Source organism: Staphylococcus sp. ACRSN (genome assembly GCF_022346615.1).
Lineage (GTDB): Bacteria > Bacillota > Bacilli > Staphylococcales > Staphylococcaceae > Staphylococcus.
This window is the reverse complement of sequence record NZ_JAKRNS010000015.1, coordinates 1-48,654: the sequence shown is the minus strand read 5'-3', so window position 1 is coordinate 48,654 and position 48,654 is coordinate 1. Positions and strand designations below refer to the sequence as shown.

51 protein-coding genes and 2 pseudogenes are annotated in these 48,654 nt (G+C 30.4%); 37 read left to right on the top strand and 16 right to left on the bottom strand.

All coding sequences use genetic code 11. From position 1 onward, the window contains the following. The 11 genes and pseudogenes from MHZ36_RS12895 to MHZ36_RS12845 form a co-directional block, all read right to left on the bottom strand. Positions 1 to 719, bottom strand: a pseudogene (locus tag MHZ36_RS12895) (hypothetical protein); the annotation flags it as partial. A gap of 32 nt (positions 720 to 751) precedes the next feature. Further along, positions 752 to 1,204, bottom strand: a complete 453-nt coding sequence (locus MHZ36_RS12890) for a hypothetical protein (protein WP_239232123.1) — start codon at positions 1,202 to 1,204, stop codon at positions 752 to 754. A 217-nt stretch (positions 1,205 to 1,421) separates the two neighbouring features. Then, positions 1,422 to 2,186 carry a hypothetical protein gene (locus tag MHZ36_RS12885; RefSeq protein ID WP_239232122.1) on the bottom strand — a complete coding sequence of 255 codons (765 nt, stop codon included), beginning with the start codon at positions 2,184 to 2,186 and terminating at the stop codon, positions 1,422 to 1,424. Positions 2,187 to 2,353: 167 nt separating this feature from the next. After that, a complete protein-coding gene (locus tag MHZ36_RS12880) occupies positions 2,354 to 3,421 on the bottom strand; it encodes a DUF2325 domain-containing protein (RefSeq protein WP_239232121.1) in 1,068 nt (355 codons plus the stop codon). A gap of 69 nt (positions 3,422 to 3,490) precedes the next feature. Continuing rightward, complete coding sequence (locus MHZ36_RS12875; protein ID WP_239232120.1) at positions 3,491 to 3,772, bottom strand: ribbon-helix-helix domain-containing protein; 282 nt, start codon at positions 3,770 to 3,772, stop codon at positions 3,491 to 3,493. A 13-nt stretch (positions 3,773 to 3,785) separates the two neighbouring features. After that, positions 3,786 to 4,583: a ParA family protein gene (locus MHZ36_RS12870; protein ID WP_239232118.1), complete on the bottom strand. Its 798-nt coding sequence runs from the start codon at positions 4,581 to 4,583 to the stop codon at positions 3,786 to 3,788. A gap of 418 nt (positions 4,584 to 5,001) precedes the next feature. Then, positions 5,002 to 5,400: a hypothetical protein gene (locus MHZ36_RS12865; protein WP_239232116.1), complete on the bottom strand. Its 399-nt coding sequence runs from the start codon at positions 5,398 to 5,400 to the stop codon at positions 5,002 to 5,004. Positions 5,401 to 5,479: 79 nt separating this feature from the next. Continuing rightward, positions 5,480 to 5,704, bottom strand: a complete 225-nt coding sequence (locus tag MHZ36_RS12860; RefSeq protein WP_239232115.1) for a hypothetical protein — start codon at positions 5,702 to 5,704, stop codon at positions 5,480 to 5,482. Beyond that, positions 5,697 to 5,832, bottom strand: a pseudogene (locus tag MHZ36_RS14400) (zinc ribbon domain-containing protein); the annotation flags it as partial. The pseudogene MHZ36_RS14400 and the gene MHZ36_RS12860, both read right to left, overlap by 8 nt. A 192-nt stretch (positions 5,833 to 6,024) precedes the next feature. Next, positions 6,025 to 7,173: an IS200/IS605 family element RNA-guided endonuclease TnpB gene (tnpB, locus tag MHZ36_RS12850; RefSeq protein WP_239232111.1), complete on the bottom strand. Its 1,149-nt coding sequence runs from the start codon at positions 7,171 to 7,173 to the stop codon at positions 6,025 to 6,027. A gap of 87 nt (positions 7,174 to 7,260) precedes the next feature. Further along, complete coding sequence (locus MHZ36_RS12845; protein WP_239232110.1) at positions 7,261 to 7,797, bottom strand: helix-turn-helix domain-containing protein; 537 nt, start codon at positions 7,795 to 7,797, stop codon at positions 7,261 to 7,263. 532 nt (positions 7,798 to 8,329) lie between these two features. Here MHZ36_RS12845 and MHZ36_RS12840 point away from each other — a divergent pair. The 4 genes from MHZ36_RS12840 to MHZ36_RS12825 are packed head-to-tail and all read left to right on the top strand — an operon-like array spanning position 8,330 to position 11,521. Beyond that, on the top strand, positions 8,330 to 9,835 hold the full coding sequence (locus MHZ36_RS12840) for a replication initiator protein A (RefSeq protein WP_239232109.1): 1,506 nt from the start codon (positions 8,330 to 8,332) through the stop codon (positions 9,833 to 9,835). 29 nt (positions 9,836 to 9,864) lie between these two features. Then, a complete protein-coding gene (locus tag MHZ36_RS12835; protein ID WP_239232108.1) occupies positions 9,865 to 10,089 on the top strand; it encodes a hypothetical protein in 225 nt (74 codons plus the stop codon). Positions 10,090 to 10,117: 28 nt separating this feature from the next. Further along, the gene (locus tag MHZ36_RS12830; RefSeq protein ID WP_147614260.1) at positions 10,118 to 10,393 is read left to right on the top strand and encodes a hypothetical protein; all 276 of its coding nucleotides are present in this window, start codon (positions 10,118 to 10,120) and stop codon (positions 10,391 to 10,393) included. A gap of 60 nt (positions 10,394 to 10,453) precedes the next feature. After that, a complete protein-coding gene (locus tag MHZ36_RS12825; protein ID WP_147614261.1) occupies positions 10,454 to 11,521 on the top strand; it encodes a hypothetical protein in 1,068 nt (355 codons plus the stop codon). Between the two features lie 316 nt (positions 11,522 to 11,837). On the opposite strand, the gene MHZ36_RS12820 is transcribed toward MHZ36_RS12825, so the two are convergent. Continuing rightward, positions 11,838 to 11,927 carry a putative holin-like toxin gene (locus MHZ36_RS12820; protein WP_275432214.1) on the bottom strand — a complete coding sequence of 30 codons (90 nt, stop codon included), beginning with the start codon at positions 11,925 to 11,927 and terminating at the stop codon, positions 11,838 to 11,840. A 257-nt stretch (positions 11,928 to 12,184) separates the two neighbouring features. On the opposite strand from MHZ36_RS12820, the gene MHZ36_RS12815 reads away from it, so the two are divergent. From MHZ36_RS12815 to MHZ36_RS12785, 7 genes are all read left to right on the top strand, one after another. Continuing rightward, the gene (locus MHZ36_RS12815) at positions 12,185 to 12,409 is read left to right on the top strand and encodes a hypothetical protein (protein ID WP_239232107.1); all 225 of its coding nucleotides are present in this window, start codon (positions 12,185 to 12,187) and stop codon (positions 12,407 to 12,409) included. A gap of 42 nt (positions 12,410 to 12,451) precedes the next feature. Then, positions 12,452 to 13,189: a hypothetical protein gene (locus tag MHZ36_RS12810; protein WP_239232106.1), complete on the top strand. Its 738-nt coding sequence runs from the start codon at positions 12,452 to 12,454 to the stop codon at positions 13,187 to 13,189. A gap of 129 nt (positions 13,190 to 13,318) precedes the next feature. After that, positions 13,319 to 15,745, top strand: a complete 2,427-nt coding sequence (locus MHZ36_RS12805) for an FtsK/SpoIIIE domain-containing protein (protein ID WP_239232105.1) — start codon at positions 13,319 to 13,321, stop codon at positions 15,743 to 15,745. A 32-nt stretch (positions 15,746 to 15,777) separates the two neighbouring features. Next, the gene (locus MHZ36_RS12800; RefSeq protein ID WP_147614265.1) at positions 15,778 to 16,458 is read left to right on the top strand and encodes a hypothetical protein; all 681 of its coding nucleotides are present in this window, start codon (positions 15,778 to 15,780) and stop codon (positions 16,456 to 16,458) included. A 77-nt stretch (positions 16,459 to 16,535) separates the two neighbouring features. Continuing rightward, positions 16,536 to 17,270 carry a hypothetical protein gene (locus tag MHZ36_RS12795; protein WP_147614266.1) on the top strand — a complete coding sequence of 245 codons (735 nt, stop codon included), beginning with the start codon at positions 16,536 to 16,538 and terminating at the stop codon, positions 17,268 to 17,270. A gap of 101 nt (positions 17,271 to 17,371) precedes the next feature. Continuing rightward, entirely contained in the window at positions 17,372 to 17,716 is a 345-nt protein-coding gene (locus MHZ36_RS12790; protein ID WP_147614267.1) for a transcriptional regulator, SarA/Rot family, read from the top strand. A 48-nt stretch (positions 17,717 to 17,764) separates the two neighbouring features. Then, the gene (locus MHZ36_RS12785; RefSeq protein ID WP_239232104.1) at positions 17,765 to 18,865 is read left to right on the top strand and encodes a hypothetical protein; all 1,101 of its coding nucleotides are present in this window, start codon (positions 17,765 to 17,767) and stop codon (positions 18,863 to 18,865) included. Positions 18,866 to 18,922: 57 nt separating this feature from the next. Here the strand turns inward: MHZ36_RS12785 and MHZ36_RS12780 are convergent, their stop codons facing one another. The 3 genes from MHZ36_RS12780 to MHZ36_RS12775 are packed head-to-tail and all read right to left on the bottom strand — an operon-like array spanning position 18,923 to position 19,986. After that, positions 18,923 to 19,699, bottom strand: a complete 777-nt coding sequence (locus tag MHZ36_RS12780) for a M50 family metallopeptidase (protein ID WP_239232102.1) — start codon at positions 19,697 to 19,699, stop codon at positions 18,923 to 18,925. A 4-nt stretch (positions 19,700 to 19,703) separates the two neighbouring features. Continuing rightward, positions 19,704 to 19,835 carry a hypothetical protein gene (locus tag MHZ36_RS14340; protein WP_261793568.1) on the bottom strand — a complete coding sequence of 44 codons (132 nt, stop codon included), beginning with the start codon at positions 19,833 to 19,835 and terminating at the stop codon, positions 19,704 to 19,706. After that, positions 19,828 to 19,986, bottom strand: coding sequence for a hypothetical protein (locus tag MHZ36_RS12775; RefSeq protein WP_187115047.1), 159 nt, complete (start codon positions 19,984 to 19,986; stop codon positions 19,828 to 19,830). The genes MHZ36_RS14340 and MHZ36_RS12775 overlap by 8 nt, the downstream gene beginning before the upstream one ends. A gap of 187 nt (positions 19,987 to 20,173) precedes the next feature. On the opposite strand from MHZ36_RS12775, the gene MHZ36_RS12770 reads away from it, so the two are divergent. After that, positions 20,174 to 20,866, top strand: coding sequence for a hypothetical protein (locus tag MHZ36_RS12770; RefSeq protein WP_239232100.1), 693 nt, complete (start codon positions 20,174 to 20,176; stop codon positions 20,864 to 20,866). Between the two features lie 71 nt (positions 20,867 to 20,937). Here the strand turns inward: MHZ36_RS12770 and MHZ36_RS12765 are convergent, their stop codons facing one another. Then, on the bottom strand, positions 20,938 to 21,201 hold the full coding sequence (locus MHZ36_RS12765; RefSeq protein WP_239232098.1) for a helix-turn-helix domain-containing protein: 264 nt from the start codon (positions 21,199 to 21,201) through the stop codon (positions 20,938 to 20,940). Positions 21,202 to 21,589: 388 nt separating this feature from the next. On the opposite strand from MHZ36_RS12765, the gene MHZ36_RS12760 reads away from it, so the two are divergent. The 25 genes from MHZ36_RS12760 to MHZ36_RS12640 all read left to right on the top strand — a co-directional run bounded on the left by MHZ36_RS12760 (position 21,590) and on the right by MHZ36_RS12640 (position 48,631). After that, on the top strand, positions 21,590 to 22,597 hold the full coding sequence (locus MHZ36_RS12760; protein WP_239232096.1) for a DnaD domain-containing protein: 1,008 nt from the start codon (positions 21,590 to 21,592) through the stop codon (positions 22,595 to 22,597). Between the two features lie 127 nt (positions 22,598 to 22,724). Beyond that, positions 22,725 to 23,192 (top strand): hypothetical protein, encoded by a 468-nt coding sequence (locus MHZ36_RS12755; RefSeq protein ID WP_239232094.1) that lies wholly within the window; start codon positions 22,725 to 22,727, stop codon positions 23,190 to 23,192. A 16-nt stretch (positions 23,193 to 23,208) separates the two neighbouring features. Next, positions 23,209 to 25,080, top strand: a complete 1,872-nt coding sequence (locus MHZ36_RS12750; RefSeq protein WP_239232092.1) for an AAA family ATPase — start codon at positions 23,209 to 23,211, stop codon at positions 25,078 to 25,080. A gap of 98 nt (positions 25,081 to 25,178) precedes the next feature. After that, complete coding sequence (locus tag MHZ36_RS12745) at positions 25,179 to 29,171, top strand: coiled-coil domain-containing protein (RefSeq protein WP_239232090.1); 3,993 nt, start codon at positions 25,179 to 25,181, stop codon at positions 29,169 to 29,171. An 82-nt stretch (positions 29,172 to 29,253) separates the two neighbouring features. Continuing rightward, positions 29,254 to 29,580, top strand: coding sequence for a hypothetical protein (locus MHZ36_RS12740; RefSeq protein WP_239232089.1), 327 nt, complete (start codon positions 29,254 to 29,256; stop codon positions 29,578 to 29,580). Between the two features lie 151 nt (positions 29,581 to 29,731). Further along, positions 29,732 to 31,888, top strand: a complete 2,157-nt coding sequence (locus tag MHZ36_RS12735) for a hypothetical protein (RefSeq protein WP_239232088.1) — start codon at positions 29,732 to 29,734, stop codon at positions 31,886 to 31,888. Between the two features lie 44 nt (positions 31,889 to 31,932). Further along, positions 31,933 to 32,808 carry a hypothetical protein gene (locus MHZ36_RS12730; RefSeq protein ID WP_239232087.1) on the top strand — a complete coding sequence of 292 codons (876 nt, stop codon included), beginning with the start codon at positions 31,933 to 31,935 and terminating at the stop codon, positions 32,806 to 32,808. A gap of 23 nt (positions 32,809 to 32,831) precedes the next feature. Then, a complete protein-coding gene (locus MHZ36_RS12725; RefSeq protein WP_239232086.1) occupies positions 32,832 to 34,949 on the top strand; it encodes a hypothetical protein in 2,118 nt (705 codons plus the stop codon). A gap of 481 nt (positions 34,950 to 35,430) precedes the next feature. After that, complete coding sequence (locus MHZ36_RS12720; RefSeq protein ID WP_147614280.1) at positions 35,431 to 35,787, top strand: hypothetical protein; 357 nt, start codon at positions 35,431 to 35,433, stop codon at positions 35,785 to 35,787. Between the two features lie 21 nt (positions 35,788 to 35,808). Beyond that, on the top strand, positions 35,809 to 37,857 hold the full coding sequence (locus MHZ36_RS12715; protein WP_239232085.1) for a phage tail tip lysozyme: 2,049 nt from the start codon (positions 35,809 to 35,811) through the stop codon (positions 37,855 to 37,857). 22 nt (positions 37,858 to 37,879) lie between these two features. Next, positions 37,880 to 38,563, top strand: coding sequence for a hypothetical protein (locus MHZ36_RS12710; RefSeq protein WP_239232084.1), 684 nt, complete (start codon positions 37,880 to 37,882; stop codon positions 38,561 to 38,563). 15 nt (positions 38,564 to 38,578) lie between these two features. Further along, positions 38,579 to 39,097, top strand: a complete 519-nt coding sequence (locus tag MHZ36_RS12705) for a hypothetical protein (protein WP_147614283.1) — start codon at positions 38,579 to 38,581, stop codon at positions 39,095 to 39,097. A 27-nt stretch (positions 39,098 to 39,124) separates the two neighbouring features. Continuing rightward, entirely contained in the window at positions 39,125 to 39,934 is an 810-nt protein-coding gene (locus tag MHZ36_RS12700; RefSeq protein WP_239232083.1) for a hypothetical protein, read from the top strand. A 9-nt stretch (positions 39,935 to 39,943) separates the two neighbouring features. After that, complete coding sequence (locus MHZ36_RS12695; RefSeq protein WP_239232082.1) at positions 39,944 to 41,227, top strand: TcaA second domain-containing protein; 1,284 nt, start codon at positions 39,944 to 39,946, stop codon at positions 41,225 to 41,227. Between the two features lie 102 nt (positions 41,228 to 41,329). Further along, positions 41,330 to 41,977, top strand: coding sequence for a hypothetical protein (locus MHZ36_RS12690; protein WP_147614286.1), 648 nt, complete (start codon positions 41,330 to 41,332; stop codon positions 41,975 to 41,977). 20 nt (positions 41,978 to 41,997) lie between these two features. Further along, positions 41,998 to 42,885, top strand: a complete 888-nt coding sequence (locus MHZ36_RS12685) for a YegP family protein (RefSeq protein ID WP_239232080.1) — start codon at positions 41,998 to 42,000, stop codon at positions 42,883 to 42,885. Positions 42,886 to 42,909: 24 nt separating this feature from the next. After that, positions 42,910 to 43,701 carry a hypothetical protein gene (locus MHZ36_RS12680; protein ID WP_239232079.1) on the top strand — a complete coding sequence of 264 codons (792 nt, stop codon included), beginning with the start codon at positions 42,910 to 42,912 and terminating at the stop codon, positions 43,699 to 43,701. A 131-nt stretch (positions 43,702 to 43,832) separates the two neighbouring features. Beyond that, positions 43,833 to 44,315 carry a hypothetical protein gene (locus MHZ36_RS12675; protein WP_239232078.1) on the top strand — a complete coding sequence of 161 codons (483 nt, stop codon included), beginning with the start codon at positions 43,833 to 43,835 and terminating at the stop codon, positions 44,313 to 44,315. 132 nt (positions 44,316 to 44,447) lie between these two features. After that, positions 44,448 to 45,113, top strand: a complete 666-nt coding sequence (locus MHZ36_RS12670) for a hypothetical protein (RefSeq protein ID WP_239232077.1) — start codon at positions 44,448 to 44,450, stop codon at positions 45,111 to 45,113. A gap of 232 nt (positions 45,114 to 45,345) precedes the next feature. Further along, complete coding sequence (locus MHZ36_RS12665; RefSeq protein ID WP_147614291.1) at positions 45,346 to 45,708, top strand: hypothetical protein; 363 nt, start codon at positions 45,346 to 45,348, stop codon at positions 45,706 to 45,708. A gap of 145 nt (positions 45,709 to 45,853) precedes the next feature. Beyond that, a complete protein-coding gene (locus MHZ36_RS12660) occupies positions 45,854 to 46,072 on the top strand; it encodes a hypothetical protein (RefSeq protein WP_147614292.1) in 219 nt (72 codons plus the stop codon). A 155-nt stretch (positions 46,073 to 46,227) separates the two neighbouring features. After that, positions 46,228 to 46,446 (top strand): hypothetical protein, encoded by a 219-nt coding sequence (locus MHZ36_RS12655; RefSeq protein ID WP_147614293.1) that lies wholly within the window; start codon positions 46,228 to 46,230, stop codon positions 46,444 to 46,446. 43 nt (positions 46,447 to 46,489) lie between these two features. Continuing rightward, on the top strand, positions 46,490 to 46,723 hold the full coding sequence (locus MHZ36_RS12650; protein ID WP_239232076.1) for a hypothetical protein: 234 nt from the start codon (positions 46,490 to 46,492) through the stop codon (positions 46,721 to 46,723). A gap of 478 nt (positions 46,724 to 47,201) precedes the next feature. Continuing rightward, positions 47,202 to 48,437 (top strand): FtsK/SpoIIIE domain-containing protein, encoded by a 1,236-nt coding sequence (locus tag MHZ36_RS12645; protein WP_147614295.1) that lies wholly within the window; start codon positions 47,202 to 47,204, stop codon positions 48,435 to 48,437. Positions 48,438 to 48,469: 32 nt separating this feature from the next. After that, positions 48,470 to 48,631, top strand: coding sequence for a hypothetical protein (locus MHZ36_RS12640; RefSeq protein WP_239232075.1), 162 nt, complete (start codon positions 48,470 to 48,472; stop codon positions 48,629 to 48,631). Positions 48,632 to 48,654 lie beyond the last annotated feature (23 nt).

The following is a 48,654-nucleotide window of genomic DNA, read 5'->3' as shown; positions in this document are numbered from 1 at the left end:
GCTTTGTCGAACGTTACTTTTGATTCATTATCTTTCAACTGCACTACGACATTTCTATTCTTGTCTCCGACATCATCTTGTAATCCTGAATATCTCTCGCCATTTATTTTGGTACTCTCTAATTCATCAGAAAATATCATAGGGAAAGACTTATTTGTTCTTTCGTAGTCTTTATTGCGTTCTAGCATCATGCTTGTATAAGGATTATATGGATCAGGCGTTAAAACGATTTCTTTAGAATCCTTAGAATCTTTAATTGGGGCACTAAATTTTAACTGTATAGCTTTCGGCTTACTATATTCTACATTTTCCAAATCTGTTATTCTGTCTTTTTTATCTGCCTTTTTCTTTTTATCTTTTTCTATTACAGACAGTAATTTCTCACTTTCTAACCCTGCTTCTTTTTCACTTTCAAATGCTTTCTTGTCAGCTTTTTTTGCAATTTTTAAAATTTCTTCATCATCTTTTTTCGTCAATTCATCTAATGTAAGTGATGCGTTCTCTATCATATACGGTTTCGCTTTACCATCGTCGATAGACAATATTTGTTGTACTTTGTCAGACTTCTTAATATCCTTGCTCTTAGTATCATATACATAAGCGATTTGCTTATCTTTCGTCAATTTATCCTTAATAGTCACAGCTTTCTTTTTTTCATCGTTACTACATGCACTTAACGTTAATACCATAACTATTAACGCAATTATATATTTCTTCATTGATATTGTCCCCTTTATGATTTAATCATTTATTATTTATTTGAACTTCTTGCTTGTAAAGTCTTTTTTGATTTGCCAATCTTTTTAAATGCAACTTGATTTTTAACTATTTTTTTATTTACTCTTATAAATTCTTTACCTAAATTTTTGGCTGTTTCAATTTCTCCCATATTTACTAGAGCTGAAATTAATTTCATTTCCTCCGCTCGAGTCAAATTAGGCTCCTCATATGGTAGAAGTGGCGCTTTATCCATTTCTTTATATCTCTCCACAATAACTTCGTCAGACTCATTGTGAATAGCTTTAAGCATCAAATTACTAATTGTATTCTTTTTCTGATTTTTCAACCTAACAAGTGAAAATACTGTGTAATAGCCGTATCTTAAAATATTCATGAAAATTACACTTGTAAATATCGTCATCAAAATTATTCCTAAAGCTATAAATCCATAAATGGATAAATTGTTTTCACTTACTTTATTCAATATCTCCTCTGAATTTGGCGTAAATATAAAATTCAATAATTGAAACCATATAACTAATGCAAAAATATATATAATAAGTTTAAATATAAACGAACCAATAAGCCCCTTTGTCATATAGTTATTTTTAAAACTCAGAAATCCATTTAGGTTTGTATATGATAGTAATAATCGGAAAAAAGTTAGAAACGCTGCTATTGTTAATACAATATAAAACATGTTAATCACCTCTCTCTTCGTTATTTTTTTCGACATTATATCTAATATCAAAATATGAAGATTCGTAACCCAATATTTCAGTGTTGTTACGGACATCATACACTGATATTGTTCTCGTTTTATTGTTGCGCCATAACATCGATCCATTCATTTTTACTCTATTACCTTTTTTCTCTTCACTAACAAGGTCATTAATAAGTTGCTCTGAATTAAACGTTAAACGTAATTGTTTAATATCGTTAATATGATTTGTATTTTGAATCTCATTCCTAATGTTGATGTTATAAGGAATCCATTCATCACTACCTAATCCTTTAGAACTAATCGGTATTAATATATTGTTATCTATTTCAATATACGATGTTTTATAAACAGAGTCTCCATGTTCATTCAGATGATACTCATCATATACATACACCTTATCTATAGACTTTTTATTAGCACTATTAATGTAAGCTAAACTACTTTTAATATCTTCTATAAAAGTCATAACACTTTTATGAAGTTTGATATCAACCTCATTTGGGTCGTGCATGTCTTGAAGTAAAATACCACTTCTTTTAGCAAAATCCGCCATTTTTTCCAAATTTTCATATTTAGTTGCGCCAATTTCTTGATCGCCGTTCCTTAATTTTTTTACTAAACTATCTTGTACCCCTGCTGATTTGCCAATTTTATACGCACTCAGTTCACTATCTAACAATTTTTGTATAATCTCTTTCATTGTCAAATTCTCTACATATTTATCGTTGGAGTTATTAACCATTTGAATACTCCTCCTCGTCAATTAATTAACATAAGTTTATCAATTTCAATTACGACCTGTCAAGGTCTTAATATGTTTTTATAAATAACTTTTTAAAGGTCGTATAAAAACAAATTAAAAAGACAACATACTCTGTGTACGCTGTCTTCTCATATCTTTATTTAATTTTATATCACATTTTCAACTTCATTGACGAAATGATTTCGCCCACTATTTTGTAGGTATACAACGGGTCTTCCCCATTTATCTGATGCGTCTCTTGCAATTTTCATCTTTGCATGACTTGTTTGAGTTATTGGAACTACTACCACATCAGATTGTTTTACTATATTTTCTACATTGGTATAAACATCAGAGTCCGTATGTTTAACAAATCCACCTCTTTTTTCGACTTCCTCTATATAGTTATTAATGAAACTATTAGCCCCTACTATAGCTATAGTTAAATTTAAAAATAGCTTTTCATTAAAATATTGAGTTGGACTCTCCTCTTTCGTTTTGTAGAAAGAATGCTTTTTTACCTCACTTATAGTTTTTATCTCTTCTGTATCATATAACCATCTTATCCGCCCAATATTGCGCTTAGGGAAATGTGCAATGCTTACAACATCATCTACTCTCACACTAAATTTATCGACGTCATTATCATTTATTAGTAACTTCGGTATGCTTTTTAACACACCATTTTCATAGGCTTTTTTACAAACATAGCTTTCGTCCTCATAGTCATAATCTACAACTGCAAATTCATAACTTTCTATTTCATTATCTTCTATTGATTCGTATTTATCTACAGGTTTAATATTTTCAAAACTATCTCTACCTTCCGACAATCCATCTTTAATATATTTAAATTTTTCACCATGTTCTAATCCTTGTCTACGGATAATACTTTCAGGAACAAATATTGTTTTTTTATCAAACTCTTTAAACCCTTCACCTCCAACAAGTTTACGTCTTAAAATATAAATATCATCTTTTATTTCTGAACTTTCTTCATTGTCGGTAATAGAATTATCTTCTGTTTCATTTAAGTTATTATCTATTAAATGCTTTTCTATTTTCTCCCCTTTATATATTTTATCTAATTCACTCAACTTTTTAAGCTCATTCAAAATAACTAAATAATGTTTTGTATATTCTTCAATCAGTTCTATATCGTCAGTATTAGTAATATCTTTTATCCAATCTTCTTTAGTTTCCTTTAACCTTATAGCTGATCTATGCTCTTCCATATGAATTAACCCCTTCTACTCTTATTAATACTAATAACACCTCGCTAATTATAACGAGGTGTTAATCTATTATATATTCTCTATTAGTTCTTCGATAAATCTTGAAGATGATGGATAATTGTGTTCTTTAGCTAATTTATCTAGCTTTTCTCTTGCTGAAGGTTTGATAGTAAAACTATACTTTCTACGATTTTCTATCTTCGGTTTAGTAATTAAATTAATACTTTTCTGTTGGCTGTTTTCTGCACTAGGACTATTTTGACCCCCTATATTTTGTTGCTTTGGTTCATTTTCTTGTGTTCCAGCGTTTTCAAACATTTCTGATACTGGGTTATTCTCATTAAAAGCCATACGACCCCTCCTATTATTTTATAGCATCTATTGCTTCTTTTAATTGATTCATTCTTTCTTCATATTCTTCCATAAATACCTTTTCATCTCTGCTTAATTCATTATCGATAAATTGTTGTGAAATTGATTTACCATTTTTTAGTGATTTATTAAATACTAATCGTTTCGGAAAATAAGTTACATATCTATCATCATTTTCTATTTTCTCTATAAATTCTTTACCTAAGCCGTTAGTACGGTCTACTATAGAACCTACTCGTAACATTTGAGCGGTAACTAGAGACTTTCTTGTTCTTACATCTATATTTTCGCCTTTAAACTTTTCTAACCTGAACTCTAAATTTGCTGAGTCTGTATTATCTGAATCTAAAACTGGTGTAACTAATGCATGACTAACTGTAACTGCATTTTTAGTGGCAATTCTGAAATCAGAGTGTGTATCTATTATCATGTAATCATATTCATTAAAATTTCTTTTTTTATAATTATCCTCTAACCACATATAAAAAATATTATTTTTATAACTCGTTGCTACCAAGCTATCTTCTATTTTATCTAAGTTTATAAATCCTTTTACGATGTCTAAGTTAGGCTTAATGTTAACAATATCTACTTCGCCTGCTTCTCTATAGATATTAGCTACTGTATTATTTTGATCGGTAATACTATAGAGTTGAGTCAACTTTGCTTGATGGTCTTTATCTACTAAACAAACTTTATACCCTTTAGAAACTAGGTACTCTGCAAAGTTAAAGCACAAGGTACTCTTCCCTACACCACCATCTACCGCTGCAAAACTAGCGATTTTCATATTTACCACCTCTTCTTATATAATCCCTAAATCAGATAATCCTCATATATACAACGATTTAGTTACTCACTTATATACCTTTTCCTATATATACGATTATACATTCATGTACACTCACTATTATACCTAAAAAAATATTCTACGTAAACCATATATAAATATTTATTTTCGTAAATACATTTATCCATATAACATATACTTAAATGTATATGGATACTTATACCTACCTAAATATTTAAATGCATATGCCTTTTAACACATATCATAATATTTATTCATATATAGATACCTTAGAAAACCTTTTATCTACAGTGTTTGTTTAGATTTAATAGCCATATCACTCGATAGGGGAGGGGAATAAAAAGCCAAAAAAATAGTCGCAAATTATTTGCGACTCAGAAATACCACTATTTATATATTACTTAAGTTCTTCATGTGTAACTAATAAATCAATATATCTATTAACATCTTCTAAAGTCCGTTCATCTTCTATTGCGGGTTTAATAATCTTTCTAAATTTAATGCCCACTTTAGTATTAAGATTTAATAGCTCTTGATATTTCTCTTTATAATCGTCACTTTCTTCTAACTTCTCATAAACACTTTGTAGATCATTATAGCTATCACCATCGATTTCTTTCTCATCTAGAGAAACTTGATAATCATATAATTTTTTCAATGTATAATATTTCATCGTGTTTATATCCTGTTTACCCAATCTCAATTTTTTGATTGTTGTAGCAACAACACCCGTTTGTCTATAGATTTCTGCTGCTGATATATTAGAATTAATTAATTTGCTAACCGTCGCTATCATATCATCATCTCCTTATATACTTGTCCTTTTAATTATTGATAAGTGTATCGTATTTGTAGGTACGTTGTCAAACGTTAATTCATGCTTTATGTCCTGCAAGTAGCTTATTCTGTTTATTCAATGTACTGGACTGCTTAAGACTAATCGCTCGTTTAATTATATTTTGCCCATATTTCAGGTTAACTCTATCAATCGATTCATTGATAATCTCTTCTTTAATTTCTTTATCAGATTTAAACAGTTCCAATTGCTGTATACGACTATCTTTGAAATTAGTGAAATTTACAGATACCGTTCTATACAACTTTAATATTCTTACTGGCGTTTATATCTCTGTCATGTTCTGCACCACATTCACAAGTCCAATTTCTGATGTCTAGTGTTTTTTTCACTGTTGACACCACAAGTTGAGCATATTTGTGATGAAGCGTAGCGTTTAAAAAAGATTTTACGACCCTATACTTGAACTACCAACACCTATACTATTTTAAAAAAAATCACGTATTGAAGTGTATGGATTCTTGGGAACAAAGCATGTTTAACAATTAGTTAGTATCTTAACTATGCCAGTGACTTCTTTTATTAACCAAGATAGCCCCGTAGTTCCTACGGTTTATATTCTATTTATCCTACTTTATCGAATGATTGAATTTGTCTTAATCCCTCATTTTTAATATTCTTACTGGCGTTTATATCTCTGTCATGTTCTGCACCACATTCACAAGTCCAATTTCTGATGTCTAGTGTTTTTTTTCCACTGTTGACACCACAAGTTGAGCATATTTGTGATGAAGGGTACCATCTATCAATTTTAACAACCTGTTTACCATACCAATCAGCTTTATATTGTAATTTGTCTACAAACATAGACCAAGACACATCAATGAGTGATTTAGCTAGCTTGTGATTGCGTAGCATACCTTTCGTGTTTAAATCTTCAATACAAATCACATCGTGGTTTTTGACAATAATTGTACTTACTTTATTTAAAAAATCTTTCCTTTGGTTAGCTACTTTCTCATGCAATCTAGCAACTTTAATTTTCTGTTTTTGATAGTTTTTAGCGTCCTCTAATTTCTTACCGTCCTTTTTAGCTTGTTCATATCTACGTGACAATTTGCGTTGCTCTCTTGCTAGCTGTTTTGCCATTTTAGTTGTATAACGGTTATTGTTGTACACTGTGCCATCGTCTAGGATTGCAAAGTCTTTAACACCTAAGTCGATACCAACACTATTATTAGACTTGTCTAACTCTTGTATGTGTTCCTCTACTAACAATGATACGAAGTATTTACCACTAGCTTTACGGCTGATTGTAGCCCTTAATATACGACCGTTAATATCTCGACTATTAGCAAATTTAACCATTTTTAACTTAGGTAATTTGATTCTATTACCCTGTATTTGAATACTATTACTAACATTTTTAGTGGTATAGCTTTGATTTGGATTCTTCTTACTTTTGAATCTAGGTGCTTTGTTCTGCTTTTTAAAAAATCTATTAAATGAATCCTCTAAATTCTTCACGCTAGATTGTAGCGCTATTGAATCAACTTCTTTTAACCAACTATACTCATTTGATTTCTTTAATGCGGGTATCATTGTCGCACATTTGTTATATGTTAATCCTTTTCCTGTTTTCTTATATTCTTCCTTCCAAAGGCTTAAGAAATAGTTAAACACAAAACGTGAGCTACCTATAGTTTTGTTAATTAGTATCTCTTGTTCCTTATTTGGATATAATCTAAATTTGTACGCTCTGTGTTCACCCATTTCAATTACCTCCTTGTTTTTCAATGTATTTTCTTATTGTTTCAATCTAGACAGGCAATACCACCGCTATAATTTATATTTGATTGGTTATTTAATGTTCAAATTTTCTTCTACTTGGCGCAAGATAATATGTAATGGGGTATCTAAGATATCAGCTATTACTTTATATTTATATAAAGAGATACTCATTTGTGTACCACGCTCAATATGACCGTAATAATGACTTGTAATCCCCATAGCGTCTCCAAATGTTTTTTGATATTTATTTTGTTCTTTTCTACGTCTTCTGAGTTCTTCTCCAATTTCCTTAATGTAACTATCTATATCAAAGTTTTCTTGTAACTTGCTATATCCTAATTTATAAGTCTCTTTTTTCATATTCACATTTTTAGTTTCCACATACTCTAATACCTCTGATAAAGGAATACGGATCAGTTGAGCCATCTGTAGATATTTATACAAAGATACCTGTTGTGTTGTCGCTCGTTCTAAGTGCCTATAGTAGGAGTCACTAAGTTGTAATCTGTCAGTCATATACAAAATACTGATATCTTTTCTTTCTCTTTCTTTTCTAATTAAGAAAGCTACTTTTTTTATATATTCATGTACATTTTTAGATTTCATTATTTTATACCTCATATTTAAAATTTGTATTTTTAACAGTATTAATTACTATACTTATCATTAAAATACAGAGAACCTATTCAACGTATAGATTTAAGTATGTTATAATTTTTTTAATAACTAGAGATTTTGTTTATACATTTACTAACCTTTATGTTATTATTATTACATAAATCATTTCAATAATACAATCACATAAAAAAAGAAACCCAACTATTGACAGTAGTTGAGTTCCAATCAGAAAGAAAGTTAAAAATACACGAAGTATATTAACTAATGTTTAAGTTAAAAAGTTTGTTTACTCAGAAAAAAACAAAATTACAATTACAGAAAGAAGTAATAAATACAGAAAAAAATTCTATATAATTACTTTACTTTTATATGATAAGTATATTATACCTTTACTTCGTCTATATTGCAAGACATTGAACTACTTGCAAACGCTTTTGTAATAGCTTTTTAACATTACATTTACGTATTTTACTAACTTCTTTCTGAGAGAACAGGTTTCTTTTTGGAAGGAGTTTTTTATATGCCAAAAAGTATCAAGCATAGACAAGTCAGCGAAAAAGTCGTAAGCGAATATTTTAAATATTATAAATTTTTATCTTATGAAACATTCACAAGTGAGAAAACAAACAAGCCATCTAAATTACAAAAGAATAGCAAGCTCGTTTATACTATGGTGGCAAATCAATTTGCTAGATTAGTTAAAACCAATCATTTCACAACAAACGTTGAAGGTAAAAAATTCATAAGATTTGATACAGAAAGTATTGCTGTAGCTTTAGGTGTAACAAGACAAACAGTTATGACTAAGATTAAACACTTAATCGACTTAGGTTTATTAGTACAAGAAAACAAAAATCTTATTCATGTACCTAAACCTGATGTTAAAGATTCAAGATCAACGTTTGTAGATAGTAAAGGAGTTGAACGCTTAACATTTGCACAAATACCTAAATATCTAATTGAACATGATTACTATAAAGTATTAACAGAGAACGCTATTATTTATTATGCATTAGTAAGAGAACGTCATTTACAATCTATTCAAAATAACAAGAATACTAAAAGATATATTGATAAGCATGGTAATACTTGCTGCTGGTTTACAAATGATGTAGCTTGCGAATTACTAGGCATCAATGAAGATACATTGAAAAAGGATAGAGATATCTTATATGCAAAAGGCTTATTAAAGAGTAAACGTTTCGGTAAAGCATTATCTTTTTATGCTTATGAACCAATTAATTTGCCAAACGAAGTTGAAGAAACAACTGAAGCGGAAGAGCAAAAACACCCATTAGAAAAAGTGACTGTATCTAGTATTATTGAAAAGTTAGGGTTCTTAAATTTAAAAGTTGGGGTTGAAAACTTTGAAAAGTTAGGGTTAAGTAATACAGGTTTTAGTAACACATCTTCTAGTAACACAGTAACTAATGATATGTATGATATGAATATCTCTAATATAGAGAGTGAAGTAAATACATCAAATCAAACAAATCATAATTCCGCTGTATTAGAATTTGAAAATTACAAAAAACAATCTCTAACTAAATATCTACCTGAACACCTAGCAAATTATTTTAATAACTTTGACTTAAACGAAATTAAGATTATTAAAGATAATTTATTTAAAGCTAAGCAATCTTACTTAAATGACTTATCACTAATCTCAAATTATGGTTTATTTATTCAATGCTCAGAAGAACAAAAATACTCTGTAGAAGATTTGGAATTTGAATTACAAAAATTATTAAAAAGATTACATGGTAAGCGAATTAAAGATAATGAGACTATAAAAGATATGAACAATACAGGTTACATTTTCACTAGCTTTAAAAACGTATTTATTAATGCGTATAATGAATTTAAGAATACTAAAGATGCATATAAAAATGACATTAAACAAGCAAAATTTGTACGAAACAAAAACCTAAAAAACATTGCGCCTAGCAATTATAGTAGACCAAGTGTAAATACTGAGTCATTTGAAAACATAACTAATGAGCTTGATGCACTAGGTGTTTATTAAAAATAATTAATTACAAAGGAGAATGCATTATGGCAAAGAAAAGAGTAGCAAGTTTAGAGGAATTTGAACCATTTATTGATAAAACGATTATTATTACAGCTATGGACGGTAAAAAAAGAAAAGGTACATTAATTCAGGTTTATCAATTTTCTATAATGCTTGAAACAAATATTAATACTAAAGAAAATCCTGTGAAAGGCTACATGCTATTTATGAAACATGGGATTAGATCAATAAGCCAAGTTGCAGAATAAAAGTAGCGTATGAGAGGAGGGGCTAACTATGGAAAAGCGTAAGAATATCAGTAATAGTAAAATTAAAAACTTAAGGCACCCCTTTTCAATTTTTTTGGGTCAAAAAGTTATTTTGACGCTTATGGACGGTACTGAGTATAAGGGTGTATTTTTAAAATATAGCATTTTTGAAATTGAAATCGCTACAAATATCGGAACTAAAGAAGAACCGATAAAGGGAGAATTAGTCGTCCACAAAAAGGATATATGTTCAATTGTTGAAAACCATAAGGGATATAGAAGAGAAAAACCTAAGAAAAAGTAGACGTACCCTTTATTAAAATTCTATTTATGAAAATTTTATAAGAGTAAGTGAGGAAAACGTATGAGTACAGGCAATGGTAATATAAAAAATTTTAAAAAGAATGTACCGTATGAACAGATACCTCGTGAGTTGTTACAAGCCTGTGATACTAATAGTAAGCACAACAAAAACCTTTCGCTACAAGCTATAGGACTTTTATGTAATATTCGTAGTTATGCTGAATCGTGGGACTTACATAAAACGGAATTGTATAAACGCTATGCAAAAAATAAAGAGGCTTCTGTAAGGCGAGCGTGGGACGAATTAGTAGCAAATGATTATATCGTACAACTTAAGCGTCGAGAAGGTAATAAATACAAATATATTTATTATGTCACAGTATACCCATTCACTGAAAAAGACATCAAAGAAATCGAGAAAAAAGAAGGGGCAAAAACCGTTAAAGATTTTAGTCCTAAGTCAAAAAAGGCTATAGAACAAGAAAATTTGGACTCTGGGTTTTCAAGACCTCAAATTCAAGACTTGAATTTCAAGACCTCAAAACCCAGAGCTAAGAGAGAACAAATAAAAGATATAACAAATAAAGATATAACAAATGAAAAAAATGGTATGAATGGTGTGAATGATATATATGGAGAAAAAGATGTAGATAATATATTACAAAGTGAATCCCATTCAAACCATTCACAACATGATAACAATACAATAACTTTAGATTTCAATGAGTATATGCGTTTAAAAGAGCATCAAAGAAGTATAGCATCAAGTGAACATGAGGAAGATATAAAATACGCAATATTAGAGCAATTTCCTGAAAGATTAAAACATTATATAATGAATTTCACTTTAACTGAAGTTGAGTTGTTAAAAGATTATATATTAATAGGCAAAACATCATATAATGACAGTGTAGCAGTGGAATATCGTTTGACGATTGAAGATATAGAGTTTGAACTAATCAATATGTTAAAACGGGTAAAACGTAAAATGTATGAGAAACAAGAAACCGTAGAGCAACTAAGAAAATATATTATTAAATCAACAAAAAAAGTTTTCGTGAATGTAGCTGAGGAAAATAAAGAAGAATACATTGACTTTTCTAATATAGATACAACTAAGTTTGAATGAACTACATCATTATTAAAGTAAAGTTGAAGGTATTTGATAATAAAAATGTCATGTGCTATTATGATGGTGTAATAAATGATTTACTGGCTAAAGTTGTTAATGGTTATTGTTTATTAATACTAAACTAATAATTGTTAAAAGAATCATAAGTATTTCATAATCAGTCATGCGATTATTTACTTGCAAGTAAATAAAGGACAACATGCGCTAACATGTCGTCCAAAGAGCCCGTTCGAAAGACGGTAGCTTAGGTAAACTTGATAAATCAAAAAATGACTATCTCATTAAACCTGCTAAAGTTTATATGATGAGATGGTTATTTTTTTTGGCTTAATTTGATAATAGAGATTATCACACCTATAAAAGTTAGTATAAATGTACCAAAACCTAACATTAGGTGTAACATATCTATAATTGATACCAAAAGGCTTCTCCTTTCTAAAGATTAGACTTGAATAAAACATAAGTCATCACTCTCCCTATACTAGGTTAGCCACCATCTATTCAACTTGCTCACACATGTATTATACCATCATGAATATGGAAGTGCAGTGATATCAAATAAATATAAGTTAATCATCAATCATACAAATATAACTTTACATAGGTTATTACCAAATATATAATTAACATAAGTTAATTAGTGGTTGAGGACGGTGACTAATGGAAATAGATATTATTGAAAAAATAGAAAAGCTATTAGATTTAATTCAAGACCCCAATTATCCTCAAATTACAGGATATAAGGTGAGTAAGGAAACAGGTGTAACTGCCGTAGTTATTTCTAAGCTTAATACAGGTAAATCCAAAATAGATAATATATCACTTTCAACTGCACTAGCTTTGTATAATTACATGGAACAATTAGAAAAGGATCAATCCATTTAATCTCATTTTTAGTAGTAAATAATTATAGAAAGGTTTGAGTATATGAAATTGAATAAATCCCAAAGGGAAGTATTAGACAAACAATTTCAAGCGAGTTTTAACGACATAATGTTAGAAGAGGCTTTCAAAAGAGAATACAATGAGGCATATAGAAAAATGGGTTCGGAATTTCTTCAGCAACAAGGGTTTCCAAAGTACGTTGATGTAGATAAAGAAAATGTACTTGATGTTGTTATAACACCTAAAAGTGATACGAATGTTTTCGTTGATTATATTGAAAATGCGAACGTTATTGAAAGTGCAGAAGAATTTGAAGCTGTACGAAATGATGCAGAGTTCTTTATAGAAATTATTCTAAAAAATATAAACCAAACAAAAATAGTTTTTAGAGCTAAAGCCTCTCCTGAAGAATTTTTAGACAGATATCCTACAGAATCATATTTAGCAAAATCAATGGCTAGTAGCTTTTCTAAAAGTGAAATAGAGACTAGGTTAAAAGAATCAAATGAATTCAAAGAAGAGGTAAAAATAGCAGCCTCGGAAGAAGGTTTTGGAAACAATATTAAGTTAACTAATAAGGATTATAGAGTAGAAGATGTTAGACCTAAAGTTAGCTATGATTCATTAGCAGAACGTGTTTTAGATTCAGGATATTTTAATGGTTCGGAAACAGTTAAGTCATTTATAGCTAATCAATTCCATAAATTACTAATACAACAAAGGTTAGTAGATTATACTATTAGGATAACAAGAGACCCACAAGACCAAGAAGAAGAGTAATATAAATATATTAATAAAAGCGAGTTTTTCTCGCTTTTATTTTTTGTCGAAATGTTTACAAATATATAACTTAAATATATAATAAAAATAAGTTTATTAAACTATTTTTAGAAAGGGAGTTAAATAGACATGGCAGAAAATAAAGGGTATTCAGAAAGATATGCTAAAGCATCTAGAATTATCTACAGAATAATGTGGGTAATAGGTATCTTGTTTGCTATATCAGTGCTTATATTTGTAGTTTTAAAACAATTTTTCATAAAAGCTATTAGCTTTTTATTTGATGGAGACCACTGGTATAAAGTTGCTAAAACAATTTTAGATGTAATTAGAAATATAATAGGAACAATAATAGGTTCTGATCCATTTGGAACGGATTGGCTACCTCACACTAATACATGGAGTGAGTCGTTTGCTAATGCTACTACTGATAGTGGGACGAAATGGATGACAATGTTACTTATTTGCTTAGTTATTTTGATAGTCGCATACATAATTACAATGGTTATGCGTCATCATTATGGAGAAATGGCGCCTTTATTAAATGATAGTCAAAGTCGTAAAGTAAAACGTAAAATTATACGTAAAATCGATGTTGGTTACATTAACAGAAGTAATAAAGAAAAAAATAAGCAAAAGGCTACTTTAAGTAAATTTGAAAAGAAAGTAAGACGCCATATTAGACGTAAGTTAAAAGTGCGTATACACACTTTTATACCTGAAGGTTCACCAGTGGCAGTTAAACACTATAACATTAGAATTAGACGAGGGAAGACAACGACTATAACTGAACAAATTACTAAAAAAATTAAAGACTTGCATACAGAATTAACGGATATTACAGATAATGTGAAATTTGATGCACAAAAATTTTCGGAAAACTTTAGGTACTTCATTTTTGAAGGTAGACAAGAAAAAGAACTAAAAGAGGCTAAAAGCGTTATAAAACAAAGGGAAGAAATAAATAATAGTCCATCTCAAAATGTTTCTAGTGATGATAATGATGTGAATAATGGTTATAACTATCCATTAGATATATTGTCAGAAAATCCTAAGACAATAGCAAAACAAACTAAAAAAGCTGAGAAATTTGCTGATAAGAATCAAGGTAAAGTTGATGTGTTATTAGCATCTATGGGTATGCAAGTTGAAGCTAAAAAGCCACGTATATTTAATTCAGCTATAGAATACATTTATGGTACTAGATTCACACAAGCTAGTAAATCATTAGATGAAATAGGTAAAGCATTAGAGCAAGAATTAAGTGTAAAAGATATTAAAGTCGATAAACAAGCAGATAATATGATAATTAATATACCACTACCACAAGATGACCGTATTCCTATTGATGGTGGTAAATTGATTGAAAGAGCATTTTCTGAAGGAATTGAGAATCCAACTCACGCTGTACTCGGTCAGAATGTCGAAAACAATCCTGTAGACTTTTTATTTAGCAAAGGTCCACATACTTTATTAGCAGGAACATCAGGCTCAGGTAAATCTGTAGCAAGTAAATTTACGTTAGCTTCAATGCTAGCGAAAAGTACGCCTGATGAATTATTGATGCAAATCATTGACCCTAAACAAACAGACTTTGTTCCTTTTAATAGATCGCCATTTAATTTAACAGATGTAATTACAGATATAAAAAATGATGTTGTACCATTTTTAAAATATATTGTTTATGTGATGGAAGAAAGATATACAATGCTTAAGAATGCAGGCGGAATGGAAAATATTGAAGAGTATAATGAATGGGCGGTTGAAAACAATAAAGATAAATTACCTTATATAGTAATTTTTATGGACGAGGTTTCGGATATGATGGCACAAATTCAAGACGAAGTTGAATTGGCTATTACAAGATTAGGACAAATGGGACGTGCTAGTGGCATACATTTGATTTTATCTACACAAAGACCATCTAGAGAAGTAATTACTGGATTAATCAAAACAAACTTAGCAACAAGATGGGCAATGAGTGTACGTTCTGACACAGACAGCAGAATCATTTTAGAAGAAAGTGGAGCAGAGAAACTAAATGGTCAAGGAGATATGCTATTTTCACCTCAAGGAACTCAACCTATTAGAGCGCAAGGTGCTAACATTAAGCGTAAACAATTAGAGCAAATATTTGATGCGTTAAATGAGAAATTTGAGAAGCCACCTTCTCCTGACTATCATGCAATCGTTGCAAGAAAAGAAGCAGAAGAAAATGGCGAAGATGAAGAGTCGAATGAAACTTTCAGTGCTATGACTGCACTACAGAGTACAAGATTAGAACAAGATAGTCAGGTAGGTCAACAAAGTATTGAAAACTATGAAGTAAATTCTGATTTAAATAAAAATGATTCAGCTCATACTTTTGAAGAACCAATGAAAAATGACGTGAATGAATCAGAAGAAGATGAAGAAGATGAATTAACAAAAGCTATTAGAAATAGAGAAAAACGTCGAGCAGCAAGAAAAAACAAGAATGAAAGTGACGAAGAAACAGAAGATCAACCTACATTTGAAATTGATACATCTAATTTAGTTAGAGATAAAGATAGATAATATTAATAATTACTACGTAGGGAATGATGTTGATGGGTGTATTAGAAAATGTAGATAGATGGTTAAGACCTTATAGATACCATTTTGAAGATCAAGAAATTAGAGAACATAAGGAACAAAAAAAGCGTAAAAAGAAAAAGTTGAAGAGAAATACTAAACGGATAGTAAGTTTGGAGGAACAAAAGAAAACTAAAGAATTTTTAGCACGTGGTGAAATAGGCGTAAAACTAACTACATTAAATAGTATTTTAAAGAAAGAAAAGGTTTTACAACTATTACAAAGAAGTGGCTATAATCTAGGATATTTCTATCATGATAAAGATTACCATCAATTAGCTATAAAATTTAAAGCTAATTCTAGTTGGAGGTATAAAGAGCGAAACGGAGCGAAGATTAAAAAATTAAAGCCTTTGGTATATCACAAAGACACAAGAACACAAGATAGAACTCACATGATACCAATAGGCTTTCATGGTTCAGAAGATGATGCTCGTTTGTTAGTAGGATTCTCGGCAAAAATTAACAAAGGTGAGTTGAAAAAATTCGAGAATTATATAGCAAATGTGAACGATAGAGAAGAGATATTGTGGTTCATCAATATAGTGAGACAAAAGGACAATACAGCTATATGGCATGCAACTGTATGGGATAAAGACAACAATATAATTGATGACAAAAAATTTCACGATAAATCACAATTTGTTTGGCTATAAAAATTCAAAAATAAGTTTAATCTCCTCTATTTGGGGAGGTTATCTTGTAATCATTATTGAAAAAAGGAGGTTGAAAAATGAACAGAAAACCATATAAACGACACGAGAATCTAGATAAAATGTTAGATTACCTTAAAAAAGATAACAAACAGAATTTTAAAGAATACATGTATGGTTATAAGAAAGTGAAAGATATTTTACAAGAAACTGGTTTACCTAGACATACGTTTTATACAGCCATTAAAGAAATTGATCCTGATATTACAGAACATAAAAATAGTAAAAAACTAAAAGTTTTAAATGATATATATATACAAATTCAACGTAGTATACCATTTGAGTATTTGGAATTTGATGTTGAAAAACTATTTGGTAGGAATAATAAGTATGAGGATTTATCTATAGTAAAAAAAAGAAATGCTGTGATAAATAAACTAAACACTAATGAGTTCGACATAAATAATATAGCAATTATGTCTGAAAAGCGTATTAAAACTTGGTATATAAGACATTGTATTAAAAATGATTTACTTTTGAATCAAGAGACAGGTTATAAAATAGCTAAAAAGTATCAAGTTGTTACCAACACTGTATTTTCAATAAAAAAAGACTTACATCAAAATAAGCCTTTATTAAAAAGTATAGATATCGAACAACAAAATATATTGTTGGAAAATATTGATATTTACAATAAATCTAAAAAAGGGCGCACAGAAAAAGAACTTGCTGAAGAGTATGATTTAAAGGTATGGCTTGTAAAAGTAATAATAAAATATGTAAGAGCTATGATTGCTGAAGTACCTCAAAATTAACTTTTTGAACCAATAAATCGGACATCAAATGATTTACAAATATATATTAAAACTATATAATAAACTTAAGTTAATTATCGTTATGAGGAAGGCGTGCGAGTATGAATGTAGATAGTTTTGTAAAAGCGAACTTAAATATACAAAGGTTAAATAGGTATTTGCATCAAAGCCTAGATATAACACAAAATCATATTGCAATATTAAGTTTGGTTCTTAATAGCCAAAACCAAAGTATGGAGTTACAAACTTTAAATCATATTTTGCAAATAGATAATAGTGTGCTAACTAGACAATTGCAACTATTAGAAAAAAGAGGATATCTTAAAAGGAAAAGACATAAAGGAGATATGAGAAAGGTATCTGTATTTATGTCGGAGCAACAGATGGAAGAAACTTTAGCACTAATGGATTTAATCAATGAATATATCAAAGATTATGAAGTGTAACTGGTGCATATACTTACATAGACTTTGATAGAAAGGGAAGGTGGTACCTTGTTTAAAAAATCGTTTAAAAAAATTAAGTTATATAGTTTGCAAGCAGTACAGGGGTATTCATGGTTAAATAAATTTATAAAGACCAATATATTACCCAATAGATTAGTTTGGTTTTTGATATTTTCAACTGCTTTAGTTCTAGCTTTTGGTTTGGGTCAACACCATAAAAATAAAGAAGAATATATAAAAGCTATGACTGTAAGTGATACAGATCAAGCCCTATCTTTTTCAAAGACTGGAACAAAATTTAATTTACAACAACAAAAGCGAAATAAAGATATGACAATAGTTCCTTTTAAACTTGGAGATAGTGAAAAACAGAGTACAGATGCAAGTGACTACAAAGTTGTTTTAATGCCTGTTATGAAAAAACAATTACCTAGTAATGTGAAATCGTCAATTGTATTTTTTGGTAATTCAGGGGAAGGAGCAATAGCTATTAAAGGAGATTTGCCAAAAGAACCGTTAGTTGTCATTGTGACTAATAATTCTAATTTCTCAACGTCTAATGAAGGTAATGGTACATTAAATATTGAAGGCAAAGAGACAGAAGTTAATTATAATGGTGTTGGTTTTACAATTAATCCGAAAGCGAATAATGTAAAGAAAGATAAGACAATAGATACTGATATGTCTATGTCTGATTTGTACTATACAACATTTGCGAAAAAACAATTAGCTGATATTCGTGAAAATTATGAGAAGTCACAAAATGCTGAAGAAAAATTAAAGAACAAAGAAGCAGCCATTGTGAAAGACATTAAGAAGGCGAATAAAGCATTGAAAAAAGACGAAAACGATATGAATTATGATAACAGCGTAGATACTGATGGAGGAGATTCAACAAGTTCAATTTCCTCAATGGACGAAACTTTAGAAAATACGGATACGAGTAATACTGATATACAAAATAAGCGTAATGATAGCATAGATGATTTAGAAAATATTCAAAGTGATATTAAAACTGAAAATGATACACAAGACGGTCTACAGCTACAAGTTAAACAAGTACAAGACTATACAAAAACAAAAATATTTGATTTGCTTACTATCAATAGCAAAACAGAATTAAGAACAAATGAAGATCCTAAAAAGTAAAATAAAAGGGTGTACTGAATATCAGTACACCCTTTTATTTTACCGCTAGTTAAAGTATTATCTGCTAAATATTATAATTAGAACATTGTATATTGTAGTAACACTTATTAATGTCCATAAAAGCCACCAAATTATAGTTGGAATATGAGTTAATGATTTCAAAGCTGAGCCGTCCCACTCAGCAGCATTTTTACTGAATGTCGTTTTTGTAGTAATAAAAACACTTTGTACAGTTTCACCCAAAAGCAACCCTAACAATGTGTTATATAAGATTGACGTACTATTAGTAATGAGGGGTTGGTGCTGAAAAATAATATTATAACAACAATAGCCTACGATAATTAATAATATTAATGGAATCCATTTTTGTTTAGTTTGAACAAAGTAAAATACCAAAAAGAATATACATAAAAAAAGAAAAATAAAAGTAAACCCTTTATGTACTAGATAGATTCCTAGAAGTAGCATTAAAGGTGGAGCTACGTACCCAAAGAAAGTAATAAATATAAATTTAAATCGATGATTCGCTCTTGTGATTGCATAACCTTGCTTACCCGCTTCTTGTTGCTTTTTATTAGATAAGATCATTCTAATATCATCAACTTGACCGCCGATTAGTTGAGCAGCAAAAGCATGACCAAGTTCGTGTATTAGTACGGGGAAGAAGCTGAATCCAACACTAATTGTACTTAGAATTGGATAATTCCTAAGTTTGTATAGAGCTAAAAAAACTACAGCAATACCTAAAATAATGTATGCGTTCAAGCTTATATTAGAGAAGTTGTTTATTAGTTGTACTAAATAGTAATAATATTCATTAATAATTTCGAGCATCTCCTTATTTCAAATAATCTTCAGCAACAATATAGAAAAGACAAAAAGCGATAATTGCAGTAATGCCACCACTTATTAAAGGACTTTGTGTAAAAAGCTCTACAACAGAATTGATTAAGCCTTGTATATTATTCATTACTATTTTCCTCCTTTAAATTTTGATATTCTTTTTCGATAAGTTCATTAAGAATATTTATATATGACATGTTTTTTTTGAATTTTATTTCCCTTAATTGTTCGTAAGCCTCTTTTGAGATACGTACAGTTTGATAGTTCTCGTTAGGCATATATTCACCGTCCTCTATATTAATAGGTTCAGTATATCACTAAATGTGTAATTGTGTAAAAAGCTACAATTACACAAAATATTATGATACAATGCAAATGAATTAAAAGATAAAATAAATAGTGAATTAGTATATAGACAAATAAATGATTAGAAAATAATTAAACTATTAAGAGAGGATATTAAATATGAAAAACATAAAAAAATATATATTGGGTATAATTTTAATTGGTTTGACCATAGCTCTTGCTGCTTGTGGAAATCAGAATAAAAACGAGGGGGATTACACTGTTAGTGATGTATTAAATTCTAAAAAAACGGTACCTATAATTGTCACAGATAGTAAAGATGAAAGCGAAGAAGATCATGTGGTATGGGCGGGGTATATAGGTCAAGGTAAAGTAAAAGCTATGTTTTTAGATGGTACGAATTATGGATTTGGTTATAAAGATTTAAAAAAATTAAGTGATGAAAAATATAATGAATCTTTAATAGACATGGGAAAAGATTATGAACCAAATCCTTTTAAGTATGTAACTGCTAAAGGTAAAACTGTACTAAAGCCTAACTGGAAATCGGAAGATAATGATGAAGATAAGGCAGAAGCAGTAACATTGAAATTTATGAAAAAAGGTAATGATTCACGCTACGGTGGCGTAAGAGATGCAATGAATAATGCTGTATATTCTAAAATTGTCGAAAAAGAAGACAATGATAAATGGGCAACTATTAAATCTGAACAAGGTGATTCAGATACAAGTGGTTACGAAATGCATATTAAGTTAGGTGAAGGTAAAGAGAATAACTTAAAATTAGAAGATGTAAAAGAAACTAAAAAGAAATATAATAACATAGAAGTTGATAATAACAGTTATAATTAAGAAAAATACAGAAACGGAATGCAAGTTTTGCATTCCGTTTCTGTATTTTTAATGCGCATTAATATCAATACTTATAAATTCTCATCAAGTTTTAACTTTTCTTCGGCTTTATATAGAATACTTTTGAAGTCTACATCATAATAGTTAGCTATTTTTAAATAAGTTACTAAAGAAGTGGTTTCTTTTTTTCCATTTTCTATATTAGACAGATATGAAGCTGGAAAACCTAAATCAAATGCTACTTTATCTTGCCTTAATTTTTGTAAGTTTCTTTGATGTTTCAACTCTAAACAAATATATTTATGGAGTTTTAGTAACTCATTATTTGATTTCATAATAATTAGCCCTTTCAATACTTTAACTTCTATATAATTATATTAAAAAAAGACTATTTAAATAATATCTCATAAGACAAAAAATTATCTCATAGGATATATTTATCTTTGATGTGGAATAGTTTAATGGTACTATAATTGTATATAAAAAGCGTTTACTTCCGGCAAGAAGTAAACGCTTATAGGTAATAAATCGGTTATTCGTGATAGTACCGATCTCAATAATAAAAATATTGTAGATTTTTATTTATTGTTTTTGAGTTGAATTTGTACGTTTATTATAACCATGAAAGAATATACTTTCAAGTTTAAAATTTAACCTCAGACTCTAATAAAATGTAACTGATTTATTACCTCTAACCAATATATAAGGAAAGAGGTTTTTATTATGTCGATAATTAAAAATATTAGTGGAGAAAGACCATACGAAATTATACCGAGAGAGTTGTTGCAGCAATGCGATAAAAACCGCAATAACTCTAATAGTAAACCACTATCATTGCAAGCTATCGGTTTATTATGTAATTTGCAAAGTTATCCTGAGTCATGGGAAATCCATAAAACTGAATTATACAATCGCTACGAAAAAAATGGACGCAGACAAATTCAAAATGCTTGGAACGAACTGGTTGATGCTAGATATATTATTCAATTTAAGGTATATGAAGATAATAAATTAGAATACTACTACTACTTTAGTACAAGTGAAATAACAGATGAGCAAATAGAGGAATTAGAAGAATATCATAGTTCTGAAAAATCAGAAAGGTTTGATTCAAAGCCTAAAGAACCTACTGTACAAAATGAACAGTACAGCAATGACGCAGAAAATCCTACTGTACAATCTGTACAGTACAATTCGTACAGTACAGAAGTGAACAGTACAAAATGTACAGATAATATAATACACAATCAATATAATACACAACAAGATATCACACATGAAGAGACTACACACAACTACAAAGAAAAAGATGTATGTAGTAGTAATAAAGTTGAATTAACAAGATATATTGAAGATGAATTAAACATAAAAATGAACAAAAAATACAAAGAAACAATATGTACGCTATCAGAAAGTTTTAGTAGCGATATGATTATGTATGCAATAGACCATACAGCGGTTAACGCAACAAATGCTAAAGTGTACTTGAAAACTATATTAGAAAATTGGATTAGAGATAGTATATCAACCTTAGAAGATGCGAAAAATTATCTAGGTCAGAATGTAAAAGTGACTAATAATTCACGAGAGTTAACTCCCAAATGGCTAAAGAAGAATAGTCCGATGGAAGACAGAATAAAAAATAATAATGAAAAAGTCTCAGAAATTGAAATACAAAAGTTCAAGGATCAATTGAAAAAGAGATGGAGTTCAAATCAAGACATAGAATAAATTTGAAATACTGTCACAAGGGCATTTTCAATAAAAAAATAAGGTGAAAATTAATGGTATTTTTTCTTAATTTCGTATCGTTGCAATACGAAATATGTTATAATTAGAATAAGAAAGGGTGTTATAAATGGCTGAGAAAACAATAAAAATAGTACTTGAAGATGAAGTAGTTGAATATACATTAGAAGAAAATAAAAGTTTGGTTATAGAAATCCAAAATATAGCAGATCAATTGAAAATTAATAAAAAAGAAAAATTGGATAGGCTGTCGAATAACTTTGAGAAAATACAATTTAAGAAACCGAGTAATGTATTAGGTGATTCAAGTTACTCTCCTAAACCTCATGAATCATCTATATATGAAATTCTTAATAAGAAGTCGAAAGAAGAGTTAGAACAATCAAATAGTGATGAAGAAAGTAAAGATGTTGTAGATAATGAGGAAAATACAAATAAGACTAAAACATTATCTCAATCACTTAAAGATGTTCAAAGTGGTGACGTAAATGAATTAAAAGATAGTAAACTTTTTGAAAGTACAGTGAGTGAATTGTACAAAGAATTAAACAATAACGGCAACGAAACAACAGTTTAAGAAAGGGGCTTTATATATGGTTAATCTTGATAATTACCCTTTATTAAAAGAATATGCGACCGAGATGGCTGAAAATTTTAAGTATGAATCTTTGGGCGTAGATGGAAAGATGAAAGAAATATATTCGGTTTTAAATCAAAGACGAATGAAAAGTATGATAATAATCGGAGAACCAGGTGTTGGTAAAACCAATGTTATTGAAACGCTAGCAAAGCATACTCAGAAAGAGTCTGATGGTTTTATATTCTTTTCAATCGATTTAGATGTTATGGGCGGTCAAGGTAATAATGAATTTGGTAAAAATATTAAAGGTATAGTTAAAGAAGCTATTGAACTTGATGAAAATTCGAGTAGCGATGTAGTACTATTTATTGATGAATTCCATAAAGTTGGTATGGAAGGGTATGAGGCTGGTCTAGATGCTTTCAAAACAGTTCTAGCTCGTGGTCAGATAAGGTTAATTGGTGCGACAACAAACGAAGAATATACAATACATGTAGAGAAAAACCAAGCTTTGACCGAACGTTTAGAACTTGTAACAATCGACGAGTTACCTGACGACATTGTAAAAACAATTTTGAAAGATATGTGGAAAAAAGAATTAGGAGACATAGAGCCTGTTAATGATAAGTTAATTGACAAGATTGTTGAATATGGAAAATATATGCCTTCTAATTCCAATCCTCGTAAATCTATTAGATTGTTAGACCGTATGATAGGAATATACACAACGCAAAATGTAGCAATGAATGAGGCACTGTTAGACAAAGTTGTTTATGAAAGGTCGGGAGTTAATACAAAAATGAGACCTGATATAGACAAAATTGAACAAGAGTTAAAAGATAATATTAAAGGTCAAGACCAAGCGATAAAGGTATTGATTGACAGTTTACATGTTGCTATGGCTGGTTTGAACCCTCCCAACGCCCCTATGGGCTCATATATTTTTATGGGACCAACTGGTGTTGGTAAAACATTAACAGCTAAAATTTTAGCAAAAGGTTTATTCGGTAGTGAAGAAGCTATGTTGAGATACGACATGTCTGAATATCAAGGAGAAGGAGCAGTAGAAAGATGGCAAAAAGATGCCTCAGAAGATATAGGTAGAAAACCATATTCTATAATTCTTTGTGACGAAGGTGAAAAGTCTAATAGAGGTGTATTAGACCTACTACTACAAATCACATCTGATGGTCGATTGAAAAATAAATATGGAAGACCAGTTACATTTAAAAATGCATATATTATAATTACAACGAATATAGGGTTTACTGTTATCGAAGAAAATAGGACTTTAGGAACTAAGGTTAGTGATGGTGCTTATGATACAGAAAAAGCGAAAAAAATCCTTCAAAGTGAAGATGGTCGTAATGGTTTTAGACCAGAGCTAGTCAATCGTATGAATGGCATTATATCTTTTAATCCTCTTGAAAAAGACGTAAGAAAACAAATTGTGGAAAAGGAATTAAAAGATTTTAAACAATATTTACAAAGTGAAGAAAAGATAATTTTAGAATACGGAGATAGAGTGATCAAATACTTATATGATGAAGATATCTCAGATGCAACTTCTGCAGGGGGCGGTAGAGATATAAATAACCGTATAAGAAACTATCTATATGTAAGCGTAGCAAAGGTTATTAATAAATATTTGTTTGATAGCGACCGTAAATTGTGCAGAGTAAAAGTTGAACCATTAGGAGAGTTAGTTAGTGAAAGACCTGACAAGCGTATAAGTACTGCTGAACTGAAAGTTTTAGAATATGATGTAATTAATAAAGACGGAAGATTAGAAAAATACACAGGACAATTCCATGAAAACGTCAAAAGATCATATGATGCATTAGATGAAAAAGCGAACGTATCATATGAAATTATTAATGTTTGAATCTAATAAAGACAAAACGTGATAAAAATAGTAATATGTAACAAGTGCAATGGAAATAAAAAAACAAAAAGTTGTGTAATTGATAGGTGGTTATGTGAATGGGACAAAAAATACCTAAATATATATTAGTATTCATACTTACGGTGTTAGTATCGGTATTTGTTAGTGGACATGACACATATGCTGATAGTATTGATGATGATACTTCATTAAAGGGTATGTACGACAAGTTTTCAGGTAAAAAGAAACTTGATGATATGGTTGAAAAAACGAAGGAAGATGCAGACCCTTCATACAAGGCAAAGAAAAAAGCTCAAAAAACAAAAGAAGCTAAAGGAAAATCTTACGCTACAATATTATTTAAAGACTCTAAGAAAAATCAAAAAATAATGTACTATAATGATCAAACAGGAGCTAAAACAGATACAGTAGAGTCTAAAATTAATAAATACACTGGCGATGAAAACGAAGCTAAAAATTATGCTAGTTTTTTATTTGGTTTAAATCATTGGAATTTATACAATGTATCTTCAACGCAACAAGACACCATTTTGAGTTGGTTAGGAGCCATAATTAAAGGGGGATATGGTTCTATACTATTAGGGTGTTTTTATCTATTGAGTGGCTTGGAATCATTGAAAGATTTGTTTGCCAATTTAATTGACTACTTAAATATATGGAAACATATTACGAATGGCGGAAATATTCCAGATAGCGACCCGCTTCATATCTTAAATCCCGTAATAAACATATACAACAAACTAACAGTATTCTTCAAAGTTTTGTTATGTGTATTTATGGCTTGGGTAGCGTTTAGGTTAGCAACTGGATTTGGGAAAGCTAAAAATAGATCGAGTTACTTCAAAAGTAATGGAATGAGAGTGTTACTTGCGTTCGTATCGATGGCACTAGCAACTACATTTGCAAGTTTATCATTAGGTGTAGCTGCTGATATGTTGAAGGATAGTAAAGGTGCTAGTACAAGTGCTGTTGAAAAAATACCAAGAGGAATGATTATTGATACTCGTCAATATATAGATAACAGTTTAACTAATGTTAAAGGTAAAAAAGGAGCTGAAGGGACAAATGATGGTTACGTATTAAACCATGATAAAGGATTCCCTAAAACATCTGATGAAGTATATAATAATTTACCGACAAAAGAGTTGGTTGAGTATATGAATACAGATGACAGCGAAAAAATAGCTGAAAAGCTAGATGGTAAAAGCCTTTTATCAAACTGGTCTTATTCTAATACTCTTAATGCTAATGATATAAGTACAATGTACAAGTTAAACACAGAAGCCAAAAAAGAAAATAATATGAATTTCTTAGCGTTCAAGTTAGACCCACAAGAAGATGGTGTAAAAGTAACTGGTGGGAAAGAATTTTTTGGTACTGAATTGAAAGATGCAGAAGTAAGCTCGGCAAGCTTGGCGGGTAATAGTGGTTTTGGTGTGTTTTTAAACGCACTTAAAATGGGCGCTATTATATTAACTATTACAGCAGTAGTAGTGACATTGTATTTAGCAATTTTTACTGGTGTAATCAACGCACTAAAAGATTTCTTTGTTAATGTCAGTTTCTCACAAATGGGAGCATATCAAGCATTCTTTGGAATTATTGTTACAGCAGTTATGTTGATATTAGGCATAGGTATGACAGTATTTTTAATACAGCTATACCCTAATATCGTTCTATACTTAGATGAACAATTTACTAATCAACTTAATAAATATGACTTTGATGGTCAATTGAAACAATTGCTACAGACAGGTGTAACCATTTTTGTATTATGGTATTCTACAAAATTAGTATATAAAGTAAGAAAAGGTGTTATGACCTTTGTGAGTGAATGGTTCTCACGTTTACTTGATACTATGAATCCTGAAGGTTCTATAAGTGGTTCGCGTGCGGATAAACAAGCTTTAGAAAATGCGATGGGTAGTCATTTATATGGACAGGAAGCAGCAGAAAACGTGGCAGACGATCCTTATGGCTCAGCATCAGGATTTGCTAAAGGTGCAGTGCAAAGTGTTAAAGATTTAAAAAATAAAGAGAATGAAAAAGAACAAAGTGTACGAGATTTAATGAATGAAAAAGATGGCGAAGGTGAAAATGGTAAAACCGCTTCTCAATTTTCAGGTAGAGTTAGTGGCAATGAAGTTGGAGAGAACGATGCTGATGCTCAAAGTGAAGAACTAGAAAAAGACATCAATGAAGGTATAGAAAACTTAGAGAATAAATCAGAACAAGGCGTTGCTAATAATTTACAAGAGCAAGAGAGAAGTATCGCTAATGCTAATAGTGAGTTTGAAAAACTTAATGGCAGACAAGAAGAATTACAGAATGCAAAAGATGATTTAGCTGAGTTGCAAAGAGAAGGTGCTCCACAAGATGAAATATCAGCGGCAGAGAAACGTGTGGCAGATGCAGAAAAAGCTTATAACGATCAACTTGGTAAGTCACAAGAAGCTGCTAGAGTTTTATCAAGAAGTGGTGCAAGTATTGAAGACATAGGTCAAAGTAAAGCACAAGCTATGCAAGATTATCATGAGGCAAGTGATGAAATTGAAACGTCAGAACAAAAACTAGCTGACTTAAATGCAGAGCGAGAAGAAATGGAAGCATTTGGTGCAACACAGCCACAGCTCGATAAGATGGATAAAAGAATTAATCAGGTCAAAGATAATTTGGCAATGGGTCAAAATAGACAAAAATTAGCTCAGAAAGCATATGAGGCTAATGTGAATAATCCAATTGCCGAGAAAGAAGCTAGAAATGGATTGCTTAGTGCTCAAGAAGGTCAAGTATCAGCAGAAAGAGAATATCAACAAGCAATGCAAAACGGCAACTTGACGACTGAAGAGATAACAACATTACAAAAAGCAGCTTCATCATTAAGTGAAGAAGTAGGCAGTATGAAAAATGAAGTTGATAATCAAATTGTAAGTGGAGAAGCAAAACAAAGAGCTGTAAAAACATTGAAAAATAATAATGGAGCAGCATTCACCAATCACGATTATCAAACGCAACAACAAGAAATGCAAAGAGCTGAACAAAATGTAAGTCAATTACAAGAAGAATATGACAATGCAATCTCTAGTCGTAATCCAAATCGTGACCATATTGCTGAACTAGGACGTACAATCACTACAGCTAAGAGAACATATGACAACATCAAAGTTGCAAGTCATGCAATGAATACAGGAGCAAATGTAAATAACGCTATTAAGTCACAAGAGCAAGTAATTAAACAAGCTTATAACGAAAAAGTAAATGCAGAACAAAGAATGAGAGATATACAATCGCAAGCTAGCTCAGGTGTGGTTACAGATAGAACTCAAATTAAAGAAGTGGAATCCCAAGTTCAACAAACCGCTTCAGCCTACAGTAACGCAAGTCGTGTAATGGCAGGATTACAAGCAGTTAAATCAGTTGGTAGAATTAAGGTTCCGCAAGAAGAATTAGGTAATATCGAAAGTAGCACAAGCAATGAACTGAAAACACTATATGACAAGCAACAAAGCATAGGAAATGTTCAAAGTACAGTTGGTAAGCTAGATAGTGGTGGCACAGCAGATATTAAAGAAACGCACGCATTATCACAATTCCAAAAAGAAGCTAGACGCAAAGCATCTGAAAAAGTTAAAGAAGCAAATGATAGATATAAAGACTTACAACAAAAGATTGCTAAGCTAAGAAAAGCAGGGCAAAGTGGTGTAGCTGTAGAGCCACAAATAAATAGATATAAAGCAAGTTTAAGAGAAACCAAAGCACAACTAGATAGAGCTAAAAATAAAGAGGCGTTTATATCATCACAAGGATTCAATATTAATAGTATTGGTAATACTATGAAAGACAATATCATTGAATCTAAAGCCAAAATGCAAGAAGCTTCAGAAACAGTAATTGAACGTCAAAACAAACACGAAAACATATTAAAAACTGGTGGTAATAATAGCGAGCAATTAGAAAAATATAAACAGCAAATTGAGAAAGATAAGCAGGCGTCAGAGACTAACCTACAACAGTTAATAAGAGAGCGCTCAGAAAGAGCATCAAAGGCAAAGAAAGACTTAAATAATTAAATATTAATCAATTTCCGTATTGTAACGATACGGAAATATTGATATAATATAAATAAGGATAAACTCGAAAGGTGGACGTATTATGTTTGATATAGAGTCAATGAACCATATAGTGAATAATCTACACCCGATTTTAGGCGCATCTGATCCAGGGCAATGGATCGATAACAGCTCAGATAAGGCGAAAGAATGGGGCGGTAAAATCGCAACATTATTCGGCGTTTTATGTTTCATTTGGGGAGTATGGTATATCTTCGGAGCAGCTGTATTTAAGTCTAATAAAGGTAAGCTTGTAATATTGGCAGTTGTAGCTTGTTTAGTTGGAGCAGCATTAACATATGGCGGAATTTCATTCTTACAATCATTCGGTGAAGGTGGTTTCAACGGCGTAAAAGATATTAAGAACTAGCTTATACGTAATTTGAAAGATTAAATAAAAGAAATGAGAGTAGATATCTACTCTCATTTTTTTTGGAAATTTACCCTAAAAACGTATTGCAACAGTACGAAGTATGTTATAATAATAGTATATATAAAAAGGCTTAGAAAGGATTTTGAGTATGGAATTTAACCTAAAAAACTTAGAACCAAATGACCCGTTAGAACTATATAATAAATTAGAAAAATTAGTTAGATTTGGAGATTTACATGCAGTAGCTAAAGGCGAAAAAGATGAAGTTCAAGGTTACTACTTAGGTGGACTCTTAGTTAATGATATTAAAAAATCTTCTGTATCAAGTGAAACAATTAATACATTATATTCAGCTTTGAGGTCTTATGACATTGAACATGCAATATTGCCTAATGATATCCATAAAGGGCAAATTCCTATTATATTAGACGATCATACTCGAAGCTATTTAAATAGTAACCTTAAAGAATTGGTAGAATATGAAAACTTAGCGTGGCGAATATTTTTTATTCCTATGAAAATAGATGTAGATGATGATGAACTTTCGCATGCAGAAATCGTTTTTGATAAAAGTGAAGATGATGTATATGAATACTTTTCTATTCACTATAGTCGCATCGCTAATCATTTATCGAATTTAGTTTCTGATAATGTAGGTAAATTAGATGATTCATATGTACAAAAGAGTGAAGAAAGTTCAGAGAGTAATGAAGTTGAACAAACTCCTAGTAAATATGAATATGATAATTCACTTGATAGTATTTCATTTGATGATTCAGATGATAGTACAGACGTGCTCGGTGATGAAAGTGAAGGTAATGACGTAACACAAGAAGATGTTATTAATGAAGATAGTGAAAGTAGCAAAGAGGACAAAGATGAAGTTGAGTCTGTCGAAATAGAAGCAGATGAAGCAGATGATTCGATTAAAAGTGATAAAGAATTAGAAGTAGATAGTGAATTAGCAATGGAAGATGAAGATATAGATAATGAATATACAGAACTTCCACCTGAGCTACAAGCTACTTTTGATGATTTTTATCTAGGACGTTTTAACGAATTTGAGAATGTAGATGAAAATGATACAACACACGTGATATTACAAAAAGAAATTAAAAACGCTAATAACGTATTAGAAGTACGAGAAAGAGAATTTAAAAGAAGAGCTAAACAGTTGTACATGCAATATATGAGCGAGTCTTATAACGAAATTAATAAGGTAATAGATGTTGAAAATGGAGACGCTATTATTAAAGATATGCATGAGGAAATGGAAAATAATAAGAATAACCTAGATATGAACTTAGTACAGCGAATTGATTCTCATAAACAAGAATTAGAACACAGATTTTGGAATGAACACTTTAATAGCTTTAAAGAGCAAACATTAGCAGGTTTGGCAATGAAATTTGAAAAAGAAGAATACTACAATTTAGTAGCAGAACCTCTAGAGCGTTTTGAAGAATTAGAACGAAGTCGAAATGAAGAAGCTAAATATGAGCTCACTCACGAACTTTCAAATAAATTTGCTAATATCAAGACACAAGCAATTACGAAAGATAGAAATAACGCAATCCTTGAAGTTCAAAATTATTTAAACGCTGCTACACAAGAAATACAGGGTGAAATTAGAGAGTTAGATAGTAAGATGACTGAACAAAATGAACGGTTCATAAAATATGAATACGGTAAAAAAGCAGAAGAACGTTTACGCAATACAGTAGGCAGTGATCTTTATACAGATGAACAAGCTAAAAAGTATAAAAAACAATTTGAACTGACTGAAAAAGAGAAAGAAGAAGCGACAACTAAGCTCAAAGAACTAGAAGTGAAATATAAAGAAGATATTAGCACCAAGAATGAAGAATATAACAAATTCAAGAAGGATATAGAAGCGAACCATCAAAGTGTACTAAAGTCTAAAGATGAAGAATTAACTAATCTGAGTAAGGATTTAACGAGCTTGCAAAGTGAGAATGAAAAAAATAAAACAGAACTAAATAATAGTAAAAAGACAAAACGTAAACATGTGATTGGAACAGGCGTAGGCGCCTTCTTGATTTCGGCTGTTGTGTTTGGTGGAGCTGCATTAGGTTTCCATAATCAAAGCCAAAGTGCAGAAGATAAATTAGAATCTACAAACAAGGTTGTTGAACAACATAAAAATGAAGCAAACAAAAACAAAGAAGAGTTAGAACAAGTTAAGAAAGAAAAAGAAGATGAAAGCAAGAAACAACAAAAAATTATAGATGACCAAAAGAAAGAATTAGAAAAACAGAAAAAAGATAAGAAGGACAAAAAATAAATGAGGAATTGTTTTGACTGCTTGGAAACAAAGGAGGTTATTCTATGGCTTCAATAAAAAAGTATTATAAAATTCCTCACAGTATTAATGTTAAAGAAGGCTTAGATACGCCAGTAGCACTTAAATTTGGTGCTATTGGGTTTGCGGTGCCTATACCAATAGCATTAATTATCATGGTTATTGGAACTTTAATGATATATGTTAGTGGAATTATATACTTCACAAAAAATAATTACGGTATAATCGCTGGAATATTATTCACAATAGGGTTTATCTCACTATCTAGAATGATGTTGAAAAAGACAAATACAGGTGAACGAGGATACAAATGGGTTATACCTACACTAAGTTACTATCCATTATATAAAATGAGAATAGTAAGAACGAGAAGTACTATTAGTGGGAACGAGGTGGAAAAATTGAAAAATGTCATTGGATTAGAAGAAATAAGTCCAAAGTCAGGAATAGCAAGATTTACTAACGGTGATACAGGCGTAGCTGTCAATGTCATTGGTAATGGGAATAAGACTTTATTTGATAATGAAGTGGAAAAGATTGTTTTATCTTACGAACAGTTTCTAAGAGAGTTAGATATTGGGGTCGATTTTATTGTTGATATGAAAGAAGGCAATCAAGACTGTACGAGTCAAATTGAGGCTTTAGAAACTCAAAAGATGAACACTAATAATCCAACTGTAAACCTGATTTTAGATAGAAGAATTACAACATTAAAACATATTCAAAATAATTTTAGAACGACTGAATATACTACTTACTTAAGAAGTGATGATACAACGAAGTTAGATAATACAATCAAAGCGTTAAAACAAACAAGTTCAAGTGGAATTTTTAAATATTTCCAAATTGCATATGACGAGGAAATTTATGAGAAATATAAAGATTTTTATAACTTGCAATAATCACAATAGAAAGGGTGTTATAAATGTTTTCATTAAAAAGTAAGAAAAATAAGGGAACTGAAAACACTGAAAAAGTAGATAAGGCAAATTCAGAGAAATCTAATAATAATATAAATGAAAAAGTAAAATTAGACACGTCCAAAAAAGACGAAATTGAGGCAACAGTAAAAAGAGAATTAGAAGAGAAAGAGCCTGAATTAAAAAAAGACAAGAAGGCGTTTAAAAAGAAAGTGAAAGATGAAGTGAAAAAACGTACACTCATTCACAATGAAACATTAAGTAGAGTAGCGCCTTCAGGAAATATAAAATTTAGAGATATTGACTTTATTACGAACGGAAAATTTGCGACGATTTTAACATTCTCAGTAAAAAAAGGAAGTTTTACTGATTTACCCCCTTTATGGGGTATGGGTCTAGTACCTAAAATTGACAATGTTGAGGAGTTTGAAAATAAGGATATCGTTTCTAAAGTAGTTTATAGTATCACTCGAAGAAAAGATGAATGGGCTGAGAAAAAGGTACAATCATCAACGAGTGTTTCTAGAACAGGTTATTCAGAATCCAAAGGAGCAGATCAAACCGTAGCAAACAACTATTTCCAACAGTATTATGTAGATACACAAGAAATTGCGAATGAGATTAACAACGGGGCAAGTTACTTAGATTTATCAATACGTGTAACGATTACAGCACCAACACGTGATGATTTGTATAACGCTATTTATTATTTAGAAAAACGGTATACTAAGCATTTTAATAATAAAGTCGAATTAGTACCTTTTGCAGGGGAAATGAAAACGGAATACAGTAATCTAATGGATTCGGCACGTGAACAACGTGGTGAAAATTATCATTTAACTTCTAGGGAGTTGGCAGGGAGTTATCCCTTTGTTTCTTCAGGAGTCAATGACATGAATGGTTCATATATCGGTCAGTTACATGGAGAATTGAATAGTGACCCAGTTTTATTAGATACAACTAATATAGATAAATTAGGAGTTATATGTGCGAAAAATAGAGCGGCAGATATCAACTCAGTTAATAACTTTAGATATGATTTCAAAGCTACAACAGCATGGAGTAATAAAATCACACAAGACGCATTTGTTAATGGCAATAGAGTAATTGAGTACGTTTTAAACGGAGAGCACGTTGAAAGAATGAGAGAAGAACTATTAAGTGAAACAGCCTATGTTAACTTGTTAGCCCAAGATATAGCAATTAACTTTTTAGAACCATTTGCTGATGGTCAAGATGACATGAGTGCTTATAATGTTACTATTTCAAAGATTCAAGAGATAGCTAGGCAGTTTTCAGAAAAAGAAGACGAAAACGATATTACAACATTAAATAGTCAAGATATCAGTAATATTGAAAAGGAATTAAGAGGATTCTATATCCATGAGGGCATGTGGAAAGAAAATGCGGTGGAAAATAAAGCTGATTTAAGATTCGTAGGGTTAAAACATAATGAATTACCAGTATTAAAAGAATTTATTGCTTATTTAGCAGAAAGCATACATGCTGAAAAACAAAAAAGTGAAATTCATGGTACAACTGACAAAGAGAGAAGTCTAGAACGTATTAAAGATGTTTTTGATAAGATGAAATCAAGAAATGAAGATTTGTTCAATAGACAAACAACAATTGATGAATCGGCTTTGAAAGAGAAGATGAAAGTTATATTTGATTTTAAAATGTTAAAAGAAACTCACCATGCGGCTCTTATGGGACAATTTGTGAATAGCTTGGCATATGGAGAGCAAATGTTAGAAGAAGATGACGTCGTTATTATACATGGGGCTGATGAGCTTACAGACTCTGTTAAAAGACATTTGAGAACTAGAATAGGTCATTTGAATAATAGAGGAGTAAAAGTATTCTTATTATACAATGATGCAGATGTATTATTTGATAAAGGTGAAGGATCAAACGAGAATATCCATCGTATTTGGTTCAGAAATGCAGACTTAAGAATTACTAACTCAATGCAACCACATAATGTTAAGCAATATGCAGAAATAATAAGGAAAAACCTTCCAGATTCAGTACAAGCAGGCATGCAAAGTAATAAAGACCATATTTATTACTTAAATAGAGACACAGCTTCAGCTTTGTTTAGATTAGAAATTGCTGACTAACATATTGTAGTGGAACGAAGTTATAAACTATAAATAACAACCTATACTTAAAAGGTAAAATGTAAGATTCATCTTAAAGGTAGTAATTTACTTTACTACATAGATGGATTAAAATGGCTAACAGGCACATTATAATGTGCCTACAGCCACAAACGAAAGACTTATTAAGTTGAATACTCACAATTTAACTTAATATATTACCACCTTTCCTATGTATATGGCTGAAACACTTTGAGCATAGCATTATGCTCAAAATCCTTTCTAAGGGCGTTCCATCTATTTTAATAGGTGGAGCGTCTTTTTTTTATAAAACGTATCGTAACAATACGAAAAATGGTATAATAGGATTACAATAGATCCTAAGCTATAAGGAGGTAATATAGCCATAATATACAGGCAATGTGAGTGCAAATTACGATTTGTATGTCTGTTGAACAATAGGTGGTAATAAGTGGCAATATGTTGGCAACGGAGGAAGAATATGGCTAAGAAAAAAAGTCAAGTAGTGATTGTGTATTTAGACCCTTATATCACTGATAAATTAGATGAAGTTATAGAGCAATCTTCAAATCATGTTAGAGGTAACTTAATTAGTTCGTCTTTGAGTTTTTTAGTGTATCAAGGTGAAGATGAAATTGAAAAGTATGTTGCAAAAGCATATAAACTTGTAACAAAATCTAGTTCTATTGACAGTGGGAAAACATTCGGCACAATAAGAGTAGGTAAAAATAGAATTAATTTAAATTTAAAACCTTCGCTAGCTAGCTACTTTAAAGATTATGATAAAAAAATATTAGTGATAGCAGCGTTAATGTTTGTAAAAGTAATTAAAGACTAAAAGACAAAGGTGGTGTGAACTTTGTCAAAGAAAAGGGATTTTGAGTATAGTGGTAGGCTCGAAAACGAGAAAGAAAAGCAACCCTCTCCTAACGAGCAACCCTCACAGGGTAGTAGTAATTCAAACAATCTCAATGACAAGGACAATGTTAATAGAAATAATCAAGAACCTAGTCCAAAGGTTCAACAAACGGAAGATGATTTAAAAGATCAAGATAATCGCTATTCACCGCAAGAAGAAGGAAATGAACGACCCGAGCAAGGTAACGTAGAACCAAAACAGACAAATGAAGATGTAAATGAAGACAACGAAGGACAACCAAATCAAGACGGCGAAGAGGCTCAAAGAAATCAAGGGGACAGTGAGTCAAGTGAAGCTGATGACAAAGATTTTGGTAACGAGCAAGATGACGGTGATGACAACCAAAGCGACCAAGATTTTGGTAATGAAGGTGATGATTCGCAAGAATCAGAAAGTAGTAATGCAAATGATGTTCAAGATGACAGCGGGGAATCAGATAAAGATAATATAGATGATGAAAGCGAAAATGATAAACCTGACCAATCAGATGATGAAAAAGATGATGAACCAAAACAAGCATCAGAAGATCATGATATAGATGATAATTCATTAAAAGGTAAAGCATTAGGTAAGATAGACCCGAGTTTGCAAAAAGCTTCTAAACTTAAAGATTTATCTAAAATGAACAAAGAACAAGCGAAAGACGAGCTTATAGAAATAACCAAATCGATGGCTAAGAAAAAGATAACAGCAGCAGTTGTTACATATATAGCTCCTGTTATTCTACCTATTTTAGGTGCATTATTAATCGCAATATTATTAGTATTTATGATTATGGGTGCATCGAATCTAATGAACGATAATAAACCTGAAGATGAAGGTTGTTCAGTTCAAGATAAGGCATCGACTAATGTAAAAAACAGTAAAGATGCTAAGAAAAATATAGAAACAATATATAAATACACTAAAGAAAATGTGAAAGGTTCAACTAGAAAAGGTATTGCTTCATGGTTAGGTAATATTAATGAAGAATCAGGTGGCACGTTCTCTTCAAGCACTATTCAAGGTGGTAATGAATATAAAGAGAGCTTAGCTAAAGACCCTTCGGCAGGAGGATATGCGTTTGGATTTGCACAATTAGATTCAGAAAGACGAGTGAATTTAATAAAATATGCAGATAAAAAAGACAAAAAGTGGAGTGATATGGACTTACAGTTAGACTATATCCTTAATCACGATGGTACAGATTCAGATTTAATAAAAAAATTACTTAAAAGAGATGGAGATATCAAGACAATAACTGCTGATATCATGAATGATTGGGAACGTGCAGGAGCAAAAGAATCATTGCCTAAACGTCAAGCAGCAGCATCGAAGTATTATAGTATGTTAGGCGATAAAGATGATTCTAATATTGGTCAATCAACTGATTCAGCAGGTGATAATAGTGACGCAGGGTCTAATAGTGGTTGTAATGATGACTCTAACAGTAAGGTAGATGGAGAATTAGGAGCGTCAACAAAGGCTAATGGTGGTTCAGGTAAAGTATTAAAACAATGGAAATCTAAAAAAGATATTCCTGAAAAATATAAAAAACACATCCAATTACCTGATTATAAAGGCGAAAAGCTAAATTCTAGTGAAAATATATTCCCATCTACAGGAAATAAAGGGCAATGTACAGAGCTACTGTTTTCTTATATGTCTCAATTATGGAAAGGTAAGCAACCTACTAACGGTAACGGAAATGTGATATACAAAGCCTACAAATCTCAAGGAGCAAAAACAACATCTAATCCAACAGTTGGATATGGATTTTCATCTAATCCTCCATTCGCTGGAGCTACTACTTCTGATGTAGGACACACTGGTGTAGTTATCGGAGTAATGGAAGACGGAAAATGGTTAATGTCTAACTATAATTTAAATGGTGAGGCTAACAAAGACGAAAGTCGTGTTGAGACATTTGCACTTGTAGACGGAAATAAAAAAGAAGGCGGCGCTACATTCTTTAGTGGTGTAGGTGGCGCTAAAATAAAATCAAAATAACAATATAGAAAAGAGGGGTTATATGAACGAAGGTAATAGTAAATTACCACAGATTATATTGCTAATATTTATTGTGATAATAGGATTCTTGTTATTCAAGTTCGTAATATTTAACGACTTTTCACAGCAAGATGAGGTCGAAAAGAATACTTCAAAAGAGAATAGTGATCCCGCCTTAACATTAAAGTCAGATAAGCAAGCAGAGGCAGAACTAAAGCAGAAGGAAGAAGAAGAAAAGAAAGCTGAAGAAGAGAAGTCCAAAGACAAAAAAGATAAGTCAGATGATAAAAAAGATAAAGATAAAAAAGATAAAAAAGATGAAAAAGCTAAAATGGACGAAATGAGAAATAAAGGAAAAGATAATGCTTTAAAAGTGTTAGAAATCCAAGCCAAACCACAAGATAAGTTTAAAGAGAAATCGACTCAAACATTATTTAGTGATGTGGCTACTGAAGACTATGTAAAAGGTCGTAAAGGAAATAAAGGCGCGGACGACAGAACTATAGAATATAAAAATGTAGAGATTGACATTAGTGATGACGAGTTAAAAAAATCTAATCCAAAAGGCACATTGAAATTTGACAGATTAATAAATCCAAAAGATAAAAAGAGTGAAATCAAACCATCAACTGAAATTGACAGTAAGGTAAGTGTTACATTTAAAAAAGAGGGTGACACACTTAAAGTTGATGGCATGCAAACTTAAGGGAGGTAATATCTTATGAAAAAAAGGTACGTAATTATAATATCTGTATTTTTCGCCGCTTCCTTAATCTTTTTGATTGGAGCTATAGGATATAACAATGCTCAGTCAAAAAAATTAGATGAATCAAAAACATCTAACCAAGCATTAAACTCTCGTCTTGAAACAGGTAAGCAAGAGAAACTACAAAATGGTGTTCTGATAGACAAGATAAATAATGATCCAAACCGTTTAGCAAAAGATGCTAAATCAAATGCTGAGAAGCTTGTTGATGTGATTAAAGAGCAACAGGGTAAAGCTGATAAAGATAAAATGAACGCATATAAGTCAGAACTAAAAGGTTTTGTTAGTGAAAATGTACGTAACAGTGAAATCTTAACAAGTATTTCTATAGACAAGGATTATGATGTTGACGTATCGACACAAAGAGGTGAATCGATACCCGTTTTAATCAGCTCTAAAGATAAATATATTGTTATTGAATATAATGCATATGCTGATGAAATTAGTGGTGTGAAGGAATATAAACAAGCTTAAATAAGTGCATGAGAGTAGGTGGAATGTGTGAGTGAGGATAAAAAACCTGAAATTATGACGGAAAAAGAGAAAAAGAAAGAAGATAAAAAACAAGCCAAAGCCTATATAAAGGCTCAATACAATTATAGAATTGGTTATTTGTTCAAAGCGATAAAGACTTTCTTGAAAGAAAATACAAAATACTTTATAAAGAAGTATCTTAAAATGATAATGATAGTACTGGCATTATTATCTATAGTATTTGTCGTTATAGGGCTAAATCAAACAATAAATGGTAATAGAGCAAATAATGATATTGATAGTCTTGAATCAAAAAATAATAAACTACAAACCCAAGTTGAGGACTTAGATTCTGACTTGAAACAAGAAAGCAATAAAATTAATGCAGCGAATGTTTCTACGCAATCAGGTGTTCAAAGAGGTAAAGAAACCCTTGATAAAGTATTCAAAGGTATGTATGACTATCAAAATTCTAGTGAGTACAGAGAAAATAGAGAGCAAAATCTAAAGCTTTTTGAAGACCCTAAAGCGAAATGGATTAAAGATGTGTACAGTGATGATAAAGATGAAGATGGTAATAGTGAAATTGAAGCACTAGGATTGTCATCTGAACTAAACGAAACGGAAATATATACAGAATCAATTGAAGATACATCTAAAAAAGTTGTGCCTTTTAAGGTGATAGCATCGTACACAGGGAATATTGATAATGTATCTAGTGAGTATGCCACTAGAACGCATTATACTGTATATGAAGTAGATGTAGACACAAGTAACAATAAGATAGATAAAATGAAGAAAGGTAATACTGTTAAAGTCAATAATGATATTAATTAGGTGATGGCAATGAGTGAAGAAACAAAGCAAAGCAAGACAGAAAATAATAGTAAATGGACTAAAAAATCAACAGTAAAAGCGATAGTAACAATAGTTATTATCGCTTTACTTATAACGTTTAGTGTTATATTTGTTAAGAAAAATGATGCTAATGCACAACTTAATCAATTCACATCAAGTATTGAAAACAATAACCCTGAACGACTAGCTACTATATTATCCACGAATGAAAGAGAAATGACTAAGGCGGAAGCTGAGCATTTAATTACTTATTTTAAACAAAGAGATAATGCAGAGCGACTAAATAAAACGATTAATAATGTGAAAGCGAATATTAAATCTGATGAATCTTCACCTGAATTGGGAACTTTAAGAGATAAAAATAATCAACCAATATTAGATTTTTCCAAAAATGGTAAAAAAATGTTTTTCTTAGGCAAGTTGTCTATTGACCCACATTATAGAGCGGTATATATAAAAGAGGCGGATAATACTGCCACTTATAATTTAGGAGAAGGTCATCAAGTAGCAGTGGATAAAAACAAGTTGAACAAATTAGGTTCATTTGTAGTAGGAAATTATAACATAGATGCAAAAAAAGAGTTCAAAGATGGTGCTGTTAAAGGTAAAGTAGACGGAACTATTCATATTGATACTGATAATATAGATGAATCGAATAGAGTGATTGGGAAACAGTCGTTTAATCAATCTAAGATAAAAATTGAATTGCATAACGCAGATAAACTTGATGATAAATCACTTAAACTTATGATTAACGGGGAGACAACTGAATTAAATACAAATAAAACTTATGGGTACTTCCCTAATAGTGATAGTTTTACTGTTCAAGCTGAGGGCAAAAAGGAAGAGCATATTTTCAAGACTAATGAAGTTAATGTTTTACAAGGTACAACAAATAATAGTATACAAACTGTAAATCTTGAATTTAATGATAAAGAAATAGAAAAGACCTTAGAAAAAGAAGAAGAAGAAAAGTCTAAAATGAGCAGCTTCATCAAAGATTACATGGAAAGTCTAAACAAAGCATATAAACATACTGATTATGACGAAATCAAGAAGTATATTAAAGAAGGATCAAAAGCAGATGAATTTATGGAACCAAAATTTGAGAAAAAAGCCGATATAAAATATAAAAATACAAAAGTAAAAAGTGTTGAAAAGACTAATGACGTTTATGAAATTGTTATAAGCAAACAGTACAAGGATAATACGATAACAACCGAATATAAAGTGAAAGATAACAAGATTATTGAAATACAAGATGTGCAATAAAAAGGGGGCGAAAGCCCTCTTTTTTAAGTTGCAAGTGTACACTTGCAAGTCAAGACTTGCTATGCTATGATTGAATAAAATAATAGATGGGAGGCTATATAAATGTTTGAATATAAAAAAGTGTTGAAAGAAGTTGAACGGCTCGAAAGCATGATAGATGTTATAGAAAACTCTAAAGATAACAGTGGCTACAGAGTGCAAATAAGTTACTGTAACGGTAAGTTGTACAGTGAAGGCTCAGACGAATATTTAGTAGATATATATGTTATTGATGATTATCAATCTTATAGTAAACAAGGTAAGCAAATAGAGTTAGTAAATATAAGCAATCACGAATTAGAAGAAAAGTTGCCTTGCAAGGTATACGGTGATCCAATTCAAAGTAAGGGTGTGATAAAATCTATAAAATTTAATAAGGAAGCTATATTAGAAGAATTGAAAGAAAACGAAAAGTATATCGTAAATACTAAGTTAGGAATTATAGAAAAGCCTATTGGTGAAAATAAGATAATAAGCAAAAGCATTATACCTAATAACATTGAGGTATATTTCTCAGATTACACATCAAAGGAATGTATTGAAAACATGTTGATGGTTAAAAATGAGATAACAGAAGAATTTGGTATGAATCCCTCATATTTTGATGTTTCTGTACAGAGAGGCAAGCTCAATCCTTATATGAAAAAAGGAAAAACAAATCTTTACTTGAGAAGAGATGTTGAAAAATTTATAAAACAGCTAGATCATTAATAATAAGGTGGTATACAAAAATGAAAAAACTAAACAAAGGTATCATATTAGCAAGTACATTAAGTCTGTCATTAGTATTAACAGCATGTAATGAAAAAACAGAGGGGAACAAAGAGGATAAACAAAGCGAAGATAAGAAACACACACAGCATAATCAACAAAATGATAAAGAACAGCCTAAACAAGACAATAAGACAAACGAAAAGAGTGCGAACGATATTTCACAGAATAAGAAATTAGCATTAGCGTTTTTTGCAGACGATGCAGATATGTATACATTGACGAAAGATGAAGCTTTAACAGGTATATTTGAAAGTGATGCGCAAGGTAAAAAAGAGAAAAAGCAATTATATAAATTGTTATTAATCAAAGAAAAATCAGTAGCTAACGCGCCTGAAGATATGGACTTTTATACTGTTTACCCACCTAAAGGTAGTTTTGCATCAATTGTAGGAGTTAGCAAAGATAAAGTGCTAGTCAGTGGCACACAGGCGACACCAGATTACAAAGAATTAAAGGAAACTGGCGAAGAATATAACGTAAAAGATTTGTATGAAAAGAATAAGAATTATAGTTCGCTAGATGAATTAGCAAATAAAATTAAAATTACAGATAAAAATCCAATGCAAGACGATAAGACAAGAGAGGAGTACGAAGCTAATGAAAGCCCATCAACAAATACTCATATGAGAACACAAGTGTTTCAAATGATTGCTGATTTTGATGGGAAAATAGATACAGATAAGTATCTTGTTGATAACGTTAAACTGGATAAAAATGGGAAATGGTATGTGAATTATAGAAATAAAAATGCTGAGATTGTAGGAACTTACACAACGATGGGGAAAGATATAGTTAAGAAAAATGCTGAGGGCAAAGTGATTAAAAAGGAAGCTGTTAAAGACTAAATTTAACGTTAAGGTGGTAATACTATGAATAATACAGAGAATTTTAAGAAATATCCTAAAATCTTAAAAATAGATAATAACGGTTATATCATGGGGTTAGATAAAAATGGTTCAGTAAACACAGAATTTAATACAAACAACATTGATCATGAAAGGTTTCGCAATGTGTTTGGTGAATCATATAATTATCTACACGATAAATATGTTAATGAGCATTTAAGCCGCTTCGATAAAAATAAAGATAGTTATGATGATAGTAATAATCCGAATAATTTATATACAGAGAGAGACAGAGAATATGGCAATCAACAACGAGAAGAACTAGCTAAAAATAAAACAGCTAAAAAATGGCTAGCATCAATATTAGCTATTGTAATTGTTGGTTTTATATTATTCTTAGTTTACAACCATTTTTCTAATCAAAACGACATGAATAATAGTGCACAAGTAGACAATAACGATCAATTACAACAAGAGAATGAACAATTAAAACAAGACATGAAAGATACACAAAACAAATTAGCAGATTCAGAAACGGATAGTCAAAAGACACAACAAGAAATTAACAACCTTCAATCAAGAATTGATAATCTGAAAAACAATGAACAAGTGCCATCTAATCAAGACTCATTACAATCATATCAAGACGGTATCAATAAATTGCAAGATGCTCAAAATAGTAAAAATCAAGGTAATTATGAAGAGGTTAAATCAAAAGTTAGCGACTTAGATAAGTATATCGATAAGAAGAAACTAACAGAAGATGGAAAAAATGCATGGGAGAATTTCAAAAATTGGTTAAACGAACAGTTTTAACGTAAAGACAGCATTGTATGTTTTACGTTATTTTCGATGAATATGATACAAAAACTTTTTGTGAAAATATAGAAAAAATAGCTATGAGGCATCTTATAAAGGAATCACTAAAAATAAAGGGGGCTAAGAAGATGAATAACCAAAATAATGTTTTAGATTTAATGAAAGCAGATTACAAAGAATTAAAAACGTATATTGCGAATGAAATATACGATAATGACAAGCTTAATATTTTAAATAGAGAGAAACAAGTTGCGAAGATTAAGCAAAGTTTAGAAGATAAACCACATAAGGTATTACGAAGTTTAGACCGAAGTGCAAGACTTTATAGGTCGTCACAAATGGAATGGTTTGCTTTTATACGAGAAAAAATAGAAGAAATGATGCGTTTGAAGTCTAGGATTAGTAATTACTTAAATGAAGACCTATCAAGAACTTATCTAAAAGCACAAGCATTAGAAGAAATAGCAGATGCGCTAAACACAAGTTACGAAGATGTTTATAATGAGAAAACAAATACAACGTCATTTGATGTATTAAATCATAAACATTTTGCTGAAGAGGTTGAAAAAATCTTAAAAAGTTATGGTTTTAATAAAGTTACTGAAGTATGAATATAGAAGTGGGTATAGACCCGCTTCTATTTATTTTTATTGCGGTTGTCATGACTAACACGTTTAGGGCTAAACTCTATATAATATTTTATAAGATACTCTATCAAAACGACAGATACAAAGGTGGTATATATGAAGTTCGTAATACGTTTTGGGAAAAGACTTTATTTAAGTAAAGACGCTAGCTATGTAAACAATATGACTGATATGAACATTAGAACTTTTAATATTAAAGAAAAATCATTAGCGATGAATATAGCGAATGATATGGGTGGAGAATTAGTGAAGTATGAACCCAAAAAAAGCAGGAAGAAACAACCTAAAACAGCAATTCAGTATACAAACTATGAACTAAACAACTTGTTAGTATTAAAAAATGAAGATTTTTATTATACCCATGATATGGAATTAACCAAAAAATTGAGGAACAAGATCGTACTCAAACTGACTATGTCACAAGTCCAAAATATACTTCAGGAATATCCTGATTATAATATAAAGGTAGTACAATTAGGGACAGAAGTTGAGAGCAAACGTCTTAAACCTAATAAAAAAGCAAATGGCTACTATGTTGTTGAAACAAGATATAAATATTACTTAACAAAAGACGATAAAGAAACAGACAATATAAAAGGGAATAATGTGAAAAGGTATGATTTAGAATTAGGTAAATCGTTAGCTTATAGTGATGCTGAAAGGTTAGGAGGGAAAGTTAAAAAAGTTTATAGAGGGCGTATAATTAAGAAAAAGTTTTATCATAAAAAATTCTTACGAGGAAAAGCAAGGCTTATAAGATAAGTGCATTTATTAACATGTAAGCGGTGTAAGACACCGTTTCATTTTTATTCCAATATAGTCACAAAAATATTAAAAAAATACAAAAACACTTGAAACGTAACTATAAGTACGATAAAATATTTATATATCAATTAAACAATGTTATACAAAGCGGTATTTAGGAAATAAAGTATGTATAGAAATTAAAAATATCATATTTTAGTATAAATAGTAATAAAACGGAGGTAGTGAAATGGGAAAAAATATAAAAGAACAACTATTTTTTGACTATCTAAGAGAACGTCGTAATGAGCATATAGACGCAGTTGTAAACAATGTAGAACAAGGGGATTATACTTTTGCAGAAGCGAGAAATTCGTTAGAAAAAGATCAAATATATTATAGCATGGAACAACAATACAAATATTCTTTAGCAATAGGAGGGATAAGCACTGGTCAAGGCATTTTTATCAAACACAAAGACATGCCATTTGTAAACGATGGATATTTGAATAATGCAATTGAAACAATTATAAATGAATTAAATATGAAAGATATTGTTGATGAAATAGAGAACTATTATGAAGGTTTAAGTAGGTCTTTTAGAGTTCTTTAGATTAATGAATTGTGCCATGTGAGAGGCGCAAAACAACCAAAATTAAAGTGTTTATAGAAAGTTTAAACGAAATTATTAAAAATGTAATATAAAGCTATATACACGGAAAACATTATAATGCATAAGCAAGGGATTGGTGGTAAGAATGGAAAGACAATCAAAATATACGTATAAGAACTATCAAGTAAAAGTAGAATTTAAAAATGGTAAGATAGCAAAATACAACGCAACTGATACAAACAGAATCAATGCAACAAAACAAATAGATAATTATCTATATAAGCGTAATATACCATATAATAAAATTGAGAGTAATATATTAAATAGCGTCCCAATAGTAGTTCCTGAGAAAAGTTGTGATTAATTTTTTGATAATAAAACCTTGAAAGAAGTGGGTAATACCACTTCTTTTTTTATTTTATTATGGTTACAAAAATATTAATAAAATACATATAAATACTTGCATCGTAACTATAAGTACGATACAATTAATATATATCATAACAGGAGGTCATGATGATGAGTGAAAGTACTTACAAAACATTTCAGCGATTTAACAAAGAGCAGAATATAGACATTCATAATGCTATGGAAAGTTATGAAGTATTTGATGAATTGGACAAGACGGATTATGTTTGCGGGTATATTGCAAAAAATGAAGTCAAAGCACATGAAGTAAAACTAAATGAAGAAAAAATAATCAACTTAGAAGATACATATTATCTATGTGTACGTTAAAAGATAAATATAAATAATACATACTATGAAAGAGGTGCAGAAAATGAATGATTATAAAATGTTAAATCTTGTTAAACAAGTAGGAATACAAGTAGAAGAAGTGAAACCTAAAGTATATAAAGGGTATTCGTGCAATATAAAGCAATGGCACTCCTTTAGAATATGGTTGAATAAATCTAATAAAATTACTATACGTACAAGGAATGTACAGAGGAGCTATGATGTACAGAATAGGCATCAGTTAGCAGAAGTATTTAGAGGATTTGATATTATTTAAGCAATGAATGAGAGAGAATTATTTAATTTCTATTATATCGGTGGTTGTTCTAATTAGTGTAATATATAGTTAATAAAGCGATTTAGCATATGCTATTAAAAGAATCTTTTCGTATGATAAAAAGGATTATCAATTAAGAAAACAGCAGTAAAAATTATCAATATTTGAGAGTGGGGCGATTTATATTCAAATTTTAAATGAACTAATATCGAATATGGAAAGCTTTTTTGAACCTAAGCTACATATTTTTAGGATTACTTCGCTAACGAGTTTGTTAGTAGAGGTATTATTAATCGCATCAATGTTTTTTACGCGATTAAGTAATTTAATCAGTTGGAAAGTGTTCGTACGAATCAGTTTACCGATAATTATAGTGTTCTTCTTATCGTCATGGGTCTTGATTATGTTTTCCCAAGCGAGAACGATAATAGTGAGCATATAACGATGTTAGAATAACTTTAAAAGGACGTGAAAAAAGATGAAAAATTTAAGAGAGACAATTAAAAATATAAAGGTTAATCTAAAGGCTAAAAATAAGAAACCACAATTAACTATTGAAGGTATAGACAACGTTACTTTCCCATTGGATTTATTTGAGTCGAAGCAAAGTAAGATGAATATTCAATACGAAAGAGCAAAGGTCTATTCTGAAAGACTAAAATATAAAATTGAGAATCTATTTAAAGATATGCAAATAGACGCTACTTTTCTTGATACTCATATTGCGGGTGTGTTTTTGGTATATAAATATAAAGTGCATGAATATGTTAGTACTGAATACATCGAAAAAATAAAAATGAGTATATCAAAAATTCTCGGGTTCTTTTTATTACCGAACGTATCTATGCTAGAAGATAGAAACGAGATGGCTATTGTTATTCCTTTAACGGCATGTGAAGAAAATTATTGTGTCCCGATTGATAACAAACTTCTTTTCGGAAGGAAAAATATAGACAATGCTAATGAGATGATAATGGGGTTAACTATCGAGAATGAACTATTAGAATATAATATAGATGATTATCGTAATATGTTAGTGGTAGGGCAAGCGGGTTGTGGGAAAACAACTTGGTTTGATCAAATTTTAATGTCTATGATGTCACGTAATTCTCCTAGTGATATTAAAATAGGATTAATAGACTTCTCGGGAAGTCAATACATCGGTTATGATGGTCTTCCCTATATGTTGACTGATGTGGTTAGTGATATAGATAAAGTGAAAATGTTATTGGAGCGTATAAATAAAGAAGTCGACTATAGATATAAAACATTTATTGAAAATAATGTCGAAAACATTCAAGAATATAATGACATGGAAAGTAAAAGTGATAAACCTAAGTTTGCAAAATGGACAATTGTTATTGAAGAAATTCATCAGGTAAAACAACAAAATGAAGATGTATTTCAATTATTAGTAGACTTATTAAGTAAAATACATTCGATAAGCAACGTAGGTATTCATTTCATAGTTAGTTTGCAGACACCAAAAATAATTACAGAAGAACTGAAACAAAGCTTCGATTTAATAGCTACTATGAGATTGTTCGGCTCTATCGATAGCGAAAAAATACTTGGGGAAAAGGGAGCTGAAAGTTTAAATACTAAAGGAGATATTTTGTTGAAATATGATGGAAGTTTAGTTAGGTTACAAAGTTCCTATATATCTGACACTGAAAAATTAACTATATTTGATTATCTCAAAAAGAATAAATGATACTATAATGACTTTAAAAGGACGTGAAAAAGATGAATGAATTGATAGAGACAAAAATTAAAAATATAAAACAACAAAGAGAACATTTAAAAAGCCAATTAAAAGAAATTGAAAGTCCAAAAATTAAAGAGATGTTAAGCGAAAAAATTACTATATGTAATAGAGAGATAGAAAAGTTAGAAAAGCAATCATAACTTCCATAATAAAAAGAGTGATA

What these genes read in the sequence shown, in the direction of transcription:
- MHZ36_RS12770 (WP_239232100.1), top strand. Translation starts at nt 20,174, where the DNA reads ATGAAAAACATAAAAAAATATATATTGGGTATAATTTTAATTGGTTTG.
- MHZ36_RS12880 (WP_239232121.1), bottom strand. Translation starts at nt 3,421, where the DNA reads ATGGAAGAGCATAGATCAGCTATAAGGTTAAAGGAAACTAAAGAAGAT.
- MHZ36_RS12790 (WP_147614267.1), top strand. Translation starts at nt 17,372, where the DNA reads ATGAATGTAGATAGTTTTGTAAAAGCGAACTTAAATATACAAAGGTTA.
- MHZ36_RS12750 (WP_239232092.1), top strand. Translation starts at nt 23,209, where the DNA reads ATGGTTAATCTTGATAATTACCCTTTATTAAAAGAATATGCGACCGAG.
- MHZ36_RS12660 (WP_147614292.1), top strand. Translation starts at nt 45,854, where the DNA reads ATGGAAAGACAATCAAAATATACGTATAAGAACTATCAAGTAAAAGTA.
- MHZ36_RS12680 (WP_239232079.1), top strand. Translation starts at nt 42,910, where the DNA reads ATGAATAATACAGAGAATTTTAAGAAATATCCTAAAATCTTAAAAATA.
- MHZ36_RS12755 (WP_239232094.1), top strand. Translation starts at nt 22,725, where the DNA reads ATGGCTGAGAAAACAATAAAAATAGTACTTGAAGATGAAGTAGTTGAA.
- MHZ36_RS12840 (WP_239232109.1), top strand. Translation starts at nt 8,330, where the DNA reads ATGCCAAAAAGTATCAAGCATAGACAAGTCAGCGAAAAAGTCGTAAGC.
- MHZ36_RS12685 (WP_239232080.1), top strand. Translation starts at nt 41,998, where the DNA reads ATGAAAAAACTAAACAAAGGTATCATATTAGCAAGTACATTAAGTCTG.
- MHZ36_RS12865 (WP_239232116.1), bottom strand. Translation starts at nt 5,400, where the DNA reads ATGATAGCGACGGTTAGCAAATTAATTAATTCTAATATATCAGCAGCA.
- MHZ36_RS12665 (WP_147614291.1), top strand. Translation starts at nt 45,346, where the DNA reads ATGGGAAAAAATATAAAAGAACAACTATTTTTTGACTATCTAAGAGAA.
- MHZ36_RS12740 (WP_239232089.1), top strand. Translation starts at nt 29,254, where the DNA reads ATGTTTGATATAGAGTCAATGAACCATATAGTGAATAATCTACACCCG.
- MHZ36_RS12815 (WP_239232107.1), top strand. Translation starts at nt 12,185, where the DNA reads ATGGAAATAGATATTATTGAAAAAATAGAAAAGCTATTAGATTTAATT.
- MHZ36_RS12875 (WP_239232120.1), bottom strand. Translation starts at nt 3,772, where the DNA reads ATGGCTTTTAATGAGAATAACCCAGTATCAGAAATGTTTGAAAACGCT.
- MHZ36_RS12835 (WP_239232108.1), top strand. Translation starts at nt 9,865, where the DNA reads ATGGCAAAGAAAAGAGTAGCAAGTTTAGAGGAATTTGAACCATTTATT.
- MHZ36_RS12745 (WP_239232090.1), top strand. Translation starts at nt 25,179, where the DNA reads ATGGGACAAAAAATACCTAAATATATATTAGTATTCATACTTACGGTG.
- MHZ36_RS12820 (WP_275432214.1), bottom strand. Translation starts at nt 11,927, where the DNA reads ATGTTACACCTAATGTTAGGTTTTGGTACATTTATACTAACTTTTATA.
- MHZ36_RS12810 (WP_239232106.1), top strand. Translation starts at nt 12,452, where the DNA reads ATGAAATTGAATAAATCCCAAAGGGAAGTATTAGACAAACAATTTCAA.
- MHZ36_RS12730 (WP_239232087.1), top strand. Translation starts at nt 31,933, where the DNA reads ATGGCTTCAATAAAAAAGTATTATAAAATTCCTCACAGTATTAATGTT.
- MHZ36_RS12645 (WP_147614295.1), top strand. Translation starts at nt 47,202, where the DNA reads ATGAAAAATTTAAGAGAGACAATTAAAAATATAAAGGTTAATCTAAAG.
- MHZ36_RS12705 (WP_147614283.1), top strand. Translation starts at nt 38,579, where the DNA reads ATGAAAAAAAGGTACGTAATTATAATATCTGTATTTTTCGCCGCTTCC.
- MHZ36_RS12690 (WP_147614286.1), top strand. Translation starts at nt 41,330, where the DNA reads ATGTTTGAATATAAAAAAGTGTTGAAAGAAGTTGAACGGCTCGAAAGC.
- MHZ36_RS12845 (WP_239232110.1), bottom strand. Translation starts at nt 7,797, where the DNA reads ATGAAATCTAAAAATGTACATGAATATATAAAAAAAGTAGCTTTCTTA.
- MHZ36_RS12780 (WP_239232102.1), bottom strand. Translation starts at nt 19,699, where the DNA reads ATGCTCGAAATTATTAATGAATATTATTACTATTTAGTACAACTAATA.
- MHZ36_RS12800 (WP_147614265.1), top strand. Translation starts at nt 15,778, where the DNA reads ATGGGTGTATTAGAAAATGTAGATAGATGGTTAAGACCTTATAGATAC.
- MHZ36_RS12640 (WP_239232075.1), top strand. Translation starts at nt 48,470, where the DNA reads ATGAATGAATTGATAGAGACAAAAATTAAAAATATAAAACAACAAAGA.
- MHZ36_RS12870 (WP_239232118.1), bottom strand. Translation starts at nt 4,583, where the DNA reads ATGAAAATCGCTAGTTTTGCAGCGGTAGATGGTGGTGTAGGGAAGAGT.
- MHZ36_RS12720 (WP_147614280.1), top strand. Translation starts at nt 35,431, where the DNA reads ATGGCTAAGAAAAAAAGTCAAGTAGTGATTGTGTATTTAGACCCTTAT.
- MHZ36_RS12735 (WP_239232088.1), top strand. Translation starts at nt 29,732, where the DNA reads ATGGAATTTAACCTAAAAAACTTAGAACCAAATGACCCGTTAGAACTA.
- MHZ36_RS12650 (WP_239232076.1), top strand. Translation starts at nt 46,490, where the DNA reads ATGAATGATTATAAAATGTTAAATCTTGTTAAACAAGTAGGAATACAA.
- tnpB (WP_239232111.1), bottom strand. Translation starts at nt 7,173, where the DNA reads ATGGGTGAACACAGAGCGTACAAATTTAGATTATATCCAAATAAGGAA.
- MHZ36_RS12795 (WP_147614266.1), top strand. Translation starts at nt 16,536, where the DNA reads ATGAACAGAAAACCATATAAACGACACGAGAATCTAGATAAAATGTTA.
- MHZ36_RS14340 (WP_261793568.1), bottom strand. Translation starts at nt 19,835, where the DNA reads ATGAATAATATACAAGGCTTAATCAATTCTGTTGTAGAGCTTTTTACA.
- MHZ36_RS12885 (WP_239232122.1), bottom strand. Translation starts at nt 2,186, where the DNA reads ATGGTTAATAACTCCAACGATAAATATGTAGAGAATTTGACAATGAAA.
- MHZ36_RS12760 (WP_239232096.1), top strand. Translation starts at nt 21,590, where the DNA reads ATGTCGATAATTAAAAATATTAGTGGAGAAAGACCATACGAAATTATA.
- MHZ36_RS12655 (WP_147614293.1), top strand. Translation starts at nt 46,228, where the DNA reads ATGAGTGAAAGTACTTACAAAACATTTCAGCGATTTAACAAAGAGCAG.
- MHZ36_RS12710 (WP_239232084.1), top strand. Translation starts at nt 37,880, where the DNA reads ATGAACGAAGGTAATAGTAAATTACCACAGATTATATTGCTAATATTT.
- MHZ36_RS12825 (WP_147614261.1), top strand. Translation starts at nt 10,454, where the DNA reads ATGAGTACAGGCAATGGTAATATAAAAAATTTTAAAAAGAATGTACCG.
- MHZ36_RS12675 (WP_239232078.1), top strand. Translation starts at nt 43,833, where the DNA reads ATGAATAACCAAAATAATGTTTTAGATTTAATGAAAGCAGATTACAAA.
- MHZ36_RS12670 (WP_239232077.1), top strand. Translation starts at nt 44,448, where the DNA reads ATGAAGTTCGTAATACGTTTTGGGAAAAGACTTTATTTAAGTAAAGAC.
- MHZ36_RS12765 (WP_239232098.1), bottom strand. Translation starts at nt 21,201, where the DNA reads ATGAAATCAAATAATGAGTTACTAAAACTCCATAAATATATTTGTTTA.
- MHZ36_RS12695 (WP_239232082.1), top strand. Translation starts at nt 39,944, where the DNA reads ATGAGTGAAGAAACAAAGCAAAGCAAGACAGAAAATAATAGTAAATGG.
- MHZ36_RS12775 (WP_187115047.1), bottom strand. Translation starts at nt 19,986, where the DNA reads ATGCCTAACGAGAACTATCAAACTGTACGTATCTCAAAAGAGGCTTAC.
- MHZ36_RS12725 (WP_239232086.1), top strand. Translation starts at nt 32,832, where the DNA reads ATGTTTTCATTAAAAAGTAAGAAAAATAAGGGAACTGAAAACACTGAA.
- MHZ36_RS12830 (WP_147614260.1), top strand. Translation starts at nt 10,118, where the DNA reads ATGGAAAAGCGTAAGAATATCAGTAATAGTAAAATTAAAAACTTAAGG.
- MHZ36_RS12805 (WP_239232105.1), top strand. Translation starts at nt 13,319, where the DNA reads ATGGCAGAAAATAAAGGGTATTCAGAAAGATATGCTAAAGCATCTAGA.